Source organism: Streptomyces sp. NPDC055815 (assembly GCF_053616475.1).
Map to the genome: position 1 here is coordinate 98,362 of NZ_JBSHDU010000009.1, position 55,963 is coordinate 154,324.

Annotated in this window: 53 protein-coding genes and 1 tRNA gene (1 of these 54 cut by a window edge); 25 read left to right on the forward strand and 29 right to left on the reverse strand. The window is 73.1% G+C overall.

Translation table 11 applies throughout. The features are described 5' to 3' along the window. Positions 1–104: 104 nt before the first annotated feature. The 5 genes from ACWGN5_RS09215 to ACWGN5_RS09235 all read right to left on the reverse strand — a co-directional run bounded on the left by ACWGN5_RS09215 (position 105) and on the right by ACWGN5_RS09235 (position 5,906). Positions 105–989 carry a geranyl diphosphate 2-C-methyltransferase gene (locus ACWGN5_RS09215; protein WP_453512753.1) on the reverse strand — a complete coding sequence of 295 codons (885 nt, stop codon included), beginning with the start codon at positions 987–989 and terminating at the stop codon, positions 105–107. Positions 990–1,004: 15 nt separating this feature from the next. Further along, complete coding sequence (locus ACWGN5_RS09220; RefSeq protein ID WP_453512871.1) at positions 1,005–2,297, reverse strand: family 2 encapsulin nanocompartment cargo protein terpene cyclase; 1,293 nt, start codon at positions 2,295–2,297, stop codon at positions 1,005–1,007. Positions 2,298–2,776: 479 nt separating this feature from the next. Next, positions 2,777–4,189 (reverse strand): family 2B encapsulin nanocompartment shell protein, encoded by a 1,413-nt coding sequence (locus tag ACWGN5_RS09225; protein ID WP_453512756.1) that lies wholly within the window; start codon positions 4,187–4,189, stop codon positions 2,777–2,779. Positions 4,190–4,575: 386 nt separating this feature from the next. Next, a complete protein-coding gene (locus ACWGN5_RS09230) occupies positions 4,576–4,920 on the reverse strand; it encodes a GNAT family N-acetyltransferase (RefSeq protein ID WP_453512758.1) in 345 nt (114 codons plus the stop codon). A gap of 62 nt (positions 4,921–4,982) precedes the next feature. Further along, the gene (locus ACWGN5_RS09235) at positions 4,983–5,906 is read right to left on the reverse strand and encodes a pirin family protein (RefSeq protein ID WP_453512760.1); all 924 of its coding nucleotides are present in this window, start codon (positions 5,904–5,906) and stop codon (positions 4,983–4,985) included. 118 nt (positions 5,907–6,024) lie between these two features. Here ACWGN5_RS09235 and ACWGN5_RS09240 point away from each other — a divergent pair, with 118 nt between their 5' ends. Then, complete coding sequence (locus ACWGN5_RS09240; RefSeq protein WP_453512762.1) at positions 6,025–6,516, forward strand: carboxymuconolactone decarboxylase family protein; 492 nt, start codon at positions 6,025–6,027, stop codon at positions 6,514–6,516. A 65-nt stretch (positions 6,517–6,581) separates the two neighbouring features. Here ACWGN5_RS09240 and ACWGN5_RS09245 read toward each other — a convergent pair whose 3' ends face one another. From ACWGN5_RS09245 to ACWGN5_RS09260, 4 genes are all read right to left on the reverse strand, one after another. Then, positions 6,582–6,887: a hypothetical protein gene (locus ACWGN5_RS09245; RefSeq protein ID WP_453512765.1), complete on the reverse strand. Its 306-nt coding sequence runs from the start codon at positions 6,885–6,887 to the stop codon at positions 6,582–6,584. A 214-nt stretch (positions 6,888–7,101) separates the two neighbouring features. Continuing rightward, a complete protein-coding gene (locus ACWGN5_RS09250; RefSeq protein WP_453512767.1) occupies positions 7,102–9,279 on the reverse strand; it encodes a hypothetical protein in 2,178 nt (725 codons plus the stop codon). A gap of 67 nt (positions 9,280–9,346) precedes the next feature. Further along, positions 9,347–10,141, reverse strand: coding sequence for a polysaccharide deacetylase family protein (locus ACWGN5_RS09255; protein WP_453512770.1), 795 nt, complete (start codon positions 10,139–10,141; stop codon positions 9,347–9,349). A 137-nt stretch (positions 10,142–10,278) separates the two neighbouring features. Then, on the reverse strand, positions 10,279–10,845 hold the full coding sequence (locus ACWGN5_RS09260; protein WP_453512772.1) for a type 1 glutamine amidotransferase domain-containing protein: 567 nt from the start codon (positions 10,843–10,845) through the stop codon (positions 10,279–10,281). 213 nt (positions 10,846–11,058) lie between these two features. On the opposite strand from ACWGN5_RS09260, the gene ACWGN5_RS09265 reads away from it, so the two are divergent. Next, entirely contained in the window at positions 11,059–11,214 is a 156-nt protein-coding gene (locus ACWGN5_RS09265; protein WP_384119388.1) for a hydrophobic protein, read from the forward strand. A 145-nt stretch (positions 11,215–11,359) separates the two neighbouring features. On the opposite strand, the gene ACWGN5_RS09270 is transcribed toward ACWGN5_RS09265, so the two are convergent. Beyond that, on the reverse strand, positions 11,360–11,701 hold the full coding sequence (locus tag ACWGN5_RS09270) for a DUF3040 domain-containing protein (protein ID WP_453512773.1): 342 nt from the start codon (positions 11,699–11,701) through the stop codon (positions 11,360–11,362). A 187-nt stretch (positions 11,702–11,888) separates the two neighbouring features. Between ACWGN5_RS09270 and ACWGN5_RS09275 the strand changes: the two genes are divergently transcribed. Then, positions 11,889–12,839, forward strand: a complete 951-nt coding sequence (locus tag ACWGN5_RS09275; RefSeq protein ID WP_453512776.1) for a SigB/SigF/SigG family RNA polymerase sigma factor — start codon at positions 11,889–11,891, stop codon at positions 12,837–12,839. Between the two features lie 2 nt (positions 12,840–12,841). On the opposite strand, the gene ACWGN5_RS09280 is transcribed toward ACWGN5_RS09275, so the two are convergent. Then, the gene (locus ACWGN5_RS09280; RefSeq protein WP_453512779.1) at positions 12,842–13,255 is read right to left on the reverse strand and encodes a hypothetical protein; all 414 of its coding nucleotides are present in this window, start codon (positions 13,253–13,255) and stop codon (positions 12,842–12,844) included. A 220-nt stretch (positions 13,256–13,475) separates the two neighbouring features. Here ACWGN5_RS09280 and ACWGN5_RS09285 point away from each other — a divergent pair, with 220 nt between their 5' ends. The 3 genes from ACWGN5_RS09285 to ACWGN5_RS09295 all read left to right on the forward strand — a co-directional run bounded on the left by ACWGN5_RS09285 (position 13,476) and on the right by ACWGN5_RS09295 (position 17,355). Further along, the gene (locus ACWGN5_RS09285) at positions 13,476–13,808 is read left to right on the forward strand and encodes an STAS domain-containing protein (protein ID WP_453512781.1); all 333 of its coding nucleotides are present in this window, start codon (positions 13,476–13,478) and stop codon (positions 13,806–13,808) included. A gap of 71 nt (positions 13,809–13,879) precedes the next feature. Beyond that, positions 13,880–14,329 (forward strand): ATP-binding protein, encoded by a 450-nt coding sequence (locus ACWGN5_RS09290; RefSeq protein ID WP_453512784.1) that lies wholly within the window; start codon positions 13,880–13,882, stop codon positions 14,327–14,329. A 65-nt stretch (positions 14,330–14,394) separates the two neighbouring features. Beyond that, positions 14,395–17,355 carry a HAMP domain-containing protein gene (locus ACWGN5_RS09295; protein ID WP_453512786.1) on the forward strand — a complete coding sequence of 987 codons (2,961 nt, stop codon included), beginning with the start codon at positions 14,395–14,397 and terminating at the stop codon, positions 17,353–17,355. 16 nt (positions 17,356–17,371) lie between these two features. Here ACWGN5_RS09295 and ACWGN5_RS09300 read toward each other — a convergent pair whose 3' ends face one another. The 5 genes from ACWGN5_RS09300 to ACWGN5_RS09320 all read right to left on the reverse strand — a co-directional run bounded on the left by ACWGN5_RS09300 (position 17,372) and on the right by ACWGN5_RS09320 (position 21,419). Beyond that, entirely contained in the window at positions 17,372–19,693 is a 2,322-nt protein-coding gene (locus ACWGN5_RS09300) for a SpoIIE family protein phosphatase (RefSeq protein ID WP_453512789.1), read from the reverse strand. A 106-nt stretch (positions 19,694–19,799) separates the two neighbouring features. Continuing rightward, the gene (ku, locus tag ACWGN5_RS09305) at positions 19,800–20,717 is read right to left on the reverse strand and encodes a non-homologous end joining protein Ku (RefSeq protein ID WP_453512791.1); all 918 of its coding nucleotides are present in this window, start codon (positions 20,715–20,717) and stop codon (positions 19,800–19,802) included. Positions 20,718–20,734: 17 nt separating this feature from the next. Beyond that, positions 20,735–20,956, reverse strand: a complete 222-nt coding sequence (locus ACWGN5_RS09310; RefSeq protein WP_453512793.1) for a hypothetical protein — start codon at positions 20,954–20,956, stop codon at positions 20,735–20,737. A gap of 6 nt (positions 20,957–20,962) precedes the next feature. Then, positions 20,963–21,226 (reverse strand): DUF6213 family protein, encoded by a 264-nt coding sequence (locus tag ACWGN5_RS09315; RefSeq protein ID WP_453512796.1) that lies wholly within the window; start codon positions 21,224–21,226, stop codon positions 20,963–20,965. Between the two features lie 37 nt (positions 21,227–21,263). Continuing rightward, positions 21,264–21,419, reverse strand: coding sequence for a hypothetical protein (locus tag ACWGN5_RS09320; protein WP_453512798.1), 156 nt, complete (start codon positions 21,417–21,419; stop codon positions 21,264–21,266). Between the two features lie 217 nt (positions 21,420–21,636). Between ACWGN5_RS09320 and ACWGN5_RS09325 the strand changes: the two genes are divergently transcribed. The 8 genes from ACWGN5_RS09325 to ACWGN5_RS09360 all read left to right on the forward strand — a co-directional run bounded on the left by ACWGN5_RS09325 (position 21,637) and on the right by ACWGN5_RS09360 (position 31,210). After that, complete coding sequence (locus ACWGN5_RS09325) at positions 21,637–22,275, forward strand: endonuclease (protein ID WP_453512800.1); 639 nt, start codon at positions 21,637–21,639, stop codon at positions 22,273–22,275. Between the two features lie 108 nt (positions 22,276–22,383). Continuing rightward, complete coding sequence (locus ACWGN5_RS09330; protein ID WP_453512803.1) at positions 22,384–24,285, forward strand: transketolase; 1,902 nt, start codon at positions 22,384–22,386, stop codon at positions 24,283–24,285. A 150-nt stretch (positions 24,286–24,435) separates the two neighbouring features. Further along, positions 24,436–26,622, forward strand: a complete 2,187-nt coding sequence (katG, locus tag ACWGN5_RS09335; RefSeq protein ID WP_453512806.1) for a catalase/peroxidase HPI — start codon at positions 24,436–24,438, stop codon at positions 26,620–26,622. A gap of 120 nt (positions 26,623–26,742) precedes the next feature. After that, positions 26,743–27,561, forward strand: a complete 819-nt coding sequence (locus ACWGN5_RS09340; protein WP_453512808.1) for an SDR family NAD(P)-dependent oxidoreductase — start codon at positions 26,743–26,745, stop codon at positions 27,559–27,561. A gap of 105 nt (positions 27,562–27,666) precedes the next feature. After that, positions 27,667–28,188 carry an EF-hand domain-containing protein gene (locus ACWGN5_RS09345; RefSeq protein WP_453512810.1) on the forward strand — a complete coding sequence of 174 codons (522 nt, stop codon included), beginning with the start codon at positions 27,667–27,669 and terminating at the stop codon, positions 28,186–28,188. A 183-nt stretch (positions 28,189–28,371) separates the two neighbouring features. Further along, complete coding sequence (locus ACWGN5_RS09350) at positions 28,372–29,169, forward strand: alpha/beta fold hydrolase (protein ID WP_453512812.1); 798 nt, start codon at positions 28,372–28,374, stop codon at positions 29,167–29,169. Positions 29,170–29,187: 18 nt separating this feature from the next. Further along, positions 29,188–29,883 (forward strand): alpha/beta hydrolase, encoded by a 696-nt coding sequence (locus tag ACWGN5_RS09355; protein ID WP_453512814.1) that lies wholly within the window; start codon positions 29,188–29,190, stop codon positions 29,881–29,883. Between the two features lie 94 nt (positions 29,884–29,977). After that, complete coding sequence (locus tag ACWGN5_RS09360) at positions 29,978–31,210, forward strand: serine hydrolase domain-containing protein (protein ID WP_453512817.1); 1,233 nt, start codon at positions 29,978–29,980, stop codon at positions 31,208–31,210. A 22-nt stretch (positions 31,211–31,232) separates the two neighbouring features. On the opposite strand, the gene ACWGN5_RS09365 is transcribed toward ACWGN5_RS09360, so the two are convergent. Continuing rightward, positions 31,233–31,742 carry a DUF3291 domain-containing protein gene (locus ACWGN5_RS09365; RefSeq protein WP_453512819.1) on the reverse strand — a complete coding sequence of 170 codons (510 nt, stop codon included), beginning with the start codon at positions 31,740–31,742 and terminating at the stop codon, positions 31,233–31,235. A 32-nt stretch (positions 31,743–31,774) separates the two neighbouring features. After that, positions 31,775–32,428 carry a helix-turn-helix transcriptional regulator gene (locus ACWGN5_RS09370; protein WP_453512821.1) on the reverse strand — a complete coding sequence of 218 codons (654 nt, stop codon included), beginning with the start codon at positions 32,426–32,428 and terminating at the stop codon, positions 31,775–31,777. Positions 32,429–32,510: 82 nt separating this feature from the next. On the opposite strand from ACWGN5_RS09370, the gene ACWGN5_RS09375 reads away from it, so the two are divergent. The 4 genes from ACWGN5_RS09375 (at position 32,511) to ACWGN5_RS09390 (ending at position 37,713) form a co-directional block, all read left to right on the forward strand. Continuing rightward, positions 32,511–33,170: a TetR/AcrR family transcriptional regulator gene (locus ACWGN5_RS09375; protein ID WP_453512824.1), complete on the forward strand. Its 660-nt coding sequence runs from the start codon at positions 32,511–32,513 to the stop codon at positions 33,168–33,170. A gap of 127 nt (positions 33,171–33,297) precedes the next feature. Continuing rightward, entirely contained in the window at positions 33,298–34,821 is a 1,524-nt protein-coding gene (locus ACWGN5_RS09380; RefSeq protein WP_453512826.1) for a GH1 family beta-glucosidase, read from the forward strand. A gap of 14 nt (positions 34,822–34,835) precedes the next feature. After that, on the forward strand, positions 34,836–36,104 hold the full coding sequence (locus tag ACWGN5_RS09385; protein WP_453512829.1) for an MFS transporter: 1,269 nt from the start codon (positions 34,836–34,838) through the stop codon (positions 36,102–36,104). 160 nt (positions 36,105–36,264) lie between these two features. Then, positions 36,265–37,713, forward strand: coding sequence for a purine-cytosine permease family protein (locus ACWGN5_RS09390; RefSeq protein ID WP_453512832.1), 1,449 nt, complete (start codon positions 36,265–36,267; stop codon positions 37,711–37,713). 37 nt (positions 37,714–37,750) lie between these two features. Here the strand turns inward: ACWGN5_RS09390 and ACWGN5_RS09395 are convergent, their stop codons facing one another. The 7 genes from ACWGN5_RS09395 to ACWGN5_RS09425 all read right to left on the reverse strand — a co-directional run bounded on the left by ACWGN5_RS09395 (position 37,751) and on the right by ACWGN5_RS09425 (position 45,919). After that, positions 37,751–39,448, reverse strand: coding sequence for an NB-ARC domain-containing protein (locus tag ACWGN5_RS09395; RefSeq protein WP_453512834.1), 1,698 nt, complete (start codon positions 39,446–39,448; stop codon positions 37,751–37,753). Between the two features lie 125 nt (positions 39,449–39,573). Further along, positions 39,574–40,065: a hypothetical protein gene (locus tag ACWGN5_RS09400; protein WP_453512836.1), complete on the reverse strand. Its 492-nt coding sequence runs from the start codon at positions 40,063–40,065 to the stop codon at positions 39,574–39,576. Between the two features lie 99 nt (positions 40,066–40,164). After that, entirely contained in the window at positions 40,165–40,404 is a 240-nt protein-coding gene (locus ACWGN5_RS09405) for an ABC transporter permease (protein WP_453512839.1), read from the reverse strand. 28 nt (positions 40,405–40,432) lie between these two features. Continuing rightward, on the reverse strand, positions 40,433–42,862 hold the full coding sequence (locus ACWGN5_RS09410) for a WD40/YVTN/BNR-like repeat-containing protein (RefSeq protein ID WP_453512842.1): 2,430 nt from the start codon (positions 42,860–42,862) through the stop codon (positions 40,433–40,435). 77 nt (positions 42,863–42,939) lie between these two features. Beyond that, positions 42,940–43,641, reverse strand: coding sequence for a hypothetical protein (locus tag ACWGN5_RS09415; RefSeq protein WP_453512845.1), 702 nt, complete (start codon positions 43,639–43,641; stop codon positions 42,940–42,942). A gap of 146 nt (positions 43,642–43,787) precedes the next feature. Beyond that, entirely contained in the window at positions 43,788–44,513 is a 726-nt protein-coding gene (locus ACWGN5_RS09420; RefSeq protein ID WP_453512874.1) for a pyridoxamine 5'-phosphate oxidase family protein, read from the reverse strand. Positions 44,514–44,587: 74 nt separating this feature from the next. Further along, entirely contained in the window at positions 44,588–45,919 is a 1,332-nt protein-coding gene (locus ACWGN5_RS09425) for a globin domain-containing protein (RefSeq protein WP_453512847.1), read from the reverse strand. A 483-nt stretch (positions 45,920–46,402) separates the two neighbouring features. Here ACWGN5_RS09425 and ACWGN5_RS09430 point away from each other — a divergent pair, with 483 nt between their 5' ends. From ACWGN5_RS09430 to ACWGN5_RS09440, 3 genes are read left to right on the forward strand one after another with little or no spacing between them, the layout of a single operon-like run. Then, complete coding sequence (locus tag ACWGN5_RS09430; RefSeq protein WP_453512850.1) at positions 46,403–46,693, forward strand: hypothetical protein; 291 nt, start codon at positions 46,403–46,405, stop codon at positions 46,691–46,693. Continuing rightward, positions 46,591–46,803 (forward strand): DUF3556 domain-containing protein, encoded by a 213-nt coding sequence (locus ACWGN5_RS09435; protein WP_453512852.1) that lies wholly within the window; start codon positions 46,591–46,593, stop codon positions 46,801–46,803. Before ACWGN5_RS09430 ends, ACWGN5_RS09435 begins: the two co-directional genes overlap by 103 nt. Continuing rightward, positions 46,800–48,272, forward strand: a complete 1,473-nt coding sequence (locus ACWGN5_RS09440) for a phytoene desaturase family protein (RefSeq protein WP_453512854.1) — start codon at positions 46,800–46,802, stop codon at positions 48,270–48,272. Before ACWGN5_RS09435 ends, ACWGN5_RS09440 begins: the two co-directional genes overlap by 4 nt. Before the next feature lie 357 nt (positions 48,273–48,629). Here ACWGN5_RS09440 and ACWGN5_RS09445 read toward each other — a convergent pair. Further along, a tRNA-Pro gene (locus ACWGN5_RS09445) sits at positions 48,630–48,703 on the reverse strand. Positions 48,704–48,756: 53 nt separating this feature from the next. Then, on the reverse strand, positions 48,757–51,441 hold the full coding sequence (locus ACWGN5_RS09450) for an ATP-binding protein (protein ID WP_453512877.1): 2,685 nt from the start codon (positions 51,439–51,441) through the stop codon (positions 48,757–48,759). A 203-nt stretch (positions 51,442–51,644) separates the two neighbouring features. Between ACWGN5_RS09450 and ACWGN5_RS09455 the strand changes: the two genes are divergently transcribed. Continuing rightward, positions 51,645–52,214: a DUF309 domain-containing protein gene (locus tag ACWGN5_RS09455; RefSeq protein WP_453512855.1), complete on the forward strand. Its 570-nt coding sequence runs from the start codon at positions 51,645–51,647 to the stop codon at positions 52,212–52,214. Here ACWGN5_RS09455 and ACWGN5_RS09460 read toward each other — a convergent pair. Next, positions 52,200–52,571 carry a DUF488 domain-containing protein gene (locus ACWGN5_RS09460; RefSeq protein ID WP_453512856.1) on the reverse strand — a complete coding sequence of 124 codons (372 nt, stop codon included), beginning with the start codon at positions 52,569–52,571 and terminating at the stop codon, positions 52,200–52,202. The genes ACWGN5_RS09455 and ACWGN5_RS09460 overlap by 15 nt on opposite strands. A gap of 90 nt (positions 52,572–52,661) precedes the next feature. Continuing rightward, complete coding sequence (locus ACWGN5_RS09465; RefSeq protein WP_453512857.1) at positions 52,662–53,264, reverse strand: TetR/AcrR family transcriptional regulator; 603 nt, start codon at positions 53,262–53,264, stop codon at positions 52,662–52,664. Positions 53,265–53,426: 162 nt separating this feature from the next. On the opposite strand from ACWGN5_RS09465, the gene ACWGN5_RS09470 reads away from it, so the two are divergent. The 3 genes from ACWGN5_RS09470 to ACWGN5_RS09480 form a co-directional block, all read left to right on the forward strand. Continuing rightward, positions 53,427–54,332, forward strand: a complete 906-nt coding sequence (locus ACWGN5_RS09470) for a phosphatase PAP2 family protein (protein ID WP_453512860.1) — start codon at positions 53,427–53,429, stop codon at positions 54,330–54,332. Further along, positions 54,329–55,378, forward strand: a complete 1,050-nt coding sequence (locus tag ACWGN5_RS09475; RefSeq protein WP_453512861.1) for a DMT family transporter — start codon at positions 54,329–54,331, stop codon at positions 55,376–55,378. Before ACWGN5_RS09470 ends, ACWGN5_RS09475 begins: the two co-directional genes overlap by 4 nt. A gap of 84 nt (positions 55,379–55,462) precedes the next feature. Further along, positions 55,463–55,963, forward strand: partial view of an SPFH domain-containing protein gene (locus ACWGN5_RS09480; protein WP_453512863.1) — the 5' end (the start) only. Its footprint extends 513 nt past the window's final position; 501 of the gene's 1,014 nt are visible here — the first part of the coding sequence; its start codon is at positions 55,463–55,465; the stop codon falls past the right edge of the window.

The window sequence follows — 55,963 nt, forward strand, 5'->3', positions numbered from 1 at the left end:
GCCCCCGCGCCGCCCCGCCGCCCGCTCTGGGGCGGGGGGGGATTTGCGGGGGGGGGCGGGCGGGCGCGCCGCGCCCCCCGCCCCTCTTCCGTACCGCCGTCGGGTCAGACGCGGTCGGCGGCGATCAGGACGTACTGGAAGGAGCCGTCCTTGTACGACTCGATGAACGCCTCCTCGATGCCGGTGACCAGCGACGAGGTGGCCCGCAGCTCCCAGTAGGGCAGGGTGTCCGGCGTCAGGTCGATGACGGCCTGCGGGACGAGGCGGTTGTCGGCCATCGCCTTCAGGTACTCACGGCGCGAGTGGATGTTGCACTCGAAGTGCGCGTTGATCTGCGAGACCCACTTCGAGGGCTGGCCGTACTTCGGGTTCCAGCAGCCGGTGATGGTCACGTAACGGCCGCCGACCTTCAGGAACCGGGAGTGCTCGGCGAACAGGTCGTCCAGGTCGACGTACATGCTCGACTCGTTGTTCCACGAGCCGGCGATGCTGCCCTTCTCGAAGGGGGTGTCGAGCATGTTGCACACCTGGGCGTGGACATGGTCCTCGATGCCCAGCTCCTTGGCCCGCTGGTTGCCGAACTCGGCCTGCGTGGAGGAGAGGGTGACGCCCTCGACCTTGCAGCCGAAGCGCTGGTGGGCCATGACGCTCGAACCGCCGCGGCCGCAGCCCGCGTCGACGAGGGTGTCCTCGCGGCCGATCGCACCGAGGTGGTCCAGGAGGACCTCGGCCTGCGCCGACTCCAGGCGGTGCAGCTCGGTGATCAGCTTCTTCTCGTACTCGCTGTCCTCGACGTCCCCGAGGGCGGCGTGGTCGACGGCGCCGATGCCGTAGTGGTGGTGGTACAGCCCGTCGACGTCACCGAGGCGCAGGTTCACGGGCCTGGCCTCGGCGTTCCAGTAACGGGCGATGTCTCCCTGGTACGGCGTCGCCGGGCCGGGAACGAACGCGGACGTGCCGTTGATGGTGGGGAGCTCGGTGTTGGTCACAGATGGAATCCGTTCTTACCAGAAATCGGGCAGGCTGTAGCGGTACGTATTGGTCTGGTGCCAGTAGTGGTTGCCGTCGACCCACACGGCCACTCCCTTCAGGAAGCGGAGCACGCTCGGGACGGGGCAGAGGACGGCCAGTTCGGCGGACGCGGCCTCGAAGTCGCGCATCAGGTCGTTGTGGACCTCGACCGCCTTCAGGTACGCGTCCTTCTCGGAGAGGTTCTCCCGCTCGGCGAGCACCACGGGCAGGTTCATGTGCCGGCCGGGGCTGGCGAGTTCCTTGGTGTACGAGTACAGGTCGTTGACGATCGTGCTGGCGTTGCCGGCCAGCGCCAGGACCCGCTGCATCGCCGGCTGGGCGTGCAGGTCGGCGGGGAGCTCGTAGCCGCCGACGGTGTCGGTGATCGTGGGACACGGGCGGAAGTTGTTGAACTGCCGCATCGTGAGGTACTCCCAGACCTCCGGCACGTGGTTCGTCTCGTCCCACGCGGCCTCGGCGAGATAGCCCAGGTGCAGCCGGGCCATGTCGTGCCGGAACCGGTCGGCCTGGGCGGGCGTCGCCAGGCGGACGAAGTACTCCATGGCCGAGCGGTAGGAGCGCCGGGGCGCGTCCGCGTGCAGCGACTCCGCCCACACCGGCTGGTACTCGGCCGTCGTGTGCACCGGGTCGAGGGCGGTGTGCGCGAGGAGGAGCCGCCCGCCCAGGCCGATGGGCGAACCGCCGAGGTCCTCGCAGTAGCAGTCGTCGACGGCGTTCTCGGCGACCATCAGCCGGGCGGCGACCATGAGGTGCTCGATGGTCGGGGCGTCCGGGTGGCAGGCCACCATGTAGCGCCCGATGTGGAACCCGTCGAAGTCGCCCTCCCAGTCCTCGGGGTAGAGCTGGATCTCGTCGAGCGCCCACGACTTGATCCGGAGGCTGACCTCCTCGACCCGCACCGGGTCGGGCTCGGGCACCGGGTGCCAGTAGAGCCCCGGGATGATCAGGGCGTCAGCGGGCGCCGCGACGACCTCCGCCCGCGGAACCAGGGCCAGCCCGGCCGTCCCCAGCCCCTGGGGCCCCCGCGGCACCCACCCGGACTCGGCGTCGCCGCGCGGAAGGTCAGCGGTCGCCACGCCGGAAACCCCGGCGGGCACGCCGACCGAAAGCCCCGTGGCGGGCCCTGCGGGAACCCCGGCGGGCACCGCGCCGGAGACCCCGGCGAGGGCCGCGGCGGGGACGCCGCCGGACCCACCGGCAGCGGCCCCGGCGGGCACGCCGACCGGAAGCCCCGTGGCGGGCCCTGCGGGGGCGCCGACGGGCACCCCGGTGGGGATGTCGGCGGGGACTCCGGTGGAGATCCCGGCCGGCGGCCCGGCGGGCAGACCGGCCGAAGGCCCAGCGGAGAGACCGGTCGAAGGCCCCGCGGGCAGACCGCGCGAAGGCCCGGCAGGCAGACCGGTGGGAGGCCCGGTGGGCAGAGCGGCTGGAGGCCCGGTGGGGAGGTCGGTGGGGAGGTCGGCAGGGGTCCCCGCAGGGGTTCCGGGACCGGGCGGGGTCTCCCCGTGGGGAGTGGCGGGGGCGGCCGGGAACGACGGTACGGCGATGCCGTGGGCCGCCGCGTCCGCGAGGACCCGGGCGGTGAACGAGGCCGCGGCGCCGGGCAGGCTGGACTGCAGAGGGGAAAGCCCGGGATCGGGCATCCGTGACTCCTTGGAGAGAGGGGTGGGCCGTCCCGGATTCCGGGCACGCCGGCCCGGCCCGGATGGTCCGGGTGGTGATGGCCTGCGGAGAGGGCGCGGCCCTAGTCGCGCCTGCGCGCGATCTGGACGTTCTCCAGGACGCCGAGCGCGTTCGGGACCAGCACGGCGGCGGAGTAGTACGTCGTGACGAGGTACGACATGATCGCCTGCTCGCTGATGCCCATGAACCGCACGGACAGGCCCGGCTCGTACTCCTCGGGGAGACCGGTCTGGCGCAGACCGATGACGCCCTGGTTGTCCTCGCCGAGACGCATCGCGAGGATCGAGCTGGTGTTCTCCTTGCTGATGGGGATCTTGTTGCAGGGCAGGATCGGGACCCCGCGCCAGGCCGGCACCCGGTGGCCGTGGAGCTCGACGGTGTCCGGGTAGAGCCCGGCCCGGTTCCACTCGCGTCCGATCGCCGCGATCGTCTTGGGGTGGGCCAGGAAGAGCTTGGTGCTGCGGCGGCGGCAGAGCAGCTCGTCGAGGTCGTCCGGGGTGGGCGGACCGGAGTGCGGCTGGATCCGCTGCTTGAAGTCGGCGTTGGGGAGCAGGCCGAACTCCGGGTTGTTGATCAGCTCGTGCTCCTGGCGCTCACGCAGCGCCTCGATGGTGAGCCTGAGCTGCTCCTCCGTCTGGTTCATCGGCCCGTTGTAGAGGTCGGCGACCCGGGTGTGGACCTTGAGGACGGTCTGGGCGACGGAGAGTTCGTACTCGCGCGGCTTGAGCTCGTAGTCCACGAAGGCGCCGGGGATGTCGGCCTCGCCCTTGTGGCCGGCGGACATCGCGATCTCGGCCTCGCCGTACTTGTTCTGCCGCTGGTCCGGCAGCGAGCTGAAGTCCCGGATGTGAGCCTGGAGGCTCGGCGCCGAGGACAGGATGCTCGCGAAGTCGGCGCGGGAGAGGGTCAGCAGGGTGCCGGAGGTCTCGGCGGTGGCGGTGTAGTCCCAGCCGGCGTCGCCGTCGAGCAGGGCGTTCTCACCGAAGCGGTCGCCGTCGGCGAGCGTGGCGACGGCGACCTCGTCGCCGTACTTGCCGATGGAGGTCTGGCTGACGCGGCCGTGGGCGATCAGATGGATCTGGTCGGCGGGCCCACCGCGCTGGACGAGCACGTCACCGGCGCTGAAGTCGCGCTGGACGCACCGGTCGGCGAGGGCGTTCAGCACGTCGACGTCCTCGAAGCCGCGCAGCAGGGCGAGTTCGCCGAGTTCGCGGGGGATGACGCGGACGCGGGAGCCGTCCTGGACGAACTCGATGCGTCCGTCGCCGACCGTGTAGCTGAGTCGGCGGTTCACCCGGTAGGCGCCGCCCTTGGTCTCCACCCAGGGGAGCATCCGCAGCAGCCAGCGGGAGCTGATCTCCTGCATCTGCGGGGCGGACTTGGTCGTGGTGGCGAGGTTGCGGGCGGCCGCGGTGCTCAGACTGGACTGCCGGGGCGGCTCCAGCTGTACGTCCGGGCGGTCGTCAACGGTCATCGAGCGAGCTCTCTTTCGCAAAGGCGGCGATCGGCGCACGAGCACGCCGAAAGCCGGTGAAAGAAGATGAAGGGGGCGAAGATCCCGGAATCCGTCCGGATCTCGGTGAGGACAGTAACGGCCGCCGAGCCCGCCTCGCTCGAAGAGTCCGAGGGCATTACCTCCTTGCAGTGATCTTGCTCGAAACGATGTTTAACTCGATGACCAGCGTGGTTCCGGCCAACCGATCGAGAGTCGGCCAGCGACGCGCGGCGGGCCGCCGGTTCGGTCGCCCGTTCGGCCGCCGCGGCCCAGGGGGGCGCGCGGGCCCGGTCGCGCGCTCCTGGCCATACGGAGGAAGCGTTCGCCTCCGCGTGCGTCGTGTTGACGGGGGCGGGCCCCAGGGGTCAGCGCCGCAGCTGTCCGTCGAGCCATTCGAGGACCTCGGGCGTCACCGGGTCGGTGATGTCGGCGAACTCCTCGTGCTTCTTGAGGAACTTCGCCACGTACGGGCAGACGGGGACGATGCGCATCCCGGAGGCCCGGACGTCGGTGAGGGCCTGCTCGACGAGGATCGCGGCCAGGCCCTGGCCCGCGTGGGCGTCGTCGATCTCGGTGTGGAAGAAGACGCGCCGGTCGTCGCGGTCGCGGTAGGCGGTCAGCCCGGCGCGCTCGCCGTCGACGAGGATCTCGTACCGGTGGCGGGGGTCCACGCGCCGGACGACGGGGGCGGTGGCGGTCTGCTCGGTCATGGGACGTGCCTTTCGCGGGGAGATGGGGAGATGAGGGTTCGGAAGCGGTGGGCGGTCGCGCGTCAGCGGCGCGCGGGGTTCTTGCGGGGTGCGATCCGGGCGTTGGGCAGGGCGGGGGCGGGGAGGCGGTCGCCGGGGTAGCCCTCGACCTCGCCGAAGCGGTCGGAGGCCTTCTCCCACTCCTCGCGGGCCTCGACGATGTCCTCGTGGCTGCGGCCGATGAAGTTCCACCACATGACGATCTCCTCCTCGAACGGGGTTCCGCCCAACAGGACCGCGCGGGCGGGGGCGTCCGACTCGTTCGTCAGGGTCAGGGTGGCGGCGCCGGTGGGGGCGTACCCCAGTTCGGCCGCGCGCAGGAGCGTGCCGCCGAGGCGGACCTCACCGGTGTCGACGAGCAGGCCGTGTTCGAAGGCGGGGTCCACGGGGAGGGTGACGGTCGCGCCCGGGTCGACGAGGAGTTCGGCGCCGAGGAGCGGGGTGAAGGTGCGGACCGGGGAGGTCGAGCCGGCGAGCGAGCCGAGGAAGACCCGGAGGTCCGCCCCGTCGACGCGGACGGTCCCGGGGGCGTAGTGCTGGAAGTCGCGCGCGGTGTTCCGGTGCTCCTCGGGGAGGGCCACCCACAGCTGGACGCCGTGCAGGACGGTGGTGCGGGCGGTGGAGACCTCGGTGTGGCTGATGCCGTGGCCGCCCGTCATGAGGTTCAGTTCTCCGGGACGTACGTACGCGTGGCTGCCCAGGCTGTCGCGGTGCTCTATCTCGCCACTGAACAGCCAGCTCACGGTCTGCAGTCCGATGTGCGGGTGGGGCGCGACGTCCATGCCGCCGGACTCGGCGACGTCGTCGGGACCGTAGTGGTCGGCGAAGCACCAGGCCCCGATCAGCGTCCGGGCGCGCTGCGGGAGCGTACGCCGCACGGTCATGGCCCGCGGCCCGCCCAGCGGGACGTCCCGTGCGGTCAGGACCTCGATCCCCGTGATGCTCATTGCCGACCCCTCCATGGAAGTAGTTCCATTTTCAACAATCATGGATGATGATAGCTCTTGCGAGAGTGACACGCACGGTCGGCGGACGAGGCCATCGGGTCTCGGGAAGGAGCGCACGGTGAGCGACACGGCAGGAGCCCCTGCGGACGGGCGGGTCTACGTCGACAAGCGGAGCCCCAAGGCCTATCACGCCCTGGTCCAGACGGCCGAGGCCGTCCGCGCGACCGCCGCGGACGCGGGGCTCGACCGCCTCCTGGTGGAGCTCGTCAACCTCCGCGTGTCCCAGATCAACGGCTGCGCCTACTGCCTCGACGTGCACACCCGGGCCGCCCTGCGCGCCGGCGAGACGACCCGCCGCCTGGGCGTCCTCGCCGCCTGGCGCGACACCGCGCTCTTCACGGCCCGGGAGCGGGCGGCCCTGGCCCTCGCGGAGGCCACCACCGCCCCCGCCGACGCCCTCGCGCAGGAGCGCGCCTACGAGGAGGCCCGCCGGTCCCTGGACGAGGACGAGATCTCGGCGGTGATCTGGGTGGCGATCACCATCAACGCCTTCAACCGGGTCTCGATCCTCAGCAAGCACCCCGTACGGGAGACCTCCCCCACGGCCTGACACGACGAAGGTCCGGTGCCGTCGGGGCACCGGACCTTCACGTCGGGGAGGGTTCGTCGGATCGGTCAGACGGAGATCTCCGGGAGCACCCCGGTGACGGGCGCCGCCAGGTCGGTCAGCTGCCGGAGCTTGCCCAGTTCGTTCACCCGGCTGAGGCCGTTCAGCTGGCTCGCGATGCCGGGGAACTGCCCCCGGGACTCCTCGGGGATGCCGGTCATCGTCAGGGCGTCGAGCTCGCTGACCGGGTTCACCTTGGGTCCGAGCGGTCCGGTGGTGTCGGCGGCGGTCGCGGCGGACGCCGCGGAGGCGCCGAGACACGAGAAGGCGGCGGCGACGGCGAGGATCGAGGAGATGCGTCGTGTTGAGGTCACACCCTCACAACGGGCGCGCCTCCCGTGGGACACGGTCGGCCCGCGCTCTCACCGTTCTCACCGTCCGAACGGGGGGTCCCACCGCCGAGAAGAACGGCGCCCCATCGCCAGGAGGCGACAGGAAGAAGAAGCGGGCGAGGAAAGCGAGGAGGCTAGTTCAATTGGTTTTGAGAAGGAAGCCCCTTCATGGCCTCGCCCGGAATCACCGTAGCAGTCAGGCCGGGATCAGGTCGCGCAGGTTTTCGGGAGTGAGGACGCGCGAGCCCGGCGGCAGACCGGCGGGCCGGTCCAGACCGATGTACGTGACGGGTCCTTCGGGCAGCGTCGAGCCGTCCCACCAGGTCGTGGCGGTGGCGTCGGCGGCCATGAGGTCGGTGAGGTGGCGGACCGTCAGCGGGGTGCGGGCGAGCAGGCCGCGGAGCAGGAGCGCGACCGACACCCGGTTCTCCTCGACCCGGTTCTCCGACGGGTTGCCCCGCAGGTACACGTGCAGCCACCGCGCGCGCCAGCCGCCGTCCTCGCCCCGCTCGAAGGCGAGCGGCAGCGCGACCCGGCCGGGCCCGCGCAGATCGGACTTCGTCCGGACCGTGCGCGGCTCGAACGGGCGGCCCCGCTGCTCGGTCTCGCGCAGCATGTAGCCGAAGAACGACTCCTCGACCTGCTCGAAGCCCTCGCCGGAGTAGAGGTTCACCTGCGGGACGATGTAGCTGCCGCGGACCGCGCCGAGCCTCAGGTCGATGAACTCCGAGGCGCCGTCGGGCGCGTCCGTGACATCGCCGGAGTGCGCGCCCTCGACGGCGGTGAGGGCCGTGTACGAGAGCCAGGTGACGGTCGCGAAGTCCTCGTCCAGGACCAGCGCCGACAGGTCGTAGTCCGTGCTCTCCGCGGTCTGCTTCCAGTACGTGAAGAAGCGCAGCAGCTCGCCCTCGACGGGCGAGACGGAGCCGCGCGGCAGGACGCCGATCCCCGCCGCGGTCGCCCGGCCGCTGAGCGGGAGCGCCACGTCCAGGACGGCGGGGTCGACGAGCAGGTGCCCCGGGGCGGGGAGCCGGCGCCGGGTCTCGGCGTCGAGGACGGCGCACACGCGCGCGCGTACCGCGGGCGGCAGCGGCGGGCGGGTGTCGGCGGTGACCCAGGCGGCGCCGAGCCGGTTGACGAAGACCCGCCGCTCCCTCGCCTCCCCCGTGCGGTTCTGGACGTGCTCGCGGACGGAGAGCAGGACGCGGCCGGAGACCTCGGGGACGGCGCACTCGAACGCGGCGAGGACGTCGTCGAGTTCCTTCGGCCCGTCGGCCGCGCGCAGCAGCCGGTCCAGGGCGCGCAGCAGCATCCCGGGCGCGGACATCAGGAGTTCGGCCGCCCCGGTGACGTCGCCGCGGCCGAGGAGTTCCTCGACGCGGCTGGCGAGGGAGGGCGCCTTCCGCTCGCCCCGGGCGACGGCGAAGACCTCGGCGGCGCCCGGCCACCGGGGGTACTCGTACGGGTGCAGCCGCTCGCCGAGGCGCTTCCAGGCCTCGCGGTGCGCGGCGACGTCGGCGAGCTTCGCGGGCGCTCCGGCGACGACGGCGTCGAGGCCGCCGAGCAGGGCGCGGCGCACGGGCCGGGACAGCGCGCGGAACCGGGTCGGCTCGCGCAGCGCCACGTCTCCGTCGGAGAGGGCGCAGGCCAGGCGCAGGACGTCGGTGACGGTGTCCAGGAGGAGGTCCGCGCCGGCTTCGAGGCGGGCCCGGTTGACGACGGCGCGGTGCTCCCGGATCGGTATCGCCTCGGGCTGCGGCCCGTCGACCCCGTGCGCAGCGAGGAGCGCGAGGTCGCTCAGGTGCTCGTCGCCGAGCGGGGTGGTGCTTCCGGCCAGGGACAGATAGAGGGCGGTGGTCTCCTCGTCGAGGGAGCCGGCGGGGTGCAGGACCGTCAGCCGGTCGCCCGCCGCGGCGATCAGTTCGTCGTGGGCGGCGAGCATCTCCTCATACGTGTGGCGGTAGGTGCCGTACGAGGGGAGGGCGAGGAGATCGAGCACGCCGGTGCGCAGCCGCTCCAGGACCCCGGGTCGGGCGGTGTCGTCGTCGAGTGCCTCGGCGACGCAGCGCTTCCAGAAGTCGAGGGTGTCGGGCACGTTGGCCGGGAAGTCGATGAAGTACACGTTGTGCCGGACGTGGTCGCCGACGATCTCGCGCACGGTGCCGAGGGTGCGGGCGGCGAGGGCGACGACCGTCGCCTCCGGCAGCCGGCACAGCCCTCGGAGCAGTCCGGCCGACAGCTTGAACCCGACCGACATCAGGGCGGCGTCGAACCGCCGCGCGGCGACCTCGCCGTCTCCGCCCTCCGCGGGCGCTGCCGGGAGGGGGAGGCGAAGGGTGTGACGGACGACCAGACGTTCGAGAGCGGGGAGCATTCCGGCATGCTGTCATTCCCGCACGGCCCGCTGCATGCGGATATCGGGCCGTGGCGGGGCGACGGGGTCAGGGCCTGGTGCGGACGGGGAAGCTGAAGGTGTGTCCGTTCTCCTTGAGCCACGGAAGCACCTGCCGCAGGGCCGCGACGGTCTGGCTGCGGTCGCCGCCGCCGTCGTGGAAGAGGATCGTGGGCCCGTTGGACAGCTCGTTCTTGACGGTGTTGACGATCGAGGCCGTGCCCGGCTGCTCGAAGTCCTTCGTGTCCACGTTCCAGCCGAGCGGCCGCATCCCCGCGGCGGCGGCGAGCCGCCGGCTGTCCGGGGTGAACGCGCCGCCGGGCGCCCGGTAGTACTCGACCGTCGCTCCCCCGGCCGCGTCCTCGATCATCTTCTTCGCGTCGAAGATCTGCTGCTTCTGGTACGCGACGGACTTCTTGTCCATCGTCGTGTCGTGGCTCACGGTGTGGTCGCAGAGCTTGTGGCCCTCCGCGACGACCCGCTTGACGATGTCGGGGTGCTGCTTGGCCATCGGACCGACCATGCAGAACACGGCCTTGACGTCGTTCTGCTTGAGGATGTCGAGCATCACGGGCGTCCAGCGCGGGTCCGGGCCGTCGTCGATGGTGATGTTCACGGCCGATCCCCCCGCCTCGGCGGCGTGCGCGATGCTCTCGGGCACCTTCTGCGGCCGCACCTGGGCCGGCGGCTTCGCCTTCCCGTCGGGCGCCTGCGCGCTCGGCGCGCTCCCGTTCCGCGCGGCGGCCTCGTCGTCCATCAGCGCCGCGGCACCCCACACCGCGAGGCTCAGTCCCACTGCCGAAGCCACCACGGCTATGTGCGCGGTGTACTTGCCCTGCCCCATGGAATCCCCACTCCCCGTCGGTTCCGACCTTCTCCCTGGTGAGAGGACGGTACGAGGAGCGGGAAGGTTTCACCGAATCACGACCAATTGGCGGGACGGGGAGGGAGTGGGGAAGGGTGCGGTCCGCTGACCTCCGGTCAGCTTCCGGCGAGGGCACGGACGATCGCCGCCGCGAAGGCGTCGAGGTCACTCGGCCTGCGGGAGGTGATCAGGGTGTGCGGTCCTGAGGTGTCGACGACGACCTCGCGGTCCAGCCAGGTGCCTCCGGCGTTCTCCAGGTCGGCCCGGAGCGAGGGGTACGAGGTCAGTTCGCGGCCCCTGGCGAGCCCGCTGTCGACGAGGAGCCACGGTCCGTGGCAGATGGCGGCCACCGGTTTGCCGGCCTCGGCGAAGGCCGAGAGGAGGCGGCGCGCGTCGGCGTCGGTCCGCAGGCGGTCGGCGTTGAGAGTGCCGCCGGGCACGATCACGGCGTCGTACTCGTCCTCGTCCGCCTTCGCGAGGGTCGTGTCCGGCTGGACGTCCGCGCCGGGGCGGCGGTCGGAGACGAGGGTCCGTACGGTCTCGTCCTTCTGTGCGGCGACCGTCACCCGGGCTCCGTCCTCCCGCAGCGCGGCCACCGGCTTCCGCAGCTCGTCCTGCTCCGTCCCGTAGTTCGTGGTGAGCACGAGGACGTGCTGTCCGTGGAGCTTTCCGTCGGGCGACACGATGGGTCTCCTCTCCGGTGTCGCGGCCCCCACCACTTCTGCGCCTCACCCCGGACGGGCTCCGCAAACCTCGTGTTCCGCCCCGGATCGGCGTCCGGCCGGACGGCGCGCATGTTGTCCGCATGTTCTCCGGGGAAGGGGGCAACCGCGCTGATACCGAGTTCCCGAGCCGACACCGACCGGCCGGGCCCCGCAGGCAGCGGAGGTGCAGCCATGGTTCCCCTTCTTCTCGTACTCCTCGTGATCCTGATCCTGTTCGGCGCGGGATTCGCCGTCGAAGTCCTCTGGTACATCGCCATCGCCGTCCTGGTGCTGTGGCTGCTCGGCTTCCTGATGCGGAGCGGCAGCGGCCGCTGGTACCGCTGGTGACGCCGGCCCCAGAGTGTGCGTACCGCCGCCCCGGACGCTGTCCGGGGCGGCGGTCTGTCGTTCGGCGGTCTGTCGTTCGGCTGTCGGTTCCGACCTGGAGTGTTCCGGCTGTCGGTTCCGGCCTGGAGCCCGGTGGTCCGGTGGCTCAGTCCTTCTTCCGTGATTCCGCCGCCCGGCGCCGTGTCCATCGGACGACCCGGATCAGCGTCGCCACGAGGGTGAGCACCCACACGGCGGCGAACGCCCAGATGAACACCGGGGCCTCGGTGGCGACGGCGAGTACGAGCAGGGCCAGCGTCGTGGCACCGAGCACGGCGACACCGAGGGAGGGAAGGTGACGGCGGACTCCGGCGAGCGAGGGCACGGGCGGGCGCGGCACACGCCGCATCGTGCGCAGCCGGCGCGCGAGCGACTCGTCCCGGTCCAGTTCTTCCTCGATCTCCGCCAGAACGCGCCGCTCGTGTGCCGAGAGTCCGGCCTCGTCCATCGCGGACACCTCCTCCCGTTCCCCACGGCCGGCGCGAGCGCGCCGTGCACTCAGCAGCTTCCCCGGAGAACCGTGTCAAACCACACCAAGACGGGCATCCTTACTTCAGGACGCTCGCCCCGACGGACCCCCGCCACCGCCCTCGCGGCTGCGACGCAGGCCCCTCGCCCCCGTCGAAGGAGCCCTCATGTCCACCGCCGGAGACCGCTCCGACCTCTTCCCTCCCCCCACTTCCAGCACTTCCACCACGACCGTCGACCCCGGCCCGCACTCCGGGACCGGGAGGGGCACGTCACCCGCCGGGGCCGCGACGCGCCGCCGGGCGCTGGACGGGCTCCCCGAGCCGACCCGGCCCACCGCCGTCTCCACGGACGACGCCCGGACCCTGTCCGTGGCCATGTTCGCGCGACTGCGGGAGCTGGAGGAGGGGACGCCGGAGTACGCGTACGTCCGCAACACCCTGGTGGAGCTGAACCTGAGCCTGGTCAAGTTCGCGGCCCGGCGGTTCAGGAACCGCGCCGAGCCCGTCGAGGACATCGTCCAGGTCGGCACGATCGGCCTGATCAAGGCGATCAACCGCTTCGACCCGGACCGCGCCGTCGACTTCTCGGCGTTCGCCCTCCCGACGATCGTCGGCGAGATGAAGCGTTTCTTCCGGGACACCAGCTGGGCCGTCCGCGTGCCCCGCCGGCTCCAGGAGCTCCGGATCGACCTCGCGAAGGCCGCCGACGCCCTGGAGCAGACCCTCGGCCGCCGCCCCAGCCGGGCGGAGCTCGCCGCGGAGCTGCACCTCACCGAGGAGGAGGTCGCCGAGGGCCAGCTCGCGGCCCACGGCTACGCGGCCCGGTCCCTGGACGTCCCCGCCGGCGACGAGGACTCCGCCCCCGGTGCGGGCCCCCGGCACCTGGCCGACGCGGAACCCTCGTACGAACTCATCGAGTCGCTCACGGCGCTGCGGCCCCTGCTCGCCCGGCTCGACGACCGCGACCGGCGCATCCTGGAGCTCCGCTTCGGCGAGGAACTCACCCAGGCGGAGATAGGCGACCGGATCGGCCTCTCCCAGATGCACGTGTCCCGGCTGCTCACCCGCATCCTCGGCGACCTCAGGAACGGCCTCTTCCAGGACGGGGGCCCCTGACGTCACCCGGCGGTGGGCTCCGCCGGGGCCGCCTGGTGGACGAGGAGGAACCGGTGGTCCTCCCGGGCCAGGACCCGCCCCTCCGCGTCGAGGAACCGGCCCTCCGCCTCGTACGTCCCGCAGTTCGCCCGGCCGACGGGCAGCCGCTCGGGCGGCAGGTGGATCTCGTACGGCCCGCCCGCCCGGAATCCGCCGAGCGCGGTCCTTCGGGTGCTGATCACGTCCCCCGCGTACCGTCGGGTCTCCTCGAAGACCAGGCCCTCGATCCCTTCCGCCAGGCGGAAGCTGAGGGCGAGGCTGACCGTCGCCCCCTCCGGCAGTTCCACGGCCCCGGCCGCCCGCAGGTCCGGCGACGGTTCCCGGGCGCCCCGCTCGTCCGGGGCGAGAGCCACTTCCAGAAGTTCGAAAAGCACCATGACGGCCTCCTTCAGCCGGGCGGCTACCCCGGCCGACGGATCGGTAGACGCGCGGCTTCCACCGATCAGCATGTCAGAAACGGGCGAAACCGGGCAGAAGACTGATGAGGGCTTCCCGAACCACGGAGGCCCGGAGCGAGGTGCGAGGAGGCGGTGAGGCCCCATGGAGGCTGCGAGCCGGACAGGAACGCCCAGGGCTTCGCGGGCCGACCGTCTCAGCGTGGAGACCCGGCCCGGGCGGCGCCCCGGCACGGTCGTCCTGACGCTGGACGGAGAGCTCGACCACGACACGGCGGAACCTCTCCGGGACGCGCTGGAGACGAACTCCGGGGCCGGCCGTGTCGTCGTGGACTGCGCAGGACTGCGGTTCTGCGACTCGACCGGGCTGAACCTCCTCCTGAGGACCCGGCTGCGGCTGCTCTCCGCGGGCGGCCGCGTGGACCTCGCCGGGCTGCGTTCGCCGGTGGACCGCATCTTCGAGATCACCGGGGCGCTGAAGGTCTTCCGGGTGTACGAGGACGTGGACGCCGCGCTCGCCACCCCCGAGGCGTGACGGACACGGCGGGGTCTCCGGAAGACGCGCCCGCCACGGTTCGGAGGCCCTGGGGTGGGAAGGCGCAGCGCATGACCAGTCCGCGCATGCGGCCGACCACGTCTCGTACACGCCGGTACGAGCTGACGGACGGTGACGGGGTCGTGCGGGAGTGCCGCGAGCTGACGCGGCGCGCCCTGACCGACTGGTTCGGGGCCGCCGGGGATCCCGGGCAGACGGCCGTGGAGGACGCGCTGCTGCTGGTCTCCGAGGTGGTCACCAACGCGCTCACGCACGGTGGCGTCCCGTACGAGATGCGGCTCGACCGCTCCGAGGGGCGGCTGTGGGTGGAGGTCAGCGACACCAGCACGGTACGGCCCCGGCCCCACGGCCGGCACCGCGCGGGCCGTCCCTCCGGGCACGGCCTGTACCTCCTGGGACAGCTCGCGGCCTCCTGGGGCTGCGTCCCCCGCGAGAGCGGCAAGGCCGTCTGGTTCGAGGTCGAGGTGCCGGGCAGGCCCCGGGGCCCGGGACCGACCTAGAGTGGAATGGTGGCGCGGGGCCCGGACCCGTACGCCCACCACGATCGCCCCTGTGCGAGGTCCCCATGGCAGAGCGCGACCCCCACTCCGACGCGGCGCCGCAGGCGGAGCTCGGGGAGGACGGCCTCCGGCGGCTGCTCGCCGGCCTGACCGCCGTGCGGGACGGCGATCTCTCCGTGCGGCTCCCCGACACCGGCGGCGGCATCTTCGGCGAGATCGCCGGGGTCTACAACGACATGGTCGGCCAGCTCTCGCTCGTCACCTCCGAGGTCACCCGCGTCGCCGGCGAGGTCGGTGGGCAGGGGCTGCTCGGCGGCCGGATCCGTGAACCGGGCGCGCGCGGGGTGTGGCGGGAGCTGACGTCCAACGTCAACACGATGGCCGACAACCTCACCTCCCAGGTGCGGTCCATCGCCCAGGTCGCCACGGCCGTCGCCGGCGGCGACCTCACGCGGAAGATCCGGGTGGACGCGCGCGGGGAGATCCTGGAGCTGAAGGAGACCATCAACACGATGGTCGACCGGCTGTCCTCCTTCGCCGAGGAGGTCACCCGGGTCGCCCGCGAGGTCGGCACCGAGGGCAAACTCGGCGGCCAGGCCACCGTCCACGGCGTCTCCGGCACCTGGAAGGACCTCACGGACAACGTCAACTCCATGGCCGACAACCTCACCAACCAGGTGCGGAACATCGCCCAGGTCACCACGTCCGTCGCCCAGGGCGATCTGACCAGCCGGATCGACGTCTCGGCGCGCGGCGAGATCCTCGAACTGAAGACCACCATCAACACGATGGTCGACCAGCTGTCCTCCTTCGCCGCCGAGGTCACCCGCGTCGCCCGCGAGGTCGGCACGGAGGGCAAGCTCGGCGGCCAGGCCGAGGTCGAGGGCGTCTCCGGCACCTGGAAGCGGCTCACCGAGAACGTCAACGAACTCGCCGGGAACCTGACCCGCCAGGTCCGCGCCATCGCCGAGGTCACCAGCGCCGTCGCGGAGGGCGATCTGACCCGCTCGATCACGGTCGACGCGCCCGGCGAGGTCAGGGACCTGCGCGACAACATCAACTCGATGGTCGAGTCGCTGCGCGCCACGACCCGGGCGAACGAGGAACAGGACTGGCTGCAGACCAACCTCGCCCGGATCACCGGCCTGCTGCAGGGCACCCGGAGCCTGCCCCAGATCGCCGAACTGATCATGGCCGAGGTGCCGCCGCTGGTCGCCGCCCAGTACGGCGCCTTCTTCCTCGCCGAGGAGGGCGAGAAGGGCGTCGAGCTCGTCATGACCGCCTCGTACGGGTCCCCCGACGACCCGGACACGGCACCCCGTCGCTTCCGCGTCGGCCAGTCCCTGGTCGGGCAGTCCGCCCGCGACCGGCGCGCCCTCCTCGTCGAGCACGTGCCCGACGGGTACGCCACCATCGCCTCCGGGGTGGGCTCCGGTCGGCCGAGCATGCTGATCGTCCTGCCGATCGTGGTCGAGGAACAGGTCCTCGGTGCCGTCGAGTTCGCCTCCCTCCACCCCTTCACCCCGCTCCGGCGTGAGTTCCTCGACCGGTTCGTCGTCAGCGTGGGCGCCGTCCTCAGCTCCCTGGTCGCCAACCTCCGTACGGACGAACTCCTCGGGCAGTACCGGAAGCTCGCCGACGAACTCCGCTCCCGTTCCAAGGAGTTGCAGACCGGACAGCAGGAGCTCAGGCGCTCCAACGCCGAACTGCAGGAGAAGGCGGCGCTCCTGGCCCAGCGCAACAAGGACATCGAGTCCAAGAACCTGGTCATCGAGCAGGCCCGCCAGGAGCTGGAGGAGCGGGCCCAGCAGCTGTCCCGCACCTCCATGTACAAGTCCGAGTTCCTCGCCAACATGAGCCACGAGCTGCGGACCCCGCTCAACAGCCTGCTGATCCTGGCGCGGTTGCTCACCCAGAACGCCGAGGGGAACCTGACGCAGAAACAGATCGACTACGCCGAGGTCATCCACTCCGCAGGTTCCGACCTCCTCCAGCTGATCAACGACATCCTCGACCTGTCGAAGGTCGAGTCCGGCAAGATGGAGGTCCGGCACGACGTCTTCCCGCTGCGCCGGCTGATGGACGACCTGGAGTCCACGTTCGGTCCGGTCGCCGACGAACGGCACCTCGACTTCTCCGTCACGCTCGCCGACGGCGTGCCCGAGGAGTTCCGCGGCGACCAGGCGCGCATCCGCCAGATCCTGCGGAACCTGCTGTCCAACGCGCTGAAGTTCACCGACGAGGGCCGGGTGACCCTCACCGTCGAGTACGCCTCGCCCGAGGAGGCCCCGCAGGGCCTGGGCGCCGGGGGCCGGGTCCTCGCCTTCCGGGTCGCCGACACCGGCATCGGGATCCCCGTCGAGCAGCTGCACCACGTCTTCGAGGCCTTCCAGCAGGGCGACGGCACGGTCGCCCGCCGGTACGGGGGCACCGGTCTCGGTCTCTCCATCAGCCGGGAGGTGGCCGGGCTGCTCGGCGGGACGATCCAGGCGCAGAGCGTGCCCGGCGGCGGCAGCACCTTCACGTTCTACCTCCCCGTACCGCGGGCCGCGGAGACCCCGGCTCCCGGCGGCGGCCCCGTCGACGTGACCGTGCCGGACCTCGGCTCCTCCCCCGCCGGCCTGCCGGGCACGGCCCCCGGTCCGGACGGGATGGCGGGCCGGACGGTGCTTGTCGTGGACGACGACGCCCGCAACGTGTTCGCGCTGACCGAGGTCCTCGAAGGGCACGGGCTGCGCGTCCTCACCGCCGACGGCGGCCGGGCCGGTCTCGACCTGCTCGCCGCGCACGAGGAGATCGGGCTCGTCCTGATGGACGTCATGATGGCCGGGATGGACGGCTACACGGCCATCCAGGCCATCAGGGAGCTGCCCGGCCGCACCGGCCTCCCCGTCATCGCGGTCACCGCGAAGGCGATGCCAGGCGACCGGGCCGACGCCCTGGAGGCCGGCGCCGACGACTACGTCTCCAAGCCGGTCGACGAGGCCGAGCTGACCGCCAAGATCCGCGCCTGGCTGGCTCGTTGATCCGTGGCCCGGGGCGTCAGCCGTCCGGCGGCCGGCCCCTCACCCGTACGGCCACGAGGCTGGTGTCGTCGTCGGTGTCCCCGGCCGCCCTGCGGAGCAGCTCGTCGACCAGCGTGTCCGGCGCGTGGCCCGCGAGCCGCTCCGCCTCGGCGGCCAGCCGTGCCACGCCCTCGTCGAGGCCGTCGTGGCGGCGCTCGATCAGGCCGTCGGTGTACAGCAGCAGGGTGTCGCCCGGGCGCAGTCCGATCCGCTGCTCGTGGTAGACGTACGACGCCACGGCCCCGAGCAGGACGTCCTGCGGCGGTTCGAGGCGCTTCGCCCGGCCGCCCCTCAGCAGCAGCATCGGCAGGTGTCCCGCGCTCGACCAGAGCAGGCCGCCGTCCTCGGGGTCGTACAGCGCGCAGACGGCGGTGGCCGTGGTGCCGCCTCCGGTGCGCAGGGTCACGTCGTTGAGCCACTCCATGAGCCGTCGGGGCGAGTGGCCGGTGAAGGCGAGCGCCCGCTGGGCGTTGCGGAGGGCCACCATGCCCGTCACGGAGTCGATGCCGTGTCCCGCGATGTCGCCGACGGCCACGAGGACCTTGCCGTTCGGCAGGGCGAGCACGTCGTACCAGTCGCCGCCGACCCGGTACTCCTCCGCGGCCGGCCGGTACCGGGCGGCCACCATCAGGTTCCCGGGCATCTCCTGGAGCCCGGGCACCTCGGGCACGATCGCCTGCTGGAGCTGGAGCGCCATCTGGTGGCGCAGCTCCGCCTGGTCGTGGAGCGCGGTGAGGTGGTCGAAGGTCGCGGTCAGCGCGGCCTCGGTCCTGCGGCTGTCCGACACGTCCTGGTACACCCCGGCGAAGCCGGTGACGGTTCCGTCCGCGATGAGCGGCTCCGCCGCGACGCGCACATGGCGCACCGTCCTGTCCGGGAGCACGACCCGCAGGAAGGTCTGCCCGCCCGTCTGGCGCTCGGTCAGGTTCGTCAGCAGCTCGGACAGGGCCTCCCGGTCGTCCGGACGGATCCGCTCGCGCAGCTCCGTGAGCGGGACCGGTGGCTCGTCGGGGGCCACGCCGAAGATGGCGTACGCCTCGCCCGACCACACCGTCTCGCCGCCGGTCAGGCTGTCCTGGAACGGGGCCACGCTCTGCAGCCGCGCGACCGCGCGGGCCGCGGCGAGGCCGGTGGCACCGACGGTGTGCCACAGCAGCAGGGCGCGCTCCCCGCCGGCCGGCAGGACGCGTACGTCGATGAGGGGCGGCGGTTCTCCGGGTCCGGCCGCGACCGGGAGGCGGGCGGCCCGCTGGGTGCGCCCGGTGCCGAGGGCGCGGCGCGCCATGCGGGTCAGGTCGGCGTGGACGAGCGGGAAGGCGTGGGCGAGGGAGGACGCGCCCGCGACGGAGGCGCCGCCGAGCGCGGAGGCCGCTTCCTCGTTGAGGTGCTGCACGATCGGCGCCCCCGCCGGGCCGTGGCCGCTCCTCGTGTCGTGCAGGTCGAGCAGCATCGCCGGTTGCGCGAGGGAGTCGAGGACGTCGACGAGGACGGGGACGGAGGTCGGTGCCGGGTCGGCGGTGTCCAGGATCGTGCCCGCCACCTCCATGAGCCCGGTGAGGGCCCGCCGTACCGAGCGGTCGAGCACCGTGGGCTCCGGCCAGCCGACGAGCGCGAGACCGACCGTCCGGTCGCGTCGGTGGAGCGGGAGCAGGGCCCGGGCCGCGCGCTCCGTGGGTCCCGGCAGCGGTTCTCCGGGGGGCGGCCCGGTCTCCAGCCAGACCGGTGCGTCCTCGTCGAGCACGGAACGGAAGGGGCCCGGGGGGGCGGGGGGAATCCACTGCCAGGCCGCGGCCTCGGCGGCGCCCACTCCCGCGTACCCGGCGAGCCGCAGACAGTCGAGGTCGGCGCGTCTCCACAGCCAGAGGCTGTCCGCGCCGAGCGGGGCGAGGCCTTCCTCCAGGAGGGTGCGGGCCGCCGCGCGGAGCGTGTCCGCGGTCTCCGCCGCCACTGCCGTGCGGCGGGCCCTGCGGCTCTCGGCGGGACGCTCCTCGTGGGCGCCCCGGCTGTCCGCCGAGTCGTCCTCCGGGAGGAGGACGGTGTCTCCGGCGGCCGCGTTCACGATGTCCGCGGCGAGGTCCTCCACCGACAGGCCGGTCGCCCGTGCGAGGGCGTCGAGGTACTCGGTCGCCTCGGAGGGGGGCAGCCGCAGCTGCGCGGAGAGCGCTCCGGCGGCGAGGTCGAGCAGCCGGCGCCGGACGAGCTGCTCGCGCAGCCACCGGTTCTCGGCGGCGAGCGGGGCGTATCCGGGATCGGCCCGGGGCTCGTGCGGCGGCCCGGTGGATCGTGGAGAACCTCTCAAGACGACCTCCGATCCGCCTCACGCGGACGCGGGGAGCACGCGTTCGGATCCGCTCCGGATTTTACTCGCAGGGCGGGCCGCGCGGGCGGGTGCCGGGCGTCAGGGCTCAGGCCGCGAGGGCCTCGATGAGCTCGTCGCGCGTCATGCTGGACCGGCCTCGTATCCCGGCGTCCGCGGCCTTCTCGTACAGCTCGGACTTCGTGAGGTCGGCCAGGTCCCCCTCCGGCCCGGGCTCGTTCCCGGAGCCGCCGCGCGCGTGCTTCACGCTGGCGCGCAGGGCCTCCATGAGGTCGATGACGTTGGTGGCCTCGGCGGCCGGTTCGGCCTTCTCCACGGTCTCGCCGGACTGCTTGGCCTCGATCAGCTCGGCCACCTTCTCCTGATAGGTGTCCTGGTAGTCCTCGGGGTCCCAGTCGATCGCCATGGCCTCGATGAGCTGCTCGGCCGTCCTGCGTTCCTTCTCGGTGGTCCTCGGCCTGCCGGGGAGGTTGTCGATCTCCTCGGCGGGATCGCGGATCTCGTCGGCCCAGTGGAGGGTGTGGCAGGTCAGCAGCCCGTTCTCGGCCTTGACGGCGACGAGGTACTCGCGCTGTCGCATGACGAAGGTGGCGATGCCGGCCCGGTTCGCCCGGGCAAGGGTCTGTTCGAGCAGGCGGTAGATCTTGCCGTGCTCCTGGTCGACCGGGCCGAGGTAGTACGTCTTGTCGAAGAAGATCGGGTCGACCTCGTCGAGGTCGACGAAGCCGCTGATCTCCAGGGTCTTCGAGCGGCCTGGCGCGATGTCGTCGAGTTCGCCGGGCTCGACGAGCACGTACGCGTCCCCGGCGTCGAAGCCCTTCACGATGTCGTCGAGGCCGACCTCCTCGCCCGTGCGCTCGTTCACCCGGCGGTTGCGCACCCGGTCCGAGGTGCCGCGCTGGAGCTGGTGGAAGCGGATGGTGTGCCGGTCCGTGGCCGTGTAGAGCCCGACGGGCAGACTGACCAGACCGAACGCCAGATTTCCTCGCCACACCGGCCGTGCCATGGCCCTCACCGGTCCGTTCAGTCGGCCGGTTCGTCCGGCACGGGGTGCTCGGGGTGGATCGTGCCGTCACGGGGACGTCCCCTGGGGCCGGAGCCGGCCTCGTCGGTGTCCGGGGCCCTCGGGTCGCCGGCCTCCTCGGGAACGGGAACGGACAGCGGGTCCCCCGCGGCGGCCTGCTCGTCCTCGCGGTCCCGGGGCAGCGGCTCGTCGGGGCGTCGTGGGCTCTGCTGCTCGCTCATCTCCGATCACCTTCCTTCCGTCGCGTCGCCGGGGCCGTCCTCCCCGTCGCTGGGCGGCAGGAGGGCGATGCACTCGGCGTCGATCCGGTCCGCGACCTCCGTGAGCGAGCCGACCAGGGCCTCGACGGTCTCCGGTTCGAGGCCGGAGTCGCGGTCGTCGGCGGAGTCCAGCCAGCGGGTCGCGAGCCGCCGCAGGAGCAGGGTCACCTCGTCGGCCGGGAGCAGGAGAGGGCCTCCGGGGACGTGCACGAGGGACATCGACGCGTTCATGTGATCCGACCTCCGCGGGTACGGGACGGGGCGTCCGTCAGTGGGCGGTGTCCGTCGCCCCGGGCACGTCGTACACGCCCACCACGTTCAGGGTCGCACCGGTCTGCCGGACCGCCCACCGCGGCGCCGCGTACGACGAGGGGGAGCCGTCGACACCCACGACCACACGGGGGCCGGCGTCGCTGAAGTCCATGATCGTGCCCCTTCTCGCTCGTGTGACCGACCGGGCCCGGGGAGGCGGACGGGGCGGGTGTCCCGTCCTCTCCTCCCCGACGACTACCCGTCGACTACCCGGCACCGCGCGCCGTACGCGTGGGTCCCGGATCGTGCGGGTAGCCGGGCCGACGGAGGGGCGGGCGAGCGGGAGAGGGTTCAGGCTGGAAGTGGACGGGCCGGCGAAGGAGGAGCCGATGGACGCCGACCGGGCGATCGCGCGGCTGCTGCGCGAGCACGGACGGACCTACGCCGACGAGGCCGGGATCACCCTGCGGGACAAGCCCGCCCCGCTGTATCAGCTCCTCGTCCTCACGGTCCTCTGCTCGATCCGGATCAGGGCCTCGACCGCCACCGCCGCCGCCCGCGCACTGTTCGCCGCCGGCCTGCGGACCCCCCGCGCCATGGCCGACGCCACCTGGCAGGCGCGCGTGGACGCGCTCGGCCGGGCGCACTACGTCCGGTACGACGAGAGCACGGCCACCGCCCTGGGCGAGGGCGCGACGCTGGTCCTCGACCGCTACCACGGCGACCTGCGACGCCTGCGGGAGGAGGCCTCCGGCGAGCCGGAGAGGCTCCGCGACCTGCTGCGGGAGGTGCCCAGGATCGGCCCGGTGGGCGCCGGCATCTTCTGCCGCGAGGCGCAGGCCGTCTGGCCCGAGCTGCGCCCGTACTTCGACGAGCGCGCCCTCTCGACCGCCGCCGGCCTCGACCTGCCGCACACCCCGGCGGGCCTCGCCCGCCATGTCCCGCCGAACGACCTGGCGCGGCTTGCGGCCGCCCTGGTCCGCGCCGGGCTGGAGGGGGAGACGGCGGAGGAGCTCCGGGCGGCGTGAGGCCCGGGCGCGGCACGAACGGAGCCGGTCGACGGTACTAAAAGGAGCCGGTCGAAGCGCGGCACGAACGGAGCCGGTCACAACGACTCGGTCAGAAAGGACGCGGTCATGACCGCAGCACCCACCACCCCCACCACCACGCTCGGCCCCGACAGCGACCTCTCCGAGGTCTTCGAGCTCGCCCAGCAGCTGCGGGTGGACTCGGTGCGCGCCAGCACGGCCGCGGGCTCAGGGCACCCCACCTCCAGTCTGTCGGCGGCCGATCTGATGGCGGTCCTGATGGCCCGCCATCTCCGCTACGACTGGTCGGCGCCCGACGACCCGGCCGCCGACCACCTCGTCTTCTCCAAGGGGCACGCATCACCCCTGCTGTACGCGATGTTCAAGGCCGCCGGGGCGATCGGCGACGACGAGCTGATGACGACGTACCGCCGCTTCGGCCACCGTCTGCAGGGGCATCCCACCCCCGAGCTGCCCTGGGTGGACGTGGCCACCGGCTCCCTCGGCCAGGGCATCGGCTACGCCGTCGGGATCGCGCTCGCGGTCCGTGAGCTGGAGCGGCGGTCCTGCCGGGTGTGGGTGCTGTGCGGCGACAGCGAGACGGCCGAGGGTTCCGTGTGGGAGGCCCTCGACAAGGCCGGGCACCACCGGCTCGCCAACCTGACCGTCCTGCTGGACGTGAACCGCCTCGGCCAGAGCGGCCCCACGGAGCTGGAGTGGGACACCGAGGCGTACGCCCGCCGTGTCGAGGCCTTCGGCTGCCGGGCGATCGTGGTCGACGGCCACGACCTCGCAGCGATCGACCTGGCGCTCACGACGGCCGCCGACGGACGGGAGCCCACCGTCGTCATCGCGAGGACCGTCAAGGGCCGTGGCGTGGCGGAGGTCGCCGACAAGGAGGGGTGGCACGGCAAGGCGCTGCCCGAGGACCTGGCCGAACGCGCCGTCGCCGAACTCGGCGGCGTACGGGACCTGCGGGTGCGCGGCCCGCGACCGCCCGAGGAAGAGACCCCCCGCCCCGGAGCCGGGCAGCACGGGCCGGTCGAGGTGCCCCGTTACGAGGTCGGCGACGAGGTCGCCACCCGGGTGGCCTTCGGTGCCGCGCTGGCCGCGGTCGGCGCCCGGCCCGAGATCGTCGCCCTGGACGCCGAGGTCGGGAACTCGACCCACGCCGAGGACTTCGGCAAGGCCCATCCGGAGCGGTACTTCCAGACGTACATCGCCGAGCAGCAGATGATCGCGGACGCGGTCGGCATGGCGGTGCGCGGCTTCCGTCCGTACGCCACGACCTTCGCCGCCTTCCTCACGCGCGCGCACGACTTCGTCCGCATGGCGGCCGTCTCGCGGATCTCGCTGGCCCTGTGCGGGACGCACTGCGGGGTCGAGATCGGCGCGGACGGCCCTTCGCAGATGGGTCTGGAGGACCTCGCCATGATGCGGGCGGTCCTCGGGTCCACGGTGCTGTACCCCTCCGACGCCACCTCGGCGGCCGCGCTGACCGCGGCCATGGCCGATCTGGACGGGATCTCGTACCTGCGTGCCACCCGCGGGGCGTACCCGGTCCTCTACGACGGTGACGAGACGTTCCCCGTCGGCGGGTCGAAGACCCTGCACCAGAGCCCGGACGACCGGGTCACGCTCGTCGGCGCCGGTGTCACCCTGCACGAGTGCCTGGCGGCCGCCGAGGAGCTGGCCGACGAGGGCGTACGGGCCCGGGTCGTCGACCTGTACTCGGTCAAGCCCGTCGACGTGGGCACGCTCAGGCGCGCGGCCCTGGAGACCGGCGCCGTCCTCGTCGTCGAGGACCACCATCCGGAGGGCGGGCTCGGCGAGGCCGTCCTTTCGGCGCTCGCGGCGGACGCCGGGCGGCCCGCCTTCCCCCATCTCAGCTTCGGCCATCTCGCCGTCACGGAGCTGCCCGGCTCCGGCACCACCGAGGAACTCCTCGACGCGTGCGGCATCTCCCGTACCCACATCGCCCGGGCCGCCCGGGCACTGGTCGTACGGTAGGCGCCCGTCGGACCGCTCACCGGAAAGTCCTTCCTTCTGATCATTTCCGCAGGTTCGCGGGGCTCTGCGTGTTATCGCCCCCGCGCGGTCCGCCGTGCGCGAGCATGACGGACGCCGAAACCGTCAGGAAAGAACGGAAGAAGGACCCACGTGCCCGGCAGTGACAGCGAGAACCCGGCGATCGCCTCCCCCACCCCCACCGAGACCCGGCCCAAGACCAACACGGACTGGTGGCCGAACCAGCTGGACCTCCAGGTCCTGCACCAGCATTCGCCCCTCTCCGATCCGATGGGCGAGGAGTTCGACTACGCGAAGGAGTTCGCCGGCCTCGACGTCGACGCGCTGAAGCGGGACGTCTTCGCCGTGATGACGGACTCCCAGGACTGGTGGCCCGCCGACTACGGCCACTACGGGCCCCTGTTCATCCGGATGAGCTGGCACGCGGCGGGCACGTACCGCATCGCGGACGGCCGGGGCGGCGGCGGCCGCGGCGCCCAGCGCTTCGCCCCGCTCAACAGCTGGCCCGACAACGCGAGCCTCGACAAGGCGCGCCGGCTGCTCTGGCCGGTCAAGCAGAAGTACGGGCAGAAGATCTCCTGGGCCGATCTGCTGGTCTTCGCCGGCAACTGCGCCATGGAGTCCATGGGGTTCAAGACCTTCGGCTTCGGCTTCGGGCGTCCGGACATCTGGGAGCCCGAGGAGATCTACTGGGGCCCCGAGGACACCTGGCTCGGTGACGAGCGCTACAGCGGCGACCGGCAGCTCACCGGCCCCTTCGGCGCCGTGCAGATGGGCCTGATCTACGTCAACCCGGAGGGCCCGAACGGCAATCCGGATCCGGTGGCCGCCGCCCGGGACATCCGCGAGACGTTCGGACGCATGGCGATGAACGACGAGGAGACCGTCGCGCTCATCGTCGGCGGCCACACCTTCGGCAAGTGCCACGGCGCGGTCGATCCGGAGTACATCGGCCCGGAGCCCGAGGCCGCCCCCATGGAGCAGCAGGCCCTCGGCTGGCGGAACGCGTACGGCAGCGGCAAGGGCGCCGACACGCTCACCAGCGGGCTCGAAGGGGCGTGGACCACCGAGCCGACCAAGTGGGACAACGGCTATCTGGACAATCTGTTCCGGTACGAGTGGGAGCTGACGACCAGCCCGGCGGGCGCCCAGCAGTGGACGCCCAAGGACGCGTCCGCGAAGGACACCGTGCCCGACGCGCACGACCCGTCCAAGCGGCACGCCCCGATGATGCTCACGACGGACCTGTCGCTGCGGATGGACCCGGTCTACGCGCCGATCGCGAAGCGCTTCCACGAGAACCCGGACCAGCTCGCGGACGCGTTCGCCAGGGCCTGGTACAAGCTGCTGCACCGCGACATGGGCCCCCTCTCGCGCTACCTCGGCCCGTGGATCCCCGAGCCGCAGCTCTGGCAGGACCCCGTGCCCGCGGTCGACCACGCGCTCGTCGGCGAGTCGGACATCACGGCCCTCAAGGCCCGGATCCTCGACTCGGGCCTCTCCGTCTCCCAGCTCGTCACCACCGCCTGGGCGTCGGCCGCGAGCTTCCGCGGCACCGACAAGCGCGGCGGCGCCAACGGGGCGCGGATCCGGCTCGCCCCGCAGAAGGACTGGGAGGTCAACGACCTGCCCGAGGTGGCGCGGACGATCGAGACCCTCGAAGGGATCCGCGAGGACTTCAACGGCTCCGGCGGCGGGACGAGGATCTCGCTCGCCGACCTGATCGTCCTCGGCGGGTGCGCGGCCGTCGAGCGGGCCGCGAAGAACGCCGGGATCGACCTCACGGTCCCGTTCGCGCCGGGGCGCACGGACGCCTCGCAGGAGCAGACCGACGTGCAGTCCTTCGCGGTGCTCGAACCCCGGGCGGACGGCTTCCGCAACTACCTCCGGGCGGGCGAGAAGCTGTCGCCGGAGACCCTCCTCCTCGACCGCGCCAACCTGCTGACGCTGACCGCGCCCGAGATGACGGCGCTCGTCGGCGGCATGCGGGTGCTGGGCACCGGGTTCGGGCGGACGAAGCACAGGGCCTTCACGGACCGGCCGGAGTCGCTCACCAACGACTTCTTCACCGGGCTCCTCGACATGGGCACGGAGTGGAAGGCGTCGACGTCCGACGCGAACGTCTTCGAGGGCCGCGACCGCGCCACGGGCGAGGTGCGGTGGACCGCCACCCCCGTCGACCTCGTCTTCGGCTCGCACTCCCAGCTGCGGGCCCTCGCCGAGGTGTACGCGTCGGCCGACGCGGGCGAGAAGTTCGCGCGGGACTTCGTGTTCGCGTGGGACAAGGTGATGAACCTCGACCGGTTCGACCTGCGCTGAGGACGACGAGGGGCCGGCCGATCCGCACGGCCGGCCCCTCGGGCTCCCTAGCCTGGTGGTGTCGACACCAGGTGTGACACACACTGCCCGGAGCCGCCGGGTGCTGCCACCGTGGTCGCCATGACCCACCCCACCACCTTGATCACCGGCGTCACCCAGGGCATGGGGCACGCGCTCGCCCTCGACCTGGCGCCGCGCGGCGGCACCCTGCTCCTGCACGGGCGGAACGCCGAGCGCCTGGAGGCCGTGGCCGCCGAAGCGCGGGCCGCGGGCCCCGGCACCACGGTCCGTACGTATCTCGCCGACCTCTCCGACCTCGACCAGGTGCACGCGATGGCCGCCCGGATCCGGGCGGACGAGCCGTACCTCGACGGCCTGATCCACAACGCGGTGGCGGGCGGCGGCGCGCGGCCGCTCGTCCGGGAGCTGAGCGCCCAGGGCCATGAACTCCGCTTCGCGGTCAACCACTTGGCGCCGTACGCGCTCACCTGCGCCCTGCTGCCGCTGCTCACGGCCTCGGCTCCGGCGCGCGTCGTCAACGTCGCTTCGATCGGTCAGCAGACCATCGACTTCGACGACGTGATGACGGAGCGGGAGTACGAGGGGCTGCTCGCCTACTGCCGGAGCAAGCTGGCCATGATCATGGCGACCTTCGAGCTGGGCGCCGAGCTGGAGGGCAGCGGCGTCACGGTGAACGCCCTGCACCCGGCCCACCTGATGGACACGCCCGCCGTCCGCGCCTACGGCTTCACCCCGCTCACCACCACGGAGGAGGGCGTCCGCCCGACCGTACGGCTGCTCCTCGACCCGGAACTGGCCGGCGTCACGGGCCGCTACTTCGACCGGTTCACCGAGGCACGGGCCCACGAGCAGGCGTACGACACGGAGGCGCGCGACCGGCTGATGAAGCTGACGCACGAGCTGGTGGGGGCGGTCTGAGCGGCCACTCGTCCGGGTGGCCACGGGGCGGGTCGTCCGCGCGCGAGGGGCACTGCCGTCGATCATGGGCGGCGGTACGTCCCCGTGTGTGAAGGAAGATCCGGCATGTCGCTCCCCCAGGCCGCCCCACAGGCCCCCGTGACCCCGAAGGCCCGCATCTACGCGATGCTCGACACCGACGGAGACGGAGTCGCCTCGAAGCACGACTACTTCGTCCGCATCGACCGGGCCCAGGCGGCGACCGGACGCGCCGACGACGACCCCCTGGTCATCGCCGCACGCGCCACGGGCGAACGCGCCTGGGCCGCGATGGACGCCAACGGCGACGGCGTGATGACCTACGAGGAGTACATCGCCTGGGTGGACGCGGACAAGTTCGACAACATCTGCCAGTACGCGCTGGGCGCCCTGTTCGACCTCGCCGACGCCGACCAGGACGGCAAGCTGGACAGGTCGCAGTTCACCCTGCTGCGCGAGGCGCTCGGCAACCGGGCCGACAACGCCGGCTCGGCCTTCGACGCCCTGGACGCCGACGGGGACGGACGCGTCGGCCGCGCCGAGTACCTGGCGTCGATCCGCGCGTACGTCACGGGCGAAGGGTCCGCCATGGGGGACGTCCTGTACTGACCCACCGGTGCCGGTCGTTCCGGCCACCACGTGAAGCCCCTCGCTCCGGCCGGGGGCTTCACGCGTGCTGCGGCCGGGCGGCGGTGCGGTGCCGTCACCCCCTTGGACCGCGTACCGCGCCCCGCCCGACGCGGCACAGCAGACTCACTCCCAGTGATACCCCCACCCCCTCAGGGAGCCTGCATGTCCCCGCTCGCCTCCGGGCGCACCGCCGGCGCACTCGCCCTCCTCATCGCCGCCGCGGCCAGCCCCGCGACCGCCGCCGCCCACGACGCCAAGCCGACGGTGGTCCTCGTGCACGGCGCGTTCGCCGACGCCTCCGGCTGGAACGCGGTCGCCGAGCGCCTCCGGCACCAGGGCTACGAGGTCGTCGCACCCGCCAACCCGCTGCGCGGCCTGGGCAACGACTCCACGTACACGGCCAGCGTCCTGAAGAGCATCGAGGGCCCCGTCGTCCTGGTCGGCCACTCGTACGGCGGCGCCGTCATCAGCGGCGCCGCGGCCGGCAACCCGAACGTCAAGGCGCTCGTCTACGTCGCGGCGTTCATGCCCGACAAGGGCGAGTCCCCCGCCGAGCTCTCCGCCAAGTTCGCGGGCAGCGAGCTCGGGACGGCCGTGCGCCCCGTCCCGTACACCGACGCCACGGGCAGCGGCGTCGACCTGTACATCAGGAACGACAGGTTCCACAGCGTCTTCGCCGCCGACCTGCCCGAGCGGCAGACACGGCTCATGGCGGTCGAGCAGCGCCCGATCACGGCCGCGGGCTTCGCCGAGAAGGCCCGGGCGGCGGCCTGGAAGACGATCCCGTCCTGGTTCCTCGTGGCCCGGCAGGACAAGGCGATCGCCCCGGACCTGGAGCGCTTCGAGGCGCAACGGGCGGGCTCCCGCACCGTGGAGATCGACTCCTCGCACGTCGCCATGATGTCCCACCCCGACACCGTCGCCGGCCTCATCGACGAGGCCGCGGAAACCACCTGCTGAAGCCGAGGAAGAAGCGCCATGAGCGACAAGCCCACCATCGTCCTGGTCCACGGGTTCTGGGGCGGCGCCGCCCACTGGGCGAACGTCATCGTCGAGCTGAACAAGCGCGGTTACGACAGGATCCACGCCGTCGAGAACCCGCTCACCTCGCTCGCCGACGACGCCGAGCGCACCCGCAAGATGGTCAAGCAGGTCGACGGTCCCGTCGTCCTCGTCGGCCACTCGTACGGCGGCGCCGTCATCACCGAGGCGGGCGACCTGCCCAACGTCACCGCCCTCGTCTACATCGCGGCGTTCGCGCCGGACGCCGGCGAGAGCCCGGGCGGGATCAGCCAGGAGATGCCGCCCGCCGCCTTCGAGAACATCGCACCCGACTCCGACGGCTACCTCTGGATCAAGCAGGACAAGTTCCGCGAGAGCTTCGCCCAGGACCTCGCGCCCGACGAGGCCCTCGTCATGGCCGTCACCCAGAAGGCGCCGCTCGGCTCCACCTTCGGCGACAACGTCACCGCACCGGCCTGGCGCAACAAGCCCGTCTGGTACCAGGTGTCCACCGAGGACCGCATGATCCACCCCGACAACGAGCGCCGGATGGCAGCGCGCATGAACCCGCGCAGGACCGTCGAACTCGACGCGAGCCACGCCTCCCTGGCCTCCCATGCCGAGGCCGTCGTCGACCTGATCGAGGACGCCGCGAACGCCACCGCCGGCTGACCCCGGACTCGGCGCGCGGGCCTGACGGGTGATGTTCGCGCGGTTCGACGGCGCCTCCGCCGTCGTACGGGTGCCACCGGCCAATACTCCGGCCATGAGACCACCCCGTGCCATGCCCCGGTCGCGCCGCGCCGCGGCCGCCGCCCTCACCGCGCTCCTCACCCTCGGCGCCTCCGCCACCGCGGCCGCGGGACCGGCGGGCGACCCCGGTCACCGCCGTCCCTGCGTCGCTTCCCGGCTGCCCGATCACGGCCCGGCCCGCGACGTCCTGCGGATCGCCGAGCGGGCCAAGGCGGACATGGGCCTCAAGTCCGTGATCCTGCGGGTCACCGTCGACGGCCGCGAGATCGTCACCACCGCGCTCGGCGAGTCGATGACGGGGGTGCCGGCGACGCCCGCCATGCACTTCCGGAACGGCAACATCGCGATCGCCTACATGGGTACGGCGCTGCTGCGCCTCGTCGACCAGGGCAAGGTCCGGCTCGACGACCCCGTCGCCCGCTGGCTGCCGGGCCTCAAGGACGGCGACCGGATCACCCTGCGCATGCTGGCCGCGTCCACCACGGGCCTCGTCGACTACGTGAGGCTCCCCGCGTTCCAGCGGGCCGTCGTCGCGGACCCCTTCCGCCAGTGGACGGCCGACGAGCTCGTGCGGCTCTCGACGAGCCAGGAACGGTGGTACGAGCCGGGCACCAACTGGAGTTACTCGCACGCCAACTTCGTCCTGCTCGGCGCCGCCCTGGAGAAGATCACCGGCACCCGGCTCGACGTCCTGCTGCAGCGGCAGATCCTGCACCCGCTCCGACTGCGCGAGACCCGCAACGCCTTCACCCCCGACATCCCGGAACCCGTCCTGCACGCCTTCACCTCGGACCGCGGGACCTACGAGGAGTCCACCTTCTGGAACCCCTCGTGGACGACCGCACCCGGCGCGGTGGAGACCACCGACATCTGCGACCTGGCGAGCTCGGCCGCCGGCATCGGCTCGGGCCGGCTGCTCTCCCCGGCCTCCTACCGGGAGCTGCTGAACCCGGGAACCGTCGGCCTCGGCCACGCCACCAAGAAGTGCCCGGCGACGGTCTGCATCGCGCAGACCGAGGCCACCCACTACGGGCTCGGCCTGCTCGTGCTCGGCGACTGGGTGTCCCAGCACCCGCTGTTCTTCGGTTACTCGGCGTCCCAGGCGTATCTGCCGTCGGAGCGGCTGTCCATCGCGGTCTCGACCACGAACGACCCCGACGCCGCGGCCGGCCACACCGCGCACGTGATCACCCAGCGGATCGCCGCCGCACTGGCCCCGGCGCACCCGATCCCCGACTTCGGCTGACCACCGTCGCGGACGGTCCGCCTCAGACCGCCGCCGAGTCCCCGTCCGGCGCGTGGCCGACGGCCTCGGCGGCCTCGCCGGCGCTGTAGGAGGAGGCGAAGGTGAAGGCGCGCGGGGACGGGCCGTGCGCCCGCAGGTCCGCCAGTCGCTCCACCGCCTCGCCCACGGTCGGGATGTGCCCGGCGGGCACCCACCAGAGCACCAGGTGCGCCTCGACGTGCCGGTGGAACCAGTCACGGCGCCTGCGCATGACCTCCAGGTGTCCGCTGCGGTAGGCGAAGTCCCACAGGGCCTCCTGGCTCTCCCACACCGACAGGTTGACGATGACGTCGTCGCCGAGCGGCCGCAGCCCGGTGGCGTCGCCCTCCCCGTCCTCCACGAGCCGCCACACGAAGCCGGGCGTCCCGTCGGCGGCTGCGTTGACCGGGTCGAGCAGCTCGACGAACGGCGCCACGCGCGGGTCGTCGAGGGGGTACCGGAGCGTGGCGACGTTGAGCTGGGCGAGGTGGGCGGGGCGCGCGGATGCGGTCATGGCCTCATCCCAGCACGACCCCGTTTTCTATGTCAATCAGCATTGTTTTTAGAAGCTTCGACCACCACGCAGCACTCCCCCGGCCGGGCGTCCATGCGCGCGCGTACGGCCCCCTCCGTACCGAGCAGCCCTTCGAGGAGGGCCAGGTTCATGCCGCAGACGAGCGGCGGGAAGCTCTCGGCGACGGCATGGAACGGGCAGTTGCGCATGCGCACGGCATCACCTTCGAGGAACGGCTCGTAGCCCCGGGCCGCCAGCGTCTCCATGGCCTCGCCGAGGCCGCCGCAGGGCCCCGCCGCAGCGCGCAGCGCCTCACCCCGGCGGCGGGCGGCCGCGCAGAGCCCGGCGTCGAGCCCGGCCTGCTCGGCGGCCTCGGCGAGCAGTTCGGCGGCGGTGCGGTAGTCGCGGGCGGGCAGCGACACCGACCGCTCGCCCGGCGCCCGGGTGTACACCTTGGCGGGACGGCCCGCCCCCGGCCCCGAACGCCCCGACAGCCGACGGCTGCCGCTCTCCAGGAGCCCGGCCCCGGTCAGCTTGTCCAGATGGTGCGCGGCGAGCGTCCGCGCCACCCCGACGGCCTCGGCGGCCTCGTTGCGACCGACCTCCCGGCCCTGCGCCACCACGTACTCGTACAGGCGGCGCCGTACAGGATCCTGCAGCACCGCGATCGCGTCGATGTCCTCCACGAGGCCAGTCTAGAAACAACGCGGATCGGCGATAGAAACTCCGTGCTGCTACGTTCGGACGTCCGACGACCGGGAGCGTGTGGTGAGCGAGACGAAGAAGCCGGGGCCGGACTCGCGGCCGCGACTGCGGAGGCAGCCGCAGCAGGCACGCAGCCGGGCCAGGGTCGAGGCGATCCTCGGCGCGGCCGACCGGCTCCTGTCCCAGGAGGGGTACGAGGCGCTGACCATGCGGCGGATCGCCGAGGAGGCGGGCGTGCCGGTCGGCAGCATCTACCAGTTCTATCCGGACAAGGGCGCCGTGGTGGACGCGCTCGGCCGGCGGTATCTGGAGGCGTTCGCGTCCGCCATCGACGAGCTCGTCGAGCGGGCCGTCGAGGGCGAACTGACCGACCTGGTCGGCACGATGGTCGACGTCTACGGCGAGCTGTTCCGGTCCCAGCCGGGCGGCATGGCGCTGTGGGCCGGACGGCACCTCAGCCCCGAGCTCGCGCGGGCCGACGAGGCGAGCAACGCGCTCATCGCGGAGGGCCTGCGGCGCATCGTGGAGCACCTGACCGGCGCTCCGGGCGGCGAGCTGGTGCGGCGGGCGACGCGGATGGTGGTGTGGGCGGCGAACGCCGTGCTGCACGAGGTGTTCAAGGGCGACGGCGAGCCGGACCCGGAGACCGTGGACGAGCTCAAGCGGATGCTGGACCGCTACTGGGAGGACCTGCGCGGCCGGCTGACCGCGGAGGAGGGGTGATTCCGGCCGGTCCGATCCATAGAACGTGAACGAGTGTTCATGTTACGGTGCGGCCCACCTCGGACGGCGAGCCGGCACCAGACGGCGCGCCCGCATCGGACGGCGAGCCAGCAGAAGGCAGGTACCCGTGACCTCCAGTCCCACCGGTCCCACCCGACTCCCCGGCCTCCCCGGCCTCCCGGGCGATTTCGTCTGGGGCGCCTCGACCGCCGCGTACCAGATCGAGGGCGCGGCCGAGGAGGACGGCAAGGGGCCCTCGATCTGGGACACCTTCGTACGGCGCCCCGGAGCCGTACGCGACGGGCACACCGGCGACATCGCCTGCGACCACTACCACCGGTCCGACGAGGACGTCGCGCTGATGCGGCGGCTCGGACTCGACGCGTACCGGTTCTCGATCTCCTGGCCGCGCGTCCTGCCGGCCGGTGCGGGCACGGTCGAGCCGCGCGGCCTCGACTTCTACGACCGGCTGGTCGACGCCCTGCTGGACGCCGGGATCGAGCCGACGCCCACCCTCTTCCACTGGGACCTGCCGCAGGCCCTGGAGGACGAGGGCGGCTGGCTGAACCGCGCGACCGCGCACCGGTTCGCGGAGTACGCGGCGGTGGTGGCGGACCGGCTCGGCGACCGGGTCAAGCGGTGGATCACCCTGAACGAGCCGTTCGTGCACATGTCCTTCGGCTACGGCTTCGGCGTCCACGCCCCGGGCCGCGCCCTGCTGCTCGACGCGCTGCCCGTCGCGCACCACCAGCTGCTCGGCCACGGCCTGGCGACCACGGCGCTGCGGGCCGCCGTCCCGGACGGGCAGGTGCTGATCGCCAACAACTGCACGCCCGTACGGCTGCGCCCGGACGCCCGCACCGACGGGGACGCGGCGGCGGCCACGGCGTACGACATCCTGCACAACCGGCTCTTCAACGACCCGATCCTCCTGGGCTGTTACCCCGACCTCTCGGCGTACGGCATGACCGACCCGAGCTGGGGAGGGGTGGTGCGCGAGGGGGATCTCGCGACCATCGCCGCACCGCTGGACGGTCTGGGCATCAACTACTACAACCCGAGCTGGGTGACAGCCCCCGCCGATCCCGCCGCGGGGCTGCCGTTCGACCTGACCGAGCCTCAGGAGACGTACCGGCGCACCGCGTTCGGCTGGCCGGTGGTCCCCGACGGGCTCACGGAGCTGCTCACCGGCCTCAAGGACCGCTACGGCGACGCCCTCCCGCCGGTGTGGATCACCGAGAGCGGCTGCTCGCAGCCGGCCGGGCGGCACGACCAGGAACGCATCGACTACCTCGCCGGGCACATCGCGGCGGTGGCGGACGCCGTGGACCGAGGGGTGGACGTGCGCGGCTACTTCACCTGGTCGCTGCTCGACAACTTCGAGTGGGCCGAGGGCTACCACCAGCGTTTCGGCCTCGTCGAGGTCGACTTCGCCACGGGACTCCGCACGCCCCGGGCGAGCTTCGACTGGTACCGCGAGCTGATCGCCGCCCACCGCGACGTCAGCGCCTCTCGCCGCGAGGTCAGCACCTCCGACCGCGATGTCAGCGCCTCTCGCCGCGACGTCAGCGCCTCTCGCCACGACGTCAGCGCCTCCCAGCGCGAGGTCAGCGCCCCCCACTCCGACGCCAGCGCCTCCCCCCGGCCCTGAGCGGCGCAGTCACCATGGCCCTCGCTCCCGAAGAGGCCGCCGAGGACGCCGTCGCCGCCGTCCTCGCCGAGCCCACCGTCCCGGTCACGGCCGGCTGGACGGCGAGCCTCTCGCTCTCCACGCTGGCCGTCTTCATGGCCTTCATGACGCCCATCCAGATCCTGCTGCCGCTCCAGCTGGAGCAGATCGACCCGCACGACAAGAACACCGCCCTGTCGCTGGTCACCGGCCTCGGCGCGCTCGTCGCCGTCCTGGCCAACCCGATCGCCGGCGCGTGGTCGGACCGGACCACGAGCCGGTTCGGCCGGCGCCGGCCCTGGATCCTCGGCGGCGCCCTCGCCGGGGCGGCGGGCCTCGCGGTCACCGCCTCCCAGCACACGGTGGCGGGGGTCGCCGTCGGCTGGTGCCTCGCACAGGCGGGCCTCAACGCGATGCTGGCCGGGGTCACGACTCCGATCGCCGACCGTGTGCCGCTGACCCAGCGCGCGGTGGTCTCCGGCTGGACGGGCCTCATGCAGTCGGTCGGCCTGGTCCTGGGCGCGCTGATCACCGCCCTCCTCGTGACCGGCATCCGCTCCGGTTACGTCACGCTGGCCGTGCTCACCGTCGTACTGGCCCTGCCGTTCGTCCTGCGCCACGCCGAGCCGCCGCTGCCGCGGGCGCTGCGCCCCGCCGTCGACGTCCGCACCCTGGCCCGCTCGTTCTGGGTGAGCCCCCGGAAGCACCCCGACTTCGGCTGGGCGTGGCTCACCCGGTTCCTGATCAACCTCGGGAACGCCCTGGGCACGCTCTACCTGTTCTACTTCCTCGCCGACGCCGTCCACTACGGCGACCCCGGCACCGGCGTGCTGATCCTGACGGTGATCTACACCCTCTGCGCGGCGCTCACGGCGATCCCCGCGGGGGTGCTGTCCGACCGCGTCGGACGCCGCCGGGGTTTCGTCGTCGTCTGCTCGCTGGTCATGGCGGCCGCCGCGCTGCTGCTCGCCCTGGTGCACACCTGGCCGTCCGCCCTCGCCGCCGCGGCCGTGCTCGGCGCGGGCTACGGCATCTACCTCGCCGTCGACCAGGCGCTCGTCACCCAGGTCCTGCCCGAGGCCGCCGACCGCGCGAAGGATCTCGGCGTCATCAACATCGCGAATTCGGGACCGCAGGTCCTGGCCCCGGCGCTCGCCTCACCGGTCATCGCCCACCTCGGCGGCTACACCGGCCTGTACGCCACGGCGGCCCTGGTCATCCTGGCCGGCGGCCTCCTCGTCCACCGCATCAGGGGCGTGGCCTGACGTGGGCCCGCGCGTTCGTCTCCCGTCCCACTCTCTGAAATTCTTCATTCAGAGTCTTGCTCCCTGTTTCCCCCTATGCGAGATTCGGCGCACCGCGGTGCGGTCATCGGCCGCGGTCCGTCCGGAAACACAGGAATCGCTGCGGGGAGAGGTCTCCACCATGCCGGTCCAACACGCCTCCGGGGAACGACTCGCGATGGAGAAGCGCACCATCGAGGTCATTCCCGACGCCGAGCGGCACGGCACGCCGCGCAGCCAGTTCACGCTGTGGTTCGGCGCCAACATGCAGATCACCGCGATCGTCGACGGCGCGCTGTCCGTCGTCTTCGGCGCCGACGCCCTGTGGGCGATACCCGCGCTGCTCATCGGCAACGTGCTCGGCGGCATCGTGATGGCGCTGCACTCCGCGCAGGGCCCGCGGCTCGGCGTCCCGCAGATGATCTCCAGCCGCGCCCAGTTCGGCGTCCACGGCGCGGTCCTGCCGCTGCTGCTGGTGATCCTCATGTACCTCGGATTCGCCGCGACCGGCAGCGTGCTGGCGGGGCAGGCGCTCGCCGAGCTGCTGCACATCGACAACGCGCAGGTCGGCATCCTCGTCTTCGGCGTCCTGACGGCCGTCGTCGCCGTCACCGGCTACCGGCTGATCCACGCCGCCGGCCGCGTCGCGACCGTCGTCGGCGTGCTGGGCCTCGGCTATCTCCTCGTGCGGGTGTTCACCCAGTACGACGTGGGCGCGCACATCGGGATCAAGGGCTTCGAGACGGCGACCTTCCTGCTCGCCGTGGGGCTCGGCGCGGGATGGCAGCTGACCTTCGGCCCGTACGTCGCCGACTACTCGCGCTACCTGCCGCGCGACACCAGCACCCGTGCGACGTTCTGGTCGACGTTCGCCGGTTCCGTCATCGGCTCGCAGTGGGCCATGACCCTGGGCGCGCTCACCGCGGCCGTCGCGGGCAAGGCCTTCCTCACCGACCAGGTGGGCTTCCTCGGCGACCTCGCCGGTCCGGCAGCGCTCGCCTTCCTCATCTACCTGGTGATCGTGGTCGGCAAGCTGACCGTCAACTGCCTCAACGCGTACGGCGGTTTCATGTCGATCCTGACGACCGTCACGGCCTTCGACGGCCGCTCGCGGATCTCGGCGACCGCCCGTGCCGCCTACATCGTCGGCTTCACCGCCGTGTCGATCGGCATCGCGCTCGCCGCCAGCGCCGACTTCCTGAACAACTTCAAGAACTTCGTGCTCCTGATCCTGATGGTGTTCACCCCGTGGAGCGCGATCAACCTGGTCGACTACTACCTGGTCTCCCGGGAACGGGTCGACATCCCCGCGCTGTACGACCCGGAGGGCCGCTACGGGCGCTGGAACGTCACCGCGCTGACCTGTTACGTCGTGGGCGTCGCCGTCCAGATCCCGTTCCTGGCCACCAAGCTGTACACCGGCGCGATCACCAAGAGGCTCGACGGCGCCGACATCTCCTGGATCGTGGGCCTGGTCGTCACCGGGGCCGTGTACTGGCTGTGGGTGCGGCGCACGGCCGACCCGCCGGCCGAGACCATCCACCCGGCCGCGACCGAGGACGGCGCCCGTACGACGGCACCCGTCGGCTGACGCGTACTCACCTCACGGGCGGGACATCGCAGAAAGCCTAAGTGTCGTGGTGTCGCCGCCGGACGGACGCCTGCTGCGCGCGCGTCGCCGGGTGGTCGGGCCCGAGCACCCGCCCCAGGTGGTCGAGGAAGCGGACGGCGGCCGTCGCCGCCCCGGGACGGTCGCCGGACGCTTCCCGCCAGTCGATGAGGTGTCTCCAGACCGTGAGGCTCTGCGGGTGGCTCTCGCCCAGCACGCGCAGGGTGGGCGCGAGGAGTTCGGCCAGCAGGTCGGCGGCGGCCTGGGCGTCGCCCGACCTTCCGCTCCACACGGCGAGGTCGAGACGGGCGGTGAGGGTGTCGGGGTGCTCGCCGCCCAGATGGCGCCGGGCCGCGTCGGCGAGCCGGGCGAAGTGCTCGCGGGCCGCCGCGACCTGCCGGTTCTCGCCGAGGCTGTGACCCGAGCGGGACAGCACGGTGTGCACCTCGGGCCAGTGCAGGGCCCGTTCGGCATGGTCCTTCAGGACGTCCGTGTTGGAGCGCAGCGCCTGGGCGAGGTCCGCGTCGCGTTCGCGGTCGGGCCATCCGTCGGCCAGGGCGTCGGCCGCGGTACGAGCGAGCCGTCGCCGCCGGCCCGGCTCCAGCGGCTCCCGGACCGCCCGCTGAATGAGCTGGTGGACGCGCACGGTCCGGTGCGGGACTCCGGGCGTGTGGTCGACGAGACTCAGCTGGTGGAGGTTCCACAGCGCGCAGGTGACATCCTGGAGATCGAACTTCCTTGAGTCGGTCTCCGCCGCGCGGTCCCGGTCGATGGCGTCGGTCTCCGCCGCGCGGTCGCGGTTGACGCGGTCGAGGACGGCCCACCCGTCGAAGATCAGGGCGGGAATGCCGTTGGGGTCGAGCATCGCGGCGATCTCGAGGAGGGGACGCGCGACTCCACGCGGGCTGAGCCGGTCCGCCAGGTCGACGGACAGGGACCAGGCGGCGGCGACCGTGTGCCGCTGGCCGTCGGGCAGGCCGCTGATGTCCGCGAGCACGTCGTGCAGCACGAGTCTGCGATCGGCCAGGCGCCTGCGGTAGGCAGCGCAGTCCAGATGCTTGTTGACCATGTACGGCACGGCCTGGGCGAGAGCGAGCGGGAGGTGTCCGAAGTCCTCCGCGAGCGCCAGGATCTCCTCGGTGCTGTCGGCCCGCCCGTGCACCGCGAGCTTGCCGGCCACGTAGTCGTGGGACTCCTCGGGCGTGAAGAGGCCGACCTCGATACGGGCCCGCCCCCGCGCCAGGAAGGCGGCGTCGCGGTTGCGCGTCGTCACCAGGGTGCGTCCGCCGGGGCCCTGCGGTGGCCAGAGGTCGTGCAGGTCCGCCGGCTGGGTGACATCGTCCAGGACCACCAGCCAGCGCTTGCCGTGGTCCTGGCCGAGCCAGCGGAGGAAGGTCTGGGCGGCCCGCCCCGCGTCCCGGCGGTCGGCGCCGAGCACGCTCGCGGCCGCCTGCGCGTAGGCGTCGGTGATCGCCTCGGGGCCGGCCGCGTTCACCCAGACCAGCAGGTCGAGGTCTCCCCCGTGCCACAGCCGGCGGACGTGCCGGGCCGCCACCTGCGTCTTCCCCACTCCACCGCCGCCGACGAGGATGTGGCACCGTTCCCCGCCCCCTGGGCGCTCATCGGCCCAGGCCGGTTCCAGGGCACGGATCGCCTCCCGCTCCTGGAAGCAGTCCGCCTCGGGTGGGAGCACCCCGACCTGGTGCGGCCAGGACACGGCGGGGCGGCTCGGCGGGTTCAGCAGCTGGAGGAGTCCGATGTGCCCGGCGGCGATGCCGCCGTTCTGCGCGTGGACCGCCTCTCCCGCGAGGGCGTTCGGGCGTAGCGGGGTGCCGGGGACCGTCAGCCCTGGTCCGGGCCCGGCGTCGAAGGGGACCCCAGGACGACGTCTCCCATCCGGAGCGCGGCGACCGATCCGCGGTCGGCCCGGACATCGACGTCTCCGCCGACGGACAGCCCGGCCCGATCGGCCGCCACCACGGGGCCCGCGGGCGCGTGGGTCGCGAGCAGCGAGCGCAGCTCGGTGGCCGCCTGGGCACGATCGGCCTCGTCCATGCTCTCGAAGATCGCCTCGAAGCGGGCCTGCCACAGTCCTTCCTCGCGCGCGTGGTCGACCTCGTGGCCCGCCCCGAGCACCGCGGCCGTGCGGTCGAGACGCTCGATCTCGGCCCGCTCCCGCTCCGGCCGGCCCCGGCCGAACCATCGGGCCACCGCGTTCCTGAAGCCGCCCCACGCGTCCGTACCGGCCGCCTGCACGACGGCTGCACCGCCCGTCGCGGCCAGTGCCGTCACGACCTCTTCCAGCATTCCCTCGCCCTGTGTCCGCTCGGCCATCCGTTGTCCGGACCGTAGCGCACGAACAGCCCGTCGGGGCCGACTCGGCGCAACCCGCGGGGGATCGAGCGAGGTCGACCGCCTCCGAGCCGGCGCGGCTCAGCCCTGCACGGCCCGGGCCCTGCGGTACTCGGCGCGCGCGAGGAGTGAGAAGACGATCGTGGCGCAGAGCGCGACGCCGACGATCACCCACTCCAGGGCTCCGCTGCCCTGGTCGGGCTCGACCTCGAAGACCCGCTCGATCCAGTCGGGCCAGATCGCGGTCAGGAGGAACAGCAGTCCGCTGAGGCAGGCCGCGATCGCCTCGATCCGGCCCCGCAGGCGTACGTTGCGCATCATCGTGCTCACCTTCACCCTCGCCGGACGGTCAGACCGAGGAGAGGTCGATCCGGAACATGCCGCGGCCGTGGGTCACGCAGACGAGGGTCTCGTCCATCCAGAACAGGTCGTCGACCGAGCAGTTGGCCGGGCCCTCGTTCGTCGGCGACCAGGTCGTCCCGGAGTCCTCGCTCGCGAACAGGCCGATCTCGGTGCCGCAGTACAGGAACGCGTGGCGCCGCGGATGCACGGCGAGCGCCCGTACGGGAGCGGCGGGGAGCGTGGGCGAGAGGTCGGTCCAGCGTGCGCCGCCGTCCTCCGTCACCCACAGGTTGCCGGGCTCGAAACCGCCGAAGGCGACGTACGCGGTCTTCACGTCCGTCGGATGGGCGGTGATGCTCGTGCAGTACCGCTGCGGCCGCAGCGGGTCCGGGCCGATCACTCCGACCCGGTCCCAGGTCGGCGTCGCGGCCGTGCCCTCGGTGGTGCGGAAGAGCATGCCGTTGCGGTGGCCCACCCACACCACGTCGGAATCGGCCGGAGCGACGGCGAGCGCGCTGATCGGCGACCCCGCGCTCGGCTTGATCGCCTGCCAGCTGGGGCCCGAGGTAGGGGTGTTCGGCGCCTTCGCGTCGTTCGTGCGCCACAGCGAGAGACCGCCGGCGAGCAGCCGCTCCGGATTGCCAGGATCCATGACGAACGGCGCGATGAAGAGCGCCTGCTGGTTCTTGGCGTCGGGGATCCGGAACGGCACCGGCTTCCAGTCCCAGCCGGGGATCGCCGGGTTCCAGAACTGGCCGCTGATGTAGCGGTCCGGATCGTCGGTGGCGCCGCCGTCGTCGTTGCGGTGGATGTTGAGGAAGACGTACTCGCCGTAGAGCACGTCCGGGTCGGTCGGATCGCAGGCGCACCAGCCTCCGTCACCGCCCTGGAACTCCCGCCACCCCTCCGTCCCGGTCGCGGGGTCGAAGACGAGCGTGCCGTTGTCCTGCGCACCTCCGATGATCTTTCCGCTGACGGTGTTGCCGGCGCCGCCGAAGAACTGCGTGACGCCGTAGTTGTTGTCCAGCTCGGTCCAGCCGTCGACGAACGGCGCCTTCGGCTCCGACCCCACCACCGCGAGGTCCGCCGCCTTGAACACCCCGCCGTCGTTGCCGAAGAACACGGTCCTGTTGTGCACCCCGTCGTACGAGGGGTGCGAGACGATCGCGTGGTGATCGGCGTGCACCGAGGCCGGGTCCCACCAGGTGCTGATCTCGGCCAGGTGGTCTCCGCCGTCCGTACTGCGCCACAGGTCGACCCCGCCGGTGACGATCAGGTCCGCGTCCGTCGGGTCCCCGGCCCAGATCGTGTTGCCGTACCAGCCCTGGTCGGCCAGGTAGTCGGCCACCTTGCCGCTCGGGGTCCTGATCTTCCTGCGCTGGTAGGTCCTGCCGCCGTCGGTGGACCGCCAGATCTGGCCGGTCTGCGCCTGCACCGAGGCGTACACGATCTTCGGGTCCTTCACCGCGTAGGCGAGTTCGACCCGGCCCGACCACGGGCCGTGCGTCGCGGGCTGCCAGCTGAGCCCGCCGTCGGCGCTGAACCAGGCCTCGCCCGCGTCGAGCGCGCCGGCGACCGCCTTCTCGTCGTCGCCCGGGTCGAACACGACCTGGCCGAGCGGGATGCCCAGGACCCGGGTCCACGTCGCCCGTGCCGGGTCCGAGCTGCGGAACAGTCCGGTGTCGGTGGCCGCGAGGACCACGGCACCCGTCGAGGAGACCGCGATCCGGGTGACGGCGCGGAAGTCCTGGGTCTGCGTCGCCGGCAGGGGCGCCCAGGTGGTGGCGTCGGTGGTGCGGAAGATGCCGTTGCCGCGGAGGGCGTCGAGGTTGGAGAAGCCCTCGCCGGTGCCCACGTAGATCGTCGACGGGTCCGAGGGGTCCATCGCCATGCACGCGCACGCGAGGTTGCCGAGGAAGTCGTCCACGGGCGCCCACTTCGCGCCGCCGTTGCGGGTGATCCACACGCCGCCGCCGGCGCTCGCGGCCCACATCTTGTTCGGGTGCCCGGGGTCGACCACGAGGGCGCGGGTACGGCCGCCGATGTTCCCGGGGCCGAGCCACTCCCACGCGGTGAGCGCCATCCCCGCGGTCGGCGCCGGCCGGTCGGCCCGCGCGCCGCGGTGACGACCGGTCGGCACGCCGGCCGTCTGCGGGGCCGGGGCCGTGCTCCGTACCAGCGAGCGCGTCCTGGCCCGTGCCGTGCCCTGGGCGTGCGGCGGCACCGTCCCGTCGTCGCCGCGCTCCTGCTCGTACCGGAACAGCAGCCGGGCGTTGGGCAGGTCGGGGTAGTCGAGGCGGCGCAGGGCCCGGCGCACCGCCGTGACGGGCAGGCCGTCCAGCGTCTCGTTCGTGGCGCCCCGGCTCCTGCGCAGCAGCCGCACCTGCTCGACGGTGATGTCCTTGGCCTGGGCGAGCTGTTCGTCCGAGATGGTCATGATGCACCTCTGGGTGCGAGCCGTTTCTGTTCGGCGTGGCTACGCGCGCGGGTACGGGTGGCGGCTGTCCGCCAGGGCTACGGGCGGAGTCTGCGGGGGCGGCGCTCCGCCGTCTCGTCGAGTACCACCTCCCAGACGGCCGCGGCGGTACGCGCGTCCACCGCCCGCAGGACGACGGCGTCCTCACCGCCGGAGCCGGGGCGCACGGTGAGCTCCATCCGGAGGCCACCGACCCGCCCGTGGTCCAGTACGTCGGCGGGGAGCGGCGGTTGCGGCGGCGCCGGGACCTCCGTGTCCGCCTCCGCGTCCGCCTCGTTCGCCTCGTTCGCCTTCCCGGGCAGCGGCTCCACCGACGGAGTCGCCACTCCGACGCGCAGGGCGCCGTGCGCCTCGCGCGGCTGACTTCCCGTCACCCCGGGACCGGGCGGCGCGCCGCCCCGGTACAGGGCCCGGGCGGTCCACCGGATCAGCAGCGGATCCCGGACCTCCGCCGTGCGCACGGTGAACTCGGGCGAGTCCTGCAGGGTCGGGTGGGCCCACGGTGGCAGCGCGAGGGCCGGCGACGTCCAGAGTTCCGTCCCCTCGCCCACGTCTAGGAGTTCGACCTCGAACTCGGGCGAGGCACCCACACGGAGCGCCACCACGTTCCCGCCGACGATCGCGCAGGGACGCAACGCGCGGCCATGACGCCACAACACCGCTCCGGTTTCCAGGTCCAGCGCGATGAGTGTGCCCTGGCGGTCGTGTACGACGGCCCGTCCGGCGGACGCGTCGGCCACGCCGCGTGGGATCCTGGGCATCCGGCCCCCGATCACCAACTCCTGGTGGGGCGGGACAGTTGCTGCGGACACGCCCCGGTCGCGAGGCGGTGCTCCTTCACCATTCTCACCGGCTGCCGGAGGGGCGGCAAGCGGGAGCCGCGCCGTCAGGCCGGGGTGTTTCTGCTGAACCAGCCGCTGAAGTTCTGACGCCCCGATTCGGCCGCGCCGCGCGGGCCGGGGGCGTGCCGGGCCGCCCTCTCCAGGGCTCGTTCGGCTTCGGCGCGCCAGGTCGCCGCGCTCGCGCGGGGTGGCGGCAGGAACGGGCCCCGGGCCGGTGCGTCGGCGGCCGCTCCGAAGAAGTCGCCGCCCTTGCGCTTCACGTCGTCCGTTCCCCAGGAGCGGCCGGCGCCGCGCGCGGGGACCCGCTGCAGGTGCGGGATGTGCTTGGCGCAGTGGATGTACGCCTCCTCGACCGTGATCACCACCCAGACCAGGGACCGCCGCCCGGGCACCGGGTCGGTCACGAGCGCGGTGTGGGCGCGGCGCATGTCCTCGTCGGCCACGATCCCGGCCCGGCCGTTGACGTGGAGTCCGATGCGGTCGCGCAGGAAGTCCACCATGAGGACGCCGACGTGCGGGTTCTCCTCGATGTTGCCGAGGCTGGCGTGGACGCCGTTGCCCCGGTACTCGGGGTAGGCGAGCGTCCGGTCGTCGAGGACGTGGAGGAAGCCGGGCGGGCCGGCGCGGAAGGTGTTGTCGCACTCGCCGTGCCGGTCGGCGGTGGCGAGGAAGAACATCTCCTGCCGGGCCACGAACTCCCCCATGCGCGGGTTGAGTCGGTCGAGGACCTGCTCGGCGTAGAAGCGGTCGGCGCGCTCCATGGTGCCCATGCGCTGCTGGACCAGGTGTTCGCCGTCGCTGCCCGGGCGGGTGGTGCGCAGGGGCGCCGTCTGTTCGAAAGTGCTCACGTCGTCGCCCCGACCAGTCCTTCGATGGAGTCGTGCCGTATGCGGCGGGAGGGGACGCCCATGCCGAGCAGGGTGTCGACGCCGCGTCGGATCATGCCGGGCGGGCCGGACAGGTACACGTCGTGGGTCTGCCACGAGCCGTACTCGCGTACCGCCTCGGGAAGTCCGCCGGACAGGCCGACGGGACCGTCGTCGACGACCGGCCGGACCGAGAGCCAGGGGTGCGACTGCTGCAGCCGGAGCATGGTGTCGAAGTCGTACAGGTCGTCATTGCGGCGGGCGCCGTAGAACACGTCGACGGAGCGGTGCCGGCCGTGCTGCACGACGTCCTCCACCAGGGCCTTGATGGGCGCGATCCCGGTGCCGCCGCCGAGGCAGAGCAGTCCGCTGTCGGTGGTGTGGTCGACCGTCATGGAGCCGGTGGGCGGACCGAGCCGGAGGACGTCGCCCCGACGGGCGCGGTGGACCAGGGCGTTGGAGACCCAGCCCGCCGGCACGGCCTTGACGTGGAAGGAGAGCAGGCCGTCGGAGCGGGGGGCCGAGGCGAAGGAGTAGTGCCTCCAGACCCGGGGCCACCAGGGGGTCTCCAGGGCGGTGTACTGCCCGGCGAGGAAGGGGTACGGCTGGTCGGGCCGGACCGTGACGACCGCGATGTCCTTCGTGCGCATCTCATGGGCGACCACCTCGGCCTGCCACCAGGCGGGCGCGCGCAGCTCGTCCTCGGTCGCCGCGTCGATCATGATCTGGGAGACGGCCGTGTAGGCCGCGATCCAGGCGGCTTCGGTCCTGGGCCCCCAGTTCGACGGCGCGTGACGGGCGAGGGCGCCGATCAGCGCCTCGCCGACGGCCGGATAGTGCTCGGGCCGGGTGCCGTACTTGCGGTGGCCGCGGCCGAGCTGGGTGAGGTACGCGGTGAGGGTGACGGGGTCGTCGGCGTGGGTGGCGGCGGTGAGCAGCGCCTTGAAGAGCCGGTCGCGCTGGGTGTCCATCGCCGCGGGGAAGAGCGCCCGCAGGTGGGGGTGGTGGAGGAAGAGCAGCGCGTAGAAGTACGAGGTGACCGTGTCGGCGATGGGCTCGATCTCGGCCATCGTCCGGCGCAGCAGCGCCGCGTCGGAGGTGTCCGTGTCCGCGGCGCGCGGCTCCGAACGGCCCCGCTGCGGCGGTACGGGGCGCGTCGCGGTCCCGTGGCCGTTCGGCGGTGCGGTACGGGGGCCGGGCAGGTGGCCGTTCGGCGGTGCGGTACGGGGGCCGGGCACGTGGCCGTTCGGCGACGGCGGTGTCGGCGTCGCCGTGTCCGGGCTCCGCGTGAACCAACCTCCGTCGCCCACGCCCCCGTCGGTGCGGGCCGGAACTTCCATCGGTCTGCCTCGCCTCGAACGTCCGCGGTCGGTCTTTCGTCCTCCTCATTCACCCGGTCAGGCGAACGCGGCCGACCATACCCCTGTCGTTCGAACACACCACGGGACCGACGCCACCTCGGGCAGATCCGTGTTTCCACTGGTCAGAGCGGGGTTACCGGCAAGTCGAGCCGGGTGTGGGGACCCTCAGGACCGACTCCCCGCGCGATTCGCCGACGGAAGACTCACGGACTTCCCCGACCTCCTCCACATTTACGGAGCGGTCTTCACGAGCCCGCCGCCCCGGAGGCGCGGGCGCCTTTCGCCAGTCCCCGGAAGCGCGTCGGAGGCCGTTTCCGAGCGCTACCGCACAGGTATCGCCGGCCCCGAGGGCGACATGTTCGCCTGGGGCACGCTCGCCGCCCACGCCGCCACGGGGCGCCTGCCCTTCGGGACCGGAGTTCCCGCGGCCTGATGGGCGTCCAGTTCGTCGTCCCCGACGCTCACGCCGGCCTCGTCGAAGCGATCGGTACCACCCCGACCGGCGCGTCCTGGCACGGTGGCGTCGTGCTTCACGCGATGCGCCACTACGTCGGCAACTGGGCCACCAGCGCCTGGGTGTTCACCGGCGACGCCTTCGACCGCCTGGCGGCCGGGCCTGTTTGGAGAGCCGGCCCATCCACCGGCAGACTCAGGCGTATGAGATCCACGACGCCGCCCTCGGACTGCTGGAAAGCGGCCACGTCACGGTGCGGGACATGCTGAGTCGGCAGCCCCGGCCCACCGACGGCCCGGACTGTCCCGTCCACGGCGTCCGCTCCCTCCACCCGCTGCGCCCGCTCCCCGGCGTCCCGCCCGTGGAGACGGCGTCGTGACCACCGCGGTCGTCGTCGGCGGCGGCCCCAACGGGCTCGCCGCCGCGGCCCTCCTCGCGAAGTCGGGGCTGCGGGTCACGCTCCTGGAGGCCGCCGACGAGGTCGGCGGCGGCACCCGCAGCGACGAGGCGATCCTGCCCGGACTGCTGCACGACCACTGCTCGGCCATCCACCCGATGGCCGTGGCCTCGCCGGCGCTCCGCTCCCTGGGCCTCGGGGCTCACGGGCTGCGCTGGCGGCTCCCGGAGATCGACTGCGTCCATCCCCTGGACGACGGGACCGCCGGCGTCCTACTGCGCTCCGTCGACGAGACCGCCGCCGGGCTCGGTCCGGACGGCCCCCGCTACCGGGCGTTGATGGGGTCCCCCGTACGGCACTGGGACACGCTCGCCGAGGACGTGATGGGCCCGCTGCTACGGATCCCCGCGCACCCGCTGCTGCTCGCGCGCTTCGGCCTGCCGACCGTGCTGCCCGCCGTGGCCCTCGCCCGGATCTTCCGTACGCCGCAGGCCCGGGCGCTGTGGGCCGGGGTGGCGGCGCACGCCTACCGCCCGCTGTCCGACCCGCTCAGCTCGGCGATCGGGCTCGGCATCCTGACGGCCGGCCACGCCTCCGGCTGGGCCGTCGCCGAAGGCGGCTCGCAGTCGATCGCCCGGAGCATGGCCGCGGTGCTGCGCGCACACGGCGGCAGCATCGAGACCTGCGTACGGGTCACCGACCGTCGGCAGATCCCACCGGCCGACGTCACCCTCCTCGACCTCGACCCCGGCCAGGTCGCCGCCCTCTACGGCGACCGGCTGCCGTCCCGCGTGACCGCCGCGTACCGGCGCTTCCGGCGCGGCCCGGGCGCGTTCAAGGTCGACCTGGCGGTGGAGGGCGGCGTGCCCTGGCGGGACGAGCGCGCCAGGAGCGCCGGGACCGTGCACCTCGGCGGCACGCTCGCGGAAGTGGCCGGCACGGAGCGGGAGGTGACGGAGGGCCGGATGCCCGAGCGGCCGTTCGTGCTCGTCGGCCAGCAGTACCTGGCCGATCCGTCGCGATCGGCGGGCGACGTCCACCCCGTGTGGACGTACGCCCACGTCCCGCACGGATACGACGGTGACGCCACCGAGGCGATCCTGCGGCAGCTCGAACGCTTCGCGCCCGGCGTACGCGAACGGATCGTGGGCCGTCGGGTCACCCGCCCGGCCGACTTCGCCGCCGCCAACCCCAACTTCGCGGGCGGCGACATCCTCACCGGAGCGAAGACGATCCCCCAGCTCGTCCTGGGCGCACGCCCCGCGCTCGACCCCTACGCCACCGGCCTGCCGGGGGTGTTCCTGTGCTCCGCCGCCACCCCGCCCGGCCCCGGTGCGCACGGCATGTGCGGCGCGGGGGCGGCGGCGTCCGCCCTGCGCCACCTGGGAGTCCACCCGCCATGGGAAAGGAGTGCCCTCGGTCGCCGCCGGCACGGGCTCCCGGATGTGTAGGGGTCGCCGGGCGACCGGGGTCCCGGTGACACGACACGGCACCACCGGCTCCGCTCCGGGTCCGGCGGAACGACGTCGCCGGCTGTGCGGCCGGACTTCGCCGTCCGCAGCGCCGGGCATGGCTCCCTGACCACTACTCAGCGGTACCCGCACCCCGGCGTGCACAGGATCACCGCCGCCGACGCGGCTCCCTCGGCACACCTCACCGCACTCGGCGCGCCCCGGTCCCTGCCGAGCCCCATCGTGGTCGTCCGCTGACGCGGTCAAGACGGCTTGGTCCCCGACCGGTCCCCAAGAACGATCAAGGGGCCGTTTCAGATTGCTCTGAAACGGCCCCTGATCTGCGACTCTTTCGAGTCGGGACGACAGGATTTGAACCTGCGACCCCTTGACCCCCAGTCAAGTGCGCTACCAAGCTGCGCCACGTCCCGATGCGCGTCTCCGCGGGGTTTCTCCCGCGTCGCCGTGCAGGGAAAACATTACCTCACTCCGGAGGGTGGGATGACGCACGGGCTGTCACGGCGTCCGGGGTGAGGAGGTCTGCGCCGCAGGTGGCGGCCAGGGCGGTGGCTTCGGCGAGGGTCGTGGCCGAGCCGGTGGCGTGGGCGAGGTCGAGGCGGGCGCGGGCTTCCTCGTAGCGGGACGGCGACGCCGCGAGGTGTTCGACGGCCCGTTCGAGCAGGCGCCGGGCCTCCGGCGGGTCGGCGAAGAGGGACAGGCAGCGGTGGGCCTCGCCGAGGGCGGTGTGCGTGCCGAGGCGTTCCGCGTGGGTGAGGGCATCGCGGGCGATCCCGGCCGCTCGGTCCGGGTCGGTGGGCGCGAGGGCCCGGGCGAGGTCGAGCGGCCAGGGTGCCCAGACGATGTGGTGGCGGCCCCGGACGGTCAGGGCCTCGGCCGCGCCCTCCAGGGTGGAGACGGCTTCCTCGGTACGGCCTTCGGCGAGCAGCAGCCGGCCGAGGACGCTGGGGCCGTCGGGGAGCACGATCGCGCCCGGCCAGGGCGGGCCGAAGGAGTACCGGTCGGCGACGAGGCGGGCCTCGGCGGTACGGCCCCGGGCGACGAGGGTGTCGACGAGGAGGCAGGCGGTGTCCCAGTGGACGGGGAGGCCGTCGCCGACGCGGTCGGCGAGCCGGAGGCCCTCCTCCAGGTGGTGCTGGGCGCGGGGCAGGTTGCCGCGGCGCCGGTGGACCAGGCCCAGGAGGGTGTGGGCGAAGGCGAGGTGGGCGCCGCTCCAGCCGGAGATCTCGAAGGCCCGGACCGCCTCGCTGAAGAGGGCCTCGGCCCGGTCGGGGCGGTCGGCGAAGGCGTACGCGATGCCGGTGAGGGCCGGGATCTCGAAGCCCCATTCGGGGTCGGTCCAGCCGAGGCCCCGGGCGGGCGCCCCGTCGACGAGGGCGAGGTCGCAGAGCCGTACGACCTCGGCGGCGGGTTCTCCGCGCATCATCGCGTCGAAGGCGCGGACGGTGATGAGGGCCCGTTCGGAGTTGTCGGCCCCGGTGAAGCCGGCGGTGAGTTCGGCGAGGCGGCGGGAGCGGTCGTGGCCGTCCACCTCGGCCGCCTGGAACCCCTCGTACATGAAGTGCGCGGCCTGGAGCCGTCGTCGGCCGGTGCCCGGCGGCGTCCGGCCGTATTCGACGGCGGCGGCCCGAGCGGCCTCGTGGAGTTCGTTGTTGTGGGCGAGGGCCTGGGTGAGCCGGAAGGTCGCGTCGATGCGCAGGTCGTCGTCGAGGCCGGGCAGGTCGAGCGCGGAGCGCAGGTGCCGGACGGTGGCGGCGGGCGCGGTGAGCAGGGAGGCGCAGCCGAGTTCGTAGAGCACCCTGGCGTACGTGTCGGGGCCGGGCGGTTCGTTGAGGGCCCGCTCCAGGCAGCGGCGGGCCGCGTCGGGGGCTCCGACGGCGAGGTGTTCGACGGCGGCGGCCCGCAGGCGGCTCACGACCTCCTCGTCGTCGTCCGGGTGCACTTCGAGGAGGTGGCGGGAGACGGCGGCCGGTCCGTGGCCGGCCTGGGTGAGCGCCCAGGCGGCGCGTCCGTGCAGGGCGGTCCGTACGCCCGGGGGCACCGAGCCGTACACGGCGGTGGCGATGAGCGGGTGCGCGAACTCCAGGGGCGGGACGGGCACGAGGGCGAGTCCGTTCCGACCCTTCGTCGGCGCCGTCACGATGCGTGCGGCCCGGAGGAGTTCGGTGTCCTCGGCGACCTGCTTCGCGCTCAGGCCGGTGAGGGCTTCGAGGAAGTCGGGCGTGCTGTCCGTGCCGAGGACCGCCGTCGCCCAGGCGAGGCGGGTCGGGCCGGAGCCGAGCTCCTCCAGGCGGGCGACGAGTCCGCCGCCGCGGGCGCCGGCGCCGAGGTCGCGGAGGAGGGCAGCGGAGCCGGCGACGGGTTCGAGCATCCGGTCGCGGGCGTTGGCGAGCAGCTCGACCGTCTCGTACGGGTTGCCGGAGGTGACCGACCACAGCTCGCGGCAGAACGGCTCGTCGGCGTGCCCGCCGAGGGCGTCCCGGGCGAGCTCGGCGGTGGCCCCCGAGGTGAGAGCGTGCAGGCCCAGGGTGAGGACGGCGCGGTCCGCGAGCGCGGCGAGCGTCGCGTGTCCGCCGGGGCCCTGCGGCTCCCGCACGAACGGGCGGTGGGCGAGGACGACGAGGACGGGCAGCCGGCGGTCGCGGCGGGTGCGGGTGAACGCGTCGAGCCAGGCCAGGGATTCGGCGTCGGCCCAGTGGACGTCGTCCACGAGCAGCACCGGGGGCCGGTCCCGCAGCCGCTCGGCGAGACGGTCCAGGAGCCGGGCGAGGCCGATCAGCACGCCCTGCGGGTCGGCCGGCGCGTCAAGGGTGGGCGCGGCGAGCCCGAGCGCCGGGGCGAGCAGGTCGAAGTGGTCGCCGAAGAGCTGCCGCACCTCGTCGGCGGCGAAGCCGTCCAGGGCGGGCTGGAGCAGTTGTCGGGTGAGGTGGAAGGGGACGGAGGTGAGGGTCTCGCCGCCCCGGGCGGTCAGGACGGTGCAGCGGTCCCGGGCGGTGCGGTGTATCTCGGCGAGGAGCGCGGTCTTGCCTATGCCCGGCTCGCCCCGGTAGCCGAGTATCCCGCCGCGTCCCGGGCCGCCCGTGGCGGCTCCGGCGACGAGTTCGTCGACGGCGTGGGCGGCCGCGGCGAGCTCCGGGCCGCGCTCGAGCAGCCCGCCGCGCTCCGCGTCGGAGACGCGCGCGGCGAACGGCGTTGCGGGCGGCGACTGTTCGGGATCCGTCGGCACCGGTGACTCACTCCCCACACACGAACTGTTGGTCATGACGCTACCGGCACCACCACCCGCGCGGACCGGAACAGCGCCGGACAGACGAGCCTAGCGCTCGTGATCGTCCGAGGGGCGACAATGGACGGGTGAACCGGACAACGGGTGACGACGGCGGCGCGCGGGCCGGGGCGGAGGAGGGCGCGCGGGAGGGTGCGCGGGGCGCTTCGCGGAAAGGTGCGCGCGGCAGGGACCGCGACCCGGAGGGGCGTGCGCGCAGCTCCCGGCCGCGCGACGGGCTCGGGCGTCCGCTGCCGTACGGGGCGGAGGGCGTGCCCCGGCAGCCCGAGGGGGTCGTCCGCGCGCCCGAGGAGACCGTGCGCGAGGCGCAGCGGCTGCTCGACGCCGGGATGCCCTTCCACGCGCACGAGGTCTTCGAGGACGCCTGGAAGTCCGGCCCGGCGGCGGAGCGGGACCTGTGGCAGGGGCTCGCGCAACTGGCCGTCGGCCTGACGCACGCGGCCCGCGGCAACACGGCGGGCGGGGCACGGCTGTTGCGCCGCGGCGCCGACCGGCTGGCCGGCGGGAGCCCGATTCCCGGTGCGTACGGGATCGACGTCGGCGGACTGGTGGTGTGGGCGCGGGAGTTGGCGGACCGTACGGAGGGCGGGAGCGCGCTCGACGCCGCCGCGGAGGCGCCCCGGCTACGCCGACTCTAGTGCGCGCCGCAGTACGGACGTGTGGCTCGTGGACGGGTCCTTCGCGGCGGTCAGGAGGGTGACGGTCTCCCGGGCGGCGAGCTCCCGGAGCCGGTCGAGGGCGGCGGCGGCCTCGGGGGCGTCGAGCTCGGCCTCGTAACGGCGGCAGAACTCCTCGTACGCGCCGTCGGGGCCGTGGTACCAGTGGCGGAGTTCGGTGGAGGGCGTGAGCGCCTTGGGCCACTCGTCGATGTGGGCGTCCGTCTTCTTGAGACCGCGCGGCCAGAGCCGGTCGACGAGGACGCGCACCCCGTCGTCGGGTGAGGGGTCCTCGTAGACGCGGCGGACACGGACGGCGGGGGTGGTGCTTGCGGCCATGCCTCCAGGGTGCGGGACGGAGCCGGGTCTCACCGCGCCCGACGCGCGGGGCGGACCCGGCCACGCGGGCGCAAGCTCAGCCGCCGGGGCTCAGCCCTCGACGCCCAGGGCCGGGAGCAGGACCGCGTCGACGAAGGTCCGCATCGTCGAGGCGTCCGCGAAGCGCTCCTCGAAGAGCCGCTCGATGCGGAGCATGCCCATGAAGCAGGGCGCGACGAATCCGATCGCCGGGTTGCCGGCCTCGACCTCGCCGCGCTCGACCGCCCGCGCCACGACCGCGTCGATGGCCGCGACCTCGGGGGCGATCACGGTCTCGCGGAGCGCGGCCCGCAGGTCGGGGTGCTGGATGTAGGCCTGCGCGACGGCCTCCATGAGCTCGGCGTCCCGCTCGCGGCGGGAGGCGGCGACCCGGGCGGCCTCGCGCAGATCTCCGGCCAGGGTGCCGGTGTCGATGCCGGCGAAGACGGTGCAGCGGCGCTGGGCGAGCGCGGCGGTCACGAGCTGGGGCTTGGTGCCCCACTGCCGGTAGAGGGTGGCCTTGCCGCACTTGGTGCGGGCGGCGACGCCCTCCATGGTCACCGAGTCGTAGCCGCCCTCGCGGAGGAGGCAGAGCACGGCGTCGTAGAGCTCCGTCTCGCGCTCCGGCGTGATCTTGCTGCGACGGGCGGCGGCGGTCGCGGCCTGTGTGGACATCGATCCCTCCCGGACACCTCTGTCTCTGCACATACGAGAGTAGGGGGTGCACAATCGAGACGCAAACGTATCGAGACGCTTGCGTCTCGATGAAATCGGATCTAGGCTCACTCCGTTTGTTGGCGATTTGACGGATTAGAGGGCCGCACGATGGCTGTCGGGATGAGCGGGATACGAGGACCACGTCCTGCAGGACCGGGGTCGCCGCCTACCCCCGCACCCGCCGCCCAGGGCGGGACCGACGCCCCGGAAGCCGCCTCCGAACCGGAACAGGAACCGGAGCAAGGGCCCGGGTCGGGATCCGGGTCCGGGTCCGGCTCCGCCAGACCTCCGCTCCTCCGCGAGCTGCTGCTCGTCACCGCGCTGTTCCTCGTCTACAAGTTCGGCCGGCTCTTCGCCAACGGCCACGAGACCCGCGCCTTCCGGAACGCCGACCGCGTCTGGGACGCCGAGCGCGCGATCCACCTGCCGGGCGAAGGAACGATCCAGCAGTTGCTCCTGCACGGCGAACCGCTGACCCGGGCGGCCAACACGTACTACGCGGCCGTGCACTTCCCGGCCACCATCGCCTTCCTCGTCTGGCTCTACTGGCGCCGCCCCGCGCACTACCTCTGGTCGCGCCGGGTGCTGGCCCTCACCACCGGCGCCGCGCTCGCGCTGCACCTCCTGATGCCCCTCGCCCCGCCCCGGATGCTCGCCGCGTCCGGACTCGTCGACACGGCCCGCGTCTACGGCCCCTCCGTCTACGGGGCGACACCGGAGACGGACTCCATGGCGAACCAGTTCGCCGCCATGCCGTCGCTCCACTTCGGCTGGGCCCTGATGGTCGCGATCGGCCTGATCGCCGCCACCCGGTCCCGCCGGCGGGTGCTCTGGCTGCTGCACCCGGCACTCACCCTGCTCGTCATCGTCGGCACCGCCAACCACTACTGGTTCGACGCGCTCGCCGCCGCCGTCCTCCTCGGCCTCGCGCTGCTCGCCGTCCGCGCCCCCGGACGGCGGACGGCACCCCCATCCGTGTCCCGCCCGCTCGGCGCGGCGCCCCTCCCGGTCGGAGCCCTGCGATGAACCCCGCCGCCGGCACCGCGCTCGCGGTGCTCCTCTCCCTCGTCTCCGCCGCCGGGTACGCGCTCGCCGCCGTCGCCCAGTCCCGGCTCGCCGCCGCCTCCCCCGCCGCCCCCGACGGGCGCGGCGCGCTGCGCGCCCTCCTCGCCCGCGGGCAGTGGTGGTGGGCGGTCGGCCTCAACGCGGCCGGAGCCCTCGCCCACGTGGCCGCCCTGCACTACGGGCCGCTGACGCTCGTCCAGCCGCTGGGCGCGCTGACGCTGGTGGCGGCGCTGCCGCTGGGTGCGTACTGCGCGCGCCGCCGGGTGACCCGTACCGAATGGCGCGGAGCCCTGTGGACCCTGGGCGGGCTCGTCGGGCTCGTGGCCGTGACCGGGCCCACCGCCCCGGGCGAGGCGCTCAGCCTGCGCGAGTCCCTGATCGTGGCCGCGGCGACGGCGCTCCTGATCGCCGTCCTGGCCTCCGGGCGGCTGCACGGGCGCGAACAGCGCGGGACCGGCGGCCCGGCCGCGCGTCGCGGACTCGGACACGCGACGGCCTCCGGGATCGCCTCGGGCGTCGCCTCGGCGCTCACCCAGACGCTCACGGCCGCGCTCGCGCTCGACCTGCCCGGCGGCGAGCCGACCTGGTGGCAGACCGCGCTCCTCGCCGTCCTGATATCCGGCTTCGCCAGCGGCGGCCTGCTGCTGTCCCAGGCCGCCTACCGGGGCGGGCTCGCGGCCCCGCTGGCCGTCGTCAACCTCTCGAACCCGGCGGCGGCCGCGGTGATCGGCGTGGCCCTGCTCGGCGAGACCTTCCGGGCGGGCGCCTGGGGCTGGCTGGTCGCGGCGGGCGCGTCGCTGGTGGCGGCGCGGGGGGTGGTCCTGCTGACGAAGGGCGGCGGGCAGGAGCCGGCGGCGGTTCCTGCTCCCGTGACGGTCCCCGCTCCCGCGTCCGCGCCGGAGCCGACGGCGGTCCCGGCCTTCCCCGGCCTCAGCGCACCGGGAGCCGAACCGGCACCGGCACCGTCTCCGGCGCCCGCGCCCGCGCCCGCGCCCGTCGCGGGCTGAGGCGGACAGGACACCCCCTATTCGTCACCTTGACGACAACCATGGAATCCCCCTATCGTCCACATGACGACAAGGGGGTTTTCCATGGCCGACATCACCCGGCGGGCCGGCTGGCGCCATCTGCGCTCCGCGCCCACCGCCCACATCCGCCACCAGCGCCGCGGCCGGCTCGTCCACGACGGCGAAGGGCTGAGCTTCTGGTTCCGGCCGCTCACCGCCGCGCTCTCCGAAGTGCCGGTGAACGACCGCGAGCTCGCGATGGCCTTCCACGCCCGCACCGCCGACTTCCAGGACGTGAGCGTGCAGTCCACCGTCACGTACCGGATCGGCGACCCCGGCGCGGCGGCCACCCGGCTCGACTTCTCCATCGACCCCGACACGGGCGCGTGGCGCGGCACCCCGCTGGAACAGCTCGCCACCCTCCTCACCGAGACCGCCCAGCAGCACGCCCTCGACGTCCTCGCCCGCACCACGCTCGCCGCCGCGCTCGTCGACGGCGTGGCGGCGGTACGGGACCGCATCGCGGCCGGGCTCGCCGCCGAGCCGCGCCTGCCCGACACCGGCATCGAGGTCGTCGCGGTCCGG

What these genes read in the sequence shown, in the direction of transcription:
- ACWGN5_RS09330 (WP_453512803.1), top strand. Translation starts at nt 22,384, where the DNA reads ATGACCGCAGCACCCACCACCCCCACCACCACGCTCGGCCCCGACAGC.
- ACWGN5_RS09420 (WP_453512874.1), bottom strand. Translation starts at nt 44,513, where the DNA reads ATGGGCACCATGGAGCGCGCCGACCGCTTCTACGCCGAGCAGGTCCTC.
- ACWGN5_RS09345 (WP_453512810.1), top strand. Translation starts at nt 27,667, where the DNA reads ATGTCGCTCCCCCAGGCCGCCCCACAGGCCCCCGTGACCCCGAAGGCC.
- ACWGN5_RS09355 (WP_453512814.1), top strand. Translation starts at nt 29,188, where the DNA reads ATGAGCGACAAGCCCACCATCGTCCTGGTCCACGGGTTCTGGGGCGGC.
- ACWGN5_RS09410 (WP_453512842.1), bottom strand. Translation starts at nt 42,862, where the DNA reads ATGACCATCTCGGACGAACAGCTCGCCCAGGCCAAGGACATCACCGTC.
- ACWGN5_RS09320 (WP_453512798.1), bottom strand. Translation starts at nt 21,419, where the DNA reads ATGGACTTCAGCGACGCCGGCCCCCGTGTGGTCGTGGGTGTCGACGGC.
- ACWGN5_RS09255 (WP_453512770.1), bottom strand. Translation starts at nt 10,141, where the DNA reads ATGGGGCAGGGCAAGTACACCGCGCACATAGCCGTGGTGGCTTCGGCA.
- ACWGN5_RS09250 (WP_453512767.1), bottom strand. Translation starts at nt 9,279, where the DNA reads ATGCTCCCCGCTCTCGAACGTCTGGTCGTCCGTCACACCCTTCGCCTC.
- ACWGN5_RS09470 (WP_453512860.1), top strand. Translation starts at nt 53,427, where the DNA reads ATGAGCGGGATACGAGGACCACGTCCTGCAGGACCGGGGTCGCCGCCT.
- ACWGN5_RS09465 (WP_453512857.1), bottom strand. Translation starts at nt 53,264, where the DNA reads ATGTCCACACAGGCCGCGACCGCCGCCGCCCGTCGCAGCAAGATCACG.
- ACWGN5_RS09430 (WP_453512850.1), top strand. Translation starts at nt 46,403, where the DNA reads ATGGGCGTCCAGTTCGTCGTCCCCGACGCTCACGCCGGCCTCGTCGAA.
- ACWGN5_RS09315 (WP_453512796.1), bottom strand. Translation starts at nt 21,226, where the DNA reads ATGAACGCGTCGATGTCCCTCGTGCACGTCCCCGGAGGCCCTCTCCTG.
- ACWGN5_RS09390 (WP_453512832.1), top strand. Translation starts at nt 36,265, where the DNA reads ATGCCGGTCCAACACGCCTCCGGGGAACGACTCGCGATGGAGAAGCGC.
- ACWGN5_RS09340 (WP_453512808.1), top strand. Translation starts at nt 26,743, where the DNA reads ATGACCCACCCCACCACCTTGATCACCGGCGTCACCCAGGGCATGGGG.
- ku (WP_453512791.1), bottom strand. Translation starts at nt 20,717, where the DNA reads ATGGCACGGCCGGTGTGGCGAGGAAATCTGGCGTTCGGTCTGGTCAGT.
- ACWGN5_RS09325 (WP_453512800.1), top strand. Translation starts at nt 21,637, where the DNA reads ATGGACGCCGACCGGGCGATCGCGCGGCTGCTGCGCGAGCACGGACGG.
- ACWGN5_RS09280 (WP_453512779.1), bottom strand. Translation starts at nt 13,255, where the DNA reads ATGGTGCTTTTCGAACTTCTGGAAGTGGCTCTCGCCCCGGACGAGCGG.
- ACWGN5_RS09295 (WP_453512786.1), top strand. Translation starts at nt 14,395, where the DNA reads ATGGCAGAGCGCGACCCCCACTCCGACGCGGCGCCGCAGGCGGAGCTC.
- ACWGN5_RS09360 (WP_453512817.1), top strand. Translation starts at nt 29,978, where the DNA reads ATGAGACCACCCCGTGCCATGCCCCGGTCGCGCCGCGCCGCGGCCGCC.
- ACWGN5_RS09475 (WP_453512861.1), top strand. Translation starts at nt 54,329, where the DNA reads ATGAACCCCGCCGCCGGCACCGCGCTCGCGGTGCTCCTCTCCCTCGTC.
- ACWGN5_RS09385 (WP_453512829.1), top strand. Translation starts at nt 34,836, where the DNA reads ATGGCCCTCGCTCCCGAAGAGGCCGCCGAGGACGCCGTCGCCGCCGTC.
- ACWGN5_RS09235 (WP_453512760.1), bottom strand. Translation starts at nt 5,906, where the DNA reads ATGAGCATCACGGGGATCGAGGTCCTGACCGCACGGGACGTCCCGCTG.
- ACWGN5_RS09350 (WP_453512812.1), top strand. Translation starts at nt 28,372, where the DNA reads ATGTCCCCGCTCGCCTCCGGGCGCACCGCCGGCGCACTCGCCCTCCTC.
- ACWGN5_RS09275 (WP_453512776.1), top strand. Translation starts at nt 11,889, where the DNA reads ATGTCCACCGCCGGAGACCGCTCCGACCTCTTCCCTCCCCCCACTTCC.
- ACWGN5_RS09290 (WP_453512784.1), top strand. Translation starts at nt 13,880, where the DNA reads ATGACCAGTCCGCGCATGCGGCCGACCACGTCTCGTACACGCCGGTAC.
- ACWGN5_RS09270 (WP_453512773.1), bottom strand. Translation starts at nt 11,701, where the DNA reads ATGGACGAGGCCGGACTCTCGGCACACGAGCGGCGCGTTCTGGCGGAG.
- ACWGN5_RS09365 (WP_453512819.1), bottom strand. Translation starts at nt 31,742, where the DNA reads ATGACCGCATCCGCGCGCCCCGCCCACCTCGCCCAGCTCAACGTCGCC.
- ACWGN5_RS09265 (WP_384119388.1), top strand. Translation starts at nt 11,059, where the DNA reads ATGGTTCCCCTTCTTCTCGTACTCCTCGTGATCCTGATCCTGTTCGGC.
- ACWGN5_RS09460 (WP_453512856.1), bottom strand. Translation starts at nt 52,571, where the DNA reads ATGGCCGCAAGCACCACCCCCGCCGTCCGTGTCCGCCGCGTCTACGAG.
- ACWGN5_RS09400 (WP_453512836.1), bottom strand. Translation starts at nt 40,065, where the DNA reads ATGGCCGAGCGGACACAGGGCGAGGGAATGCTGGAAGAGGTCGTGACG.
- ACWGN5_RS09405 (WP_453512839.1), bottom strand. Translation starts at nt 40,404, where the DNA reads ATGATGCGCAACGTACGCCTGCGGGGCCGGATCGAGGCGATCGCGGCC.
- ACWGN5_RS09230 (WP_453512758.1), bottom strand. Translation starts at nt 4,920, where the DNA reads ATGACCGAGCAGACCGCCACCGCCCCCGTCGTCCGGCGCGTGGACCCC.
- ACWGN5_RS09310 (WP_453512793.1), bottom strand. Translation starts at nt 20,956, where the DNA reads ATGAGCGAGCAGCAGAGCCCACGACGCCCCGACGAGCCGCTGCCCCGG.
- ACWGN5_RS09225 (WP_453512756.1), bottom strand. Translation starts at nt 4,189, where the DNA reads ATGACCGTTGACGACCGCCCGGACGTACAGCTGGAGCCGCCCCGGCAG.